The sequence below is a fragment of the Mammaliicoccus sp. P-M59 genome (assembly GCF_022386135.1).
Taxonomy (GTDB): Bacteria; Bacillota; Bacilli; order Staphylococcales; family Staphylococcaceae; genus Mammaliicoccus; species Mammaliicoccus sciuri_A.
The window spans coordinates 115,343-173,013 of sequence record NZ_JAJNJJ010000005.1; the positions used below are offsets into that span (position 1 = coordinate 115,343).

The window sequence follows — 57,671 nt, forward strand, 5'->3', positions numbered from 1 at the left end:
TCGATCTTTCATTTTCCCAATTTGTAATTGTTTGAGGTAATGATTTTTTTGTTTAAGTAATCTTTGATAATTAGATAAATGATTTAAATAGACCGCAGACATCTGACCGAGTTCCATATCAATAAAACGTCGTCTGATTTGCGGGCTACCTTTTACAATATTTAAATCTTCTGGTGCGAACAACACCACATTTAAGTGACCAATATACTGCGTTAATCGACTCTGTTCTAGATGATTAACTCTCGCCTTTTTGCCTTTTTTCGTAATGATTAAAGAAATAGGCATTGAGCCATGGCGATAACTTAGTTCACCTTCTATTTTACCATACTCTTCACCAAACTGTATGAGTTCTTTATCATTCGAAGTCCTATGACTTTTAGCCAGTGCTAAAGTATAGATAGATTCTAATAAATTCGTCTTACCTTGCGCGTTCTCACCAATTAATATATTAACATTGGAATTAAATTCAAGTGTACATTTATCATAATTTCTATAATGAGTTAAAGTAAGTTTCTGTAATATCATAATCTATTCACTGAGATGGTTAATACGAAATTGACCTTCAGAAGGAATTTCGACTAAATCACCATCATGTAATTTTTTGCCACGACGAGTTTCACGTTCACCATTTATTAATACTTCTTCATCTTGGAGGAACCATTTAGCCTGACCACCCGTTCCAATGACGCCTTCATTTTTTAGGAATTGACCTAAAGTAATATCGTCTTTTACTGAGATATCTTGTACCACTATCTTCACTCCAATCTTAATTAGTCATCTCTATATTATACCTTTTTTTCACCAAAAAATCATGCTTTTACGCACAATTCATTTTAAGATAAATTAATCTTCAAAATATTTATATTCTAAGTGAAAAATTAAGTCCGGAACTTAAACATTATTTTCATAATAAAATCAAAAAAGTATAGCTAACGAACATAGTGAGATACTATGGCGCCCTGTCCTTACACTTTCACACAAAAAAGCTGAGACATAGATCTTTGTCTCAGCTTTTCGAATATTATATTGCTTTATCTTTCTTTGTAAAAATTAAAATCAAACTGATTAACAGGAATGCTGTTCCTGCTAAAAATGGAATTGTGATGAATCCAAATACATTGATATATTCTGATGAACATGGAACACCTTGTGTACATGGTTTGATTTCAGCAAATCCTGGTACTTTTTGCTCTAAGTAATGCCATGTCGATATCAATAGTCCGATGATTGATAACGGTAGTGCTATTTTTTTAACATTAAAATCATTTTGGAATGAGCCTATTCCGAGTATTAACACGAGTGGATACATACAGATTCTTTGATACCAGCACATTGTACAAGGAACAAATTGTCGTATCTCACTAAAATATAAACTACCTAACATAGCTACTAAAGCTATTACCCAGGAAATAAATAGTGCATATTGTTGCTTCAAATATATCACCTATTTTTATTTATTTTTCTTTTCTATAGCTTGATCGATTGCTTTAGAAACTTTGTCGTAATCCATTGGATCTGATAATACTTTACCATCTACCACAATTGTAGGTGTAACGTCTACATCGTATTTATTTGTTAAATCTGAATCATTTTTCATTTGTTTATAAGACTCTGAATTTCTATCTTTCACTAATTTCATGATTTGATCTTTTTTAGATTTATCAATATCTAATCCATCTACTGCTTTTTGGACTACTTTAAGATCTAACCATTCGTCGTCTGTTTCTGCATTATGGTCATCTGGTTGAGCTTCAAATAATGCTCTGTGGAAATCCCAATATGCATCAGGTGCGATTTTATAAACAGCATGTGCTGATGCACCACCAATTTCAGATCCTTCACCGTGGAATGGTGCGTTCACAAATCTATATTCCACTTTGTCTTTATCGATATAATCTTTTTCAATTTGATCCATGTAATTCGTTTCAAATGCTTTACATGCTGGACATTTAAAATCTCCAAATTCAACTATTTGAACTTTAGCTTTGTCTTTTTTATGTGTTGGATTATCTTTTGTATCTTTTGATAAGTCTGTGGCTTTAACAGTTCTATCAAATAGACTATCTTCTTTGTTGTCACTTCCGCTTCCACCAAACACAACAAGCAATACGATACCTACGACAACAACAAGTATTGCTATCATTAAAAACATAATATTACTGTTACTATTTTTATTCGCCATATTAATCCCTCAATCTCTTTTGTTGATAATATAAATTTTATACTATCACTTAAAGAAATTCTATATCATTCACTAAAAATTCATTAAGGTTTTGTGACAAAATGGTGATTAATATTTTCGTAAAAATTATTTAGTAATATTTAATGCATTTTTTAAATTTTTGATAACGCCTTTTTCATAAGTGAGCACGCTACCACGATATGTTTTCGCTGCAAACACCAGTAGAATGATACATGTAACGATTGAAATGACAATTCCTAAAAGTAAATGCCATTCAGGTGTTGATTCTGATGTAGTTCTTAATAACATGACCATTGGCGATAACATCGGAATGAAGCTTGTCACTTTTACAAGCATCGTATCTGGGTTTGAAATACTAAATATCGCAATATAGAATGCCGCTAATGAAATAAATGTAACTGGCATCATAGATTGAGCAAGATCTTCTATACGGCTCGTTAATGCCCCTAGAATAGCCGCTAATGAAATATAGGATACAACACCCAAAATTAAGTAAACTGCGCCATAAATAATGATTCTCGTCGTCTCAGGGCCATACTCAACGCCAGCTGACTCAAATAGTCCTTTCAAATCAAATGCGAATATACTAATTACAATTGCCAGTATGATAAAGAATATTTGTGTAAATGCAACTGCGATGATTGCGAGAATTTTCGCTGACACATGAATCGACGGTTTAACACTTGTAACAATCATTTCAATCACACGTGTTGTTTTTTCAGTCGCAATTTCTGAACCAATTTGGTTAGCGTAATTGATTGTGATAAAGAACGATAAGAAAATGATGATGTAAACAACAGCTGAGTTTAATGCTTGAACTTTCGGATCAACATCACTAGATTGTTTTTCATCATTCGATTTAATTTCTTCTGTCTTCACATCACTTGGTGTATTTAATGTTTTTAAATCTTTTTCTGATAGATTTAATTTTTGAGCTGTTAATGATGATTGCATTTGGCTAAGCGTTGATTGTAAGGTCATTTTCTCACTTTCACTGACATTGCCTTTTTCATAAATTGTGCCATCTACTTTTTCACCGTTCACGTTTACTTGAATTAAACGTTTATACTTTTCGTCTTTAACACCTTTTTTACCTTTTTCGAGTGAAACTTTTTCTACTTTTTCAATATCATCGTTTTGTTTATATTGCTTTTCTAATACTTTATAAATCATGTCGTTATCTGTTTGTATCGCGACAACTTTACTATCGTTATCAAAGAAATCAATAATTTTGTCGATGTTACTTAATGCAAAGATTAAAATCATAAAAATTGCAGTCATGATGATAAATGATTTACTTTTCACTTTTTGCATATACGTTAAATTAAATGTCGGCCAGAATTTATTCATGCTTATCACCTACCTTAGCTATAAAGATATCGTTTAGAGATGGTTCAGCAACTTGGAATCGTTTGAGGTAACCTAACTTCGTCACATTTTGATAAATATTTTCTGCATATTTTTCATCAGAAATTGTGATTTTAACGCCTTTTTTAGTCGTTTTAAATGCTTCTACACCTTCAAAGTCTTTTAAGAATCCTAAATCATAGTCGCCTTCGATAAATACATCTTTCTTACCAAAGTCGTCTTTAACTTGATCAAGAGAACCAGCAACGACTGCTTTACCTTTATTCATAATGCAAATATAGTCACAAAGTTCTTCTACGTGTTCCATTCTATGCGAGCTGAATATAATCGTTGTGCCTTGTTCTTTTAAATCTTTAACAGCAGCTTTAAGCAATTCAACATTGACTGGATCAAGTCCACTGAATGGTTCATCAAGAATTAATAATTCGGGTTTATGAATGATTGCTGCAATCAGTTGAACTTTTTGTTGATTACCTTTCGATAATGCTTCGATCTTTTTTTCTTTATTTTCAAATGCATCAAATCGTTTTAACCAATAATCTAATGCTTCTGAAATATCTTTTCTTTTCATGCCTTTTAGCTCAGCTAAATATTGCACTTGCTCCCAAACTTTTAATTTTGGATGTAAGCCTCTTTCTTCAGGTAAATAACCAATCGTATTCGTCATATTATAGTCAATTGGCTTATCGTTAAACGTCACAACACCTGTTGTCTTTGGTAATAAACCTAAAATCATACGAAATGTCGTCGTTTTACCTGCACCGTTTCCACCTAAAAATCCATACATCGTACCTTTAGGAACTTCCAAATTAACATCATGTACTGCCGTAAAGTCATTGAATTTCTTGGAAACATCTTTAATTAGTAATGTCATAATGTTTACTCCTTTTCTTTGGATTCTAATTCTGAAATATCTATATTCTCGTCTTCTTCAAAAATAAATAATTCATCAATAGATACTTCGAACACTTGAGAAAGCTTATGTGCTAATACTAACGTGGGATTGAATTTGTAACGCTCAATAGAATTGATGGTTTGTCTAGACACTTTAACCAATCGTGAGAGTTCACTTTGCGTCATATTTTTCTGTGTACGATATTCATAAACTTTGTTTTTCAATTCATCACTTCCTGTCAAGTTAACTTTACATTATATGAATTTTTACACTATGTCAAGTAAACTTGACACAAAAAAAGCTGAGACCCAATTTGAGTCCCAGCTACTACATGCTGATTAATATGTTCTGATCGGTAAGATAAGTTGTACGACTGTTTCGTCGTCTTTAGGTTTAAGAATAAATGGTCTCATTGTACCAAAGAATTCTACTTGTACTTCATCGTTATCGATAGCTTTTAATGCATCCATCATGTATTTAGAGTTGAATGAGATTTTTAATGATTCACCTTCAACATTGTCTGTAGATACATCTTCTTTAACTGTACCGATTTCTGGTGAAGTAGATGATAATTCAACTTTATCAACATCCGTAGATAATTTAATGACGTTGTTACCACCCTCACGTGCTAATAATGATGCACGATCTATTGCATGATAGAATTCACTGTTATCTAAGATGATTTTAGTTTCATAGTTCTCTGGGAATAATCTTGTTGTATCTGGATAGTTCCCTTCAAGTAATCTTGAAATAAAGTTAATGTGACCAACTTTAAATAATACTTGGTTACTTGCAAAGAAGATATTGATGTCTTCTTCAGAATCAGAAACGATTTTGTTTAATTCAGATAAAGCTTTACCTGGGATAATCACATTTTTATCATCGATTTCTTCGTCTTCTAATTTTAATTTTCTTAATGCAAGTCTGTGTGAATCTGTTGCAGTACAGATCAGTTCATTGTTTTGAATAAGCCAGTTAACACCTGTTAATACTGGACGTGTTTCTGACGTGGACACTGCAAAGTTCGTTTGTGCGATAATGTTCTTTAATACTTTGATTGGTAATTTAATCGCATCGTCTTCAGATACTTGTGGTAATAACGGATATTGATCTGGATCTAAACCACTTACGTTAAATTCAGAATGTCCTGATGTGATAAGTGTTTTAAATTGATCATTCGTTGATAAATTAACAGTTTTACCTGGTAATTTTTTAACGATATCTACAAAGAAACGTCCTGGAAGTACTACAGAACCTTTTTCTTCAATATCTACAATTTTTTCACCATCAATATTTTGATTTATTGTTATTTCTATCGATATTTCAGAGTCTGATCCTGTTAAGATGATGCCTTTATCTGTCGCATCTATCTTGATTCCTGTAAGTATCGGTAATGTAGTTCTTGGTGAAATTGCTTTTAATGTATCATTCAATTGATTAAGAAAGTAATCTCGTTGAATTGTAAATTTCATAACTTATAAAACTCCTTCCAGTCGTTATATATTTAATTATATATCTTTTAAAATCATAGTAATAGTCATAGGGGCTGTGGATTGGTGGATAACCCGCTTTAAATAGCGATATAAAAGTTATTCACATGTTGATAAACTGTGTATGACTGTGCACAACTTATCCACATTATCCACGGATTTGTTTTTCTAGTTGTTCTAAATCATTTTTGAGTTCTGGATTATTTTCTAAATCTTTTTTAATTTTATCATGTGCATGGATGACAGTTGTATGATCTCGTCCACCAAATTCTTCACCAATTTTAGGTAATGAAAAATCAGTAAGTTCTCTTGATAGATACATAGCGATTTGTCTCGGATATGCAATTGATTTTGTACGTTTCTTAGCAGCAAAGTCTTCGATTCTAACGTTATACATTTTACTAACGGCTTGTTGAATGTCTTGAATCGTGATTTTAGTTGATCTTGGTGATGAAATAATATCTTTAAGCGCTTCTGCTACTAAATCTGTGTTGATCGGCTTATTTCTAAGTTTGGAGTATGCTAATACTCTCGTTAAAGCACCTTCTAATTCACGTATATTGGATTGAATAGAATTAGCGATATAAGTTAAAGCTTCAACAGGTATATCTAAATTTTCTTCTTCGATTTTCTTTTGTAAAATAGCCATTCTCGTCTCAAAGTCAGGAGGCGTAATATCTACTATTAATCCCCATTCGAAACGTGTTCTTAAACGATCTTCTAAAGTTGGAATTTCTTTAGGAGGACGGTCACTTGAGATGACAATTTGCTTTTTATTTTGATGTAAATCATTAAAAGTATGGAAGAATTCTTCTTGCGTTTGTTCTTTCTTTTGAATGAATTGAATGTCATCTATTAAGAGCACATCGATGTTTCGATACTTGTCTCTAAAGCTTTCCGTATCGTTCATACGTATAGACTTAATAAATTCATTTGTGAATTTTTCGCTAGATGTATATAGAACGTTCGCATTTGGATTTTGTTCAAGCACATAATGACCAATTGCATGCATTAAATGTGTCTTTCCTAAACCGACGCCTCCATATATGAAAAGCGGATTATAAGCATTGGCTGGTTCTTCAGCAACTGCTAGTGAAGCAGCGTGCGGGAACTGGTTACCAGGTCCAATAACGAATGTATCAAAAGTGTTATTACTGTTCAGCTGACTATTAGTCACTTCTTCATATGCTTCAGTTTCTTTAGGTTTTTCTGGCTGTTCAGTGAAATCTTCACTTTGTAAATCTTCTTCTGATATAAATTTAACTTGAACTTTGTCTCCAATCACTTCATAGATAAAGTTTGTGACGTGTTCATGATATTTATTGGTTAACCACTCAGCAACAAAAGGACTTTGTGCAACAACTATTGCGCGCTTACTATCAATTTGATGTAAGTAAGTCCCTTTGAACCATGTATTATAACCAGCAGAAGCGATTTGATCTTCAGCAATAGATAACACTTGCTCCCAAATTTCTTCTTTTGAATTCATAAAAGTCCTCTTTCTCATTTAAATTTATTGAGTTATACACATAAAATAAGATTGTTGATAAAGAAAATCACAGGCTGTGAATTATTATCCACAACTTACACACAAACGGTGGATAACTACACTTTATAATTCTCTTGTCCACAATCTTTACACGTAAATATTTATGAAATAATCACAGTAATATCAATGCTTTGTATAACTTATCCACACAATTATACTTTTAAACAAATCGAGTTGTCAAATACCTGTGAATATGTGCAGTTTGATGAGATTATTTTGTGAATAAGAATAAATCTTAATCAATTTATCCACAAAAAGTTGGTTATGCATTGTGAATAAGTGGATAACTTAATAAATAGAAGTTGTAAATTTCTTCTTGATTTTTAAAATCTGATTTGTTATAGTTTAGTAGTTATTGAAATTGTGACAAATCACACGTATGGTATAAATAATTTTGAAACTAATCTTCTGATATATATAAATGAATATCATACAAATGATAATCTAATGTAGAATTAGATGTTAAGAATAATTAATGGAGGTGTTCTTAAATGGTAAAACGTACGTATCAACCAAATAAACGTAAACATAGTAAAGTACACGGTTTCCGTGCACGTATGAGTTCTAAAAACGGCCGTAAAGTATTAGCTCGCCGTCGTCGTAAAGGTAGAAAAGTATTATCAGCTTAAGATCACTGAAGAGCAGTGGTCTTTTTTTTGTTTTAATTGAAGGAATTGTTTTGTATAATAAACAATAATTAAGTGATGTATTGTGGAGTGGATGTTTGTGGAAAAGGCTTATCGAATAAAGAAAAATAATGATTTTCAAAGAATTTATAAAAAAGGTAAGTCAGTCGCTAATAGACAATTTGTTATTTACACAGCTGAAAATGATCTTGATCACTTTAGATTAGGTATAAGTGTTTCAAAGAAAATGGGTAATGCTGTTACAAGAAATAGAATTAAAAGGTCCATTAGAGAATGTTTTAAGAATCATAAAGAAAATATTATTCCTAAAGACATCATTGTTATCGCTCGAAACCAAGCTGTTGATTTAAAAGTCATTGAAACACAGAAGAGTTTAGAGCATGTATTGAAGATTGCTAAAGTTTTTAATAAACGTATTCCCTAAGTATTGATATATTACTAGGAGGTTGCAGCATGCTTAAATCGCGCTATGAAGGACAATCAGTAGAACAAGCACTACAACAAGGTTTAGAAGATTTGAATGTTCAAGAACAACAAGTAAGAATTGATGTTATTAATGAAGGTAAAAAAGGTATTTTTGGATTTATGAAACAAGATGCACAAATTGAACTAACTGTAATCGATCCAGAACTTAAACAGTTTGAATCAATTGAAGCATTAAAAAATCGTCACGCGTCGGTCGAAGAGGATAATAGCTCAATAACAGATGAAGTGACACATCAAGAAGACACAATAATAGAAGAAAAAGATATTCAGTCAGAAACAGGTATACGTGAAGATCGCAATCAGAAAAAAGATTCATTAAATGAAGTGGCACAAAACACTTTAGATTATGTACTTAATATCATAAGAGAAATGAATATTGATGTAGATGGTTCATATGAGATTAAGTCTAATACAATTTATATTAATATGACTTCCAACAATGCTGCTTATATAATAGGTAAGCGTGGTCAAATTTTGAACGCATTACAAATAGTAGGTCAAAATTATATGCATCAATTTGTTAAAGGTTATTATACGCTTATATTAGATATCGAATCATATCGAGAAAAGCGTAAAGAAACGTTAGAAAAATTGGCATTTAATATGGCTAAGAAAGCAACTCAAACAAAGAGACCAGTTAAATTGGAACCTATGCCAAACTTTGAACGTAAAATTATGCATCAAGCAGTCAGTAAAATTGAAAATATCGAAACATACTCTGAAGGAAGAGAACCACATCGATATTTAGTCATTAAGAATAAATAAAAATAGTCGGAGTGAGTCATCTCGCTCCGCATTTTTTCGAACAATATATTCGAAAAATATTACAAAACCATTTACAATCAATAGAATAGTTATTAATGGTGGAGGAGAATATCATGGATTTAGATACAATTACAAGTATCTCAACGCCTATGGGTGAAGGTGCAATAGCAATCGTACGATTAAGTGGTCCGGATGCCTTAAATATTGCTAATCGTATATATAAAGGTAAGAAACAAATTACTGAAGTAGCATCACATACAATTAATTATGGTCACATTATTGATCCTGAGACTGATGAAGTCGTAGAAGAAGTTATGGTAGCTGTCATGAAAGCACCAAAGACTTTTACGAGAGAAGACATCGTTGAAATAAATTGTCATGGTGGTTTAGTAACGGTTAATCGCGTACTTGAGTTAACGTTATCTAACGGTGCTAGAATGGCAGAACCAGGTGAGTTTACGAAACGAGCATTCTTACACGGACGTATTGACTTGTCTCAAGCAGAAGCGGTTATGGATTTCATCCGTTCTAAGACGGAACGCGCATCGAAGGTAGCCTTAGGTCAGATGGAAGGACGTCTAAGCAGTCTTATTAAAGGCTTAAGACAGTCCATATTAGAAATACTTGCTCAAGTAGAAGTGAATATTGATTATCCTGAATACGATGATGTAGAAGAAGCGACGACTAAATTCTTATTAAAAGAATCAAGGCATATTGAAAATGAAATCGATCAATTATTAAGAACTGGCCAGCAAGGTAAAATTATGCGAGAAGGTCTATCAACAGTCATTGTTGGGAAACCGAACGTAGGTAAAAGTTCTATGCTTAACAACTTGATTCAAGATAATAAAGCGATTGTTACTGAAGTAGCTGGTACAACAAGAGATGTATTAGAAGAATACGTCAATGTTCGTGGCGTACCATTAAGATTAGTGGATACTGCAGGTATTCGTGAAACAGAAGACATCGTAGAAAAAATAGGTGTAGAAAGATCGAGAAAAGCTTTATCAGAAGCGGATTTAATTTTATTTGTTCTTAATTATAATGAAGCATTAACGGAAAATGACTATCAGCTATTTGATGTCATTAAAGATGAAGATGTGATTGTAATTATAAACAAAATGGACTTAGAACAGAAGTTAGATATTGATGAATTAAAAGCAATGATAGGTGACCATCCTTTAGTTCAAACTTCTATGGTTGAACAACAAGGTATCGAAGAACTTGAACAGAAGATTTCAGAGTTATTCTTTGGTGGACAAGTACAAGCACAAGATATGACATATGTCTCAAATTCAAGACATATTGCATTATTAAAAGACGCTAAGACATCTATAAATGATGCAATTCAATCTGCTGAAGACGGTGTACCTATAGATATCGTACAAATAGATTTAATCAAAACTTGGGAATTGCTCGGTGAAGTAATTGGTGAAGAAGCAAGTGATTCACTAATTGACCAGCTGTTTAGTCAATTCTGTCTCGGAAAATAAAAAGGAGGAAAAATTTTGACACAAAAATATGACGTTATTGTTGTCGGCGCTGGACATGCAGGTGTAGAAGCTGGTTTAGCTTCTGCAAGACGTGGTGCAAAAACTTTAATGCTTACAATTAACCTTGATAGTGTAGCATTTATGCCATGTAATCCATCAGTTGGTGGTCCAGCTAAAGGAATTGTTGTAAGAGAAATCGATGCGCTTGGTGGTCAAATGGCTAAGACAATCGATAAGACACACATTCAAATGCGTATGTTAAACACTGGTAAAGGTCCAGCTGTAAGAGCATTACGTGCACAAGCGGATAAAGTATTGTATCAAGAAGAAATGAAACGTGTAATTGAAGACGAACCAAATCTTGATATTATGCAAGGTATGGTTGAACGTTTAATTATAGAAGATAATAAAGTTAAAGGTGTAGAAATGGTAATCGGCTCAACTTATGAAGCAGATGCTGTTGTATTAACGACAGGTACATTTTTACGTGGTGAAATTATTTTAGGTAACTTGAAATATTCAAGTGGTCCAAACCACCAAATGCCATCTATTAAATTAGCTGAACACTTGAAAGAATTAGGCTTTGATATCGTGAGATTCAAGACTGGTACACCTCCACGTGTAAATGGTAATACAATAGATTACAGCAAAACAGAAATTCAACCAGGTGATGAAGTAGGGCGTGCGTTCAGTTATGAAACGACAGAATACATTTTAGATCAATTACCTTGTTGGTTAACATATACAAATGAACAAACGCATAAAGTAATCGATGACAATTTACATTTATCTGCTATGTACTCAGGTATGATTAAAGGTACAGGTCCAAGATATTGTCCTTCAATTGAAGACAAATTTGTAAGATTCAATGATAAACCAAGACACCAATTGTTCTTAGAGCCAGAAGGACGTAAGACACAAGAAGTATACGTACAAGGTTTATCAACAAGTTTACCTGAACATGTTCAACGTAAAATGTTAGAAACAATCCCAGGTCTTGAAAAAGCAGACATGATGCGTGCAGGTTACGCAATTGAATATGATGCAATTGTACCAACACAATTATGGCCAACACTTGAAACGAAAGTCGTTAAAAACTTATTTACTGCTGGTCAAATCAATGGTACTTCAGGATATGAAGAAGCGGCTGGACAAGGTTTAATGGCAGGTATCAACGCTGCTGGTAAAGTATTAGGTAAAGAAGACGTTATATTACGTCGTTCAGATGCTTATATTGGTGTGTTAATTGATGATTTAGTAACAAAAGGTACAAACGAACCATACCGTTTATTAACTTCTAGAGCAGAACATCGTCTATTATTAAGACATGATAATGCAGATTTAAGACTGACAGATATCGGTTATGAAATTGGTATGATTTCTGAAGAACGTTACGCTAAATTTAATCAAAAACGTGAAGCAATTTCAGCTGAACAAGAACGATTAAGAGGTATTCGTATTAAACCGAATGCACATACACAAAGTGTTATCGAAAGTCGCGGTGGAACAGCGCTTAAAGATGGCATATTAGCTTTAGATTTATTACGTAGACCAGAAATGGATTACGCAGCTATTATGGAAATCTTACAAGAAACTTCACCAGTAGATGAAGACGTACAAGAACAAGTAGAAATTCAAACGAAATACGAAGGTTATATCCAAAAATCATTAGCACAAGTTGAAAAAATGAAACGTATGGAAGATAAAAAAATTCCTGAAAATATCGATTATGATGCAATCAATAGTTTAGCGACTGAAGCACGTCAAAAACTTAAAGAAGTTAAACCACTTGATATTGCACAAGCTTCTCGTATTTCAGGTGTTAACCCTGCAGATATTTCAATTTTACTTGTGTACATTGAACAAGGTAAAATTCAGAAGGTGAACTAACATGAATGAACAAACTTTTATTGATACGTTAAAAGAATCTGGTATAACATTAACAGATAAACAAATTAAGCAATTCGAAACATACTTTGAGATGTTAGTAGAGTGGAACGAGAAAATTAACTTAACAGCCGTTACTGAAAAAGAAGAAGTGTACTTGAAGCACTTCTTCGATTCGGTGACACCAAGCTTTTATATAGATTTTAATGAAATTGAAACGATCTGTGATGTAGGGGCAGGTGCTGGATTTCCGAGCATCCCTTTAAAAATCGTATATCCACACTTACAAATTACGATAGTAGATTCACTAAATAAAAGAATTAAATTTTTAAATGAATTAGCTGCATCATTAGACTTAGATCAAGTAAACTTTGTACATGATAGAGCAGAAACATTCGGTAAATCACAACAGTATCGTGAAAGCTTTGATCTTGTGACTGCAAGAGCAGTAGCACGATTATCTGTATTAAGTGAATTATGTCTACCTTTAGTGAAAAAGGGCGGTCAATTTGTCGCATTAAAAGGCTCACAAGGTAATGAAGAGTTAGAAGATGCACAATTTGCAATTTCTGTATTGGGTGGAGAAGTAAAAACAGTACATGAATTTACGCTACCTCTTGAAGAAAGTATGAGACAGATTATTACGATAGATAAATTAAGACAAACACCTAAGAAGTATCCAAGAAAGCCAGGAACACCAAACAAAGAACCTTTAACAAAATAATTCCTGGGAAATATGTATGAACGAAAGTAGGTATATTGAGATGAAAAAGCCTTTTTCTAAATTATTTGGACTTAAAGACAAAGAATTAGAACACATAGAAGAAGCACGAGCTGAAGGTAATGTGGCAGTCGTATCAACAGAAAGAATAGTGCCAAACCGTTATCAACCGAGAAAAGTATTCGATGAATCTAAAATTAAAGAACTCGCACAATCTATAAAAGAACATGGATTATTACAACCTATTGTTGTTCGTCCAATTGAAGAAGGTATGTATGAAATCATAGCAGGTGAGCGAAGATTTCGTGCAATGAAATATAACGATTTACCAGAAACTGAAGTTATTATTAAGCCATTAAATGACAAAGAAACAGCAGCCGTTGCACTGATTGAAAATATACAAAGAGAAAATTTATCAGCTATAGAAGAAGCGGAAGCCTATAAGAAATTGCTGGATTTAGAAGACATTACACAACATGACTTAGCAGTTAGTATGGGTAAGAGCCAATCATTTATAGCCAATAAATTAAGACTGCTCAAATTATCAGAACCTATTATTATTTCATTACAAAAAGGTGAAATAACAGAAAGACATGCAAGAGCATTGTTAGGTTTAGATGATGAAGGGCAGCAAGAAGTCTTAACATCCATACAATCTCAGAACTTAAACGTTAAACAAACAGAAGATCGCGTTAAGAAAATACGCGGCTCTGAAAAAGTAAAAGCAAAACAATTTCAATTCGAACGAGACATCACAGAAGCACTTGATACACTCGGACAAAGCATTAAAAATGTTGAAAAAGAGGGTATTAAAATCAAGCGAATTGATGAAGAACATAAAGACTTCTATGAAATTACAATTAAAGTTTATAAGAAGAAATAAAATATAGAGTTTGGGATATTAAACAATATCCTGAACTCTTTTTTTATGTTTACATACAGAATTTCTGTAAATTTCCGAGATATTATTGTTATTTGTAAAAAAGTCATTTATACTTTTCTGTAAACGTTTTCATTTAAAAAGGGGGATTTTAATGATTACATTTTTAGTTTCTATCGTTTTATTAGTTATAGGTTATTTTACATATGGCAAGTATATTGAAAAAATGTTTGGTGTTAAGGATGAACGTCCGACGCCTGCTCATGATCAAAGGGATAATATTGATTTTGTTCCGATGTCGACAAATAAGAACTCATTGATTCAATTGTTAAATATTGCAGGGGTTGGACCGATATTTGGACCGATTATGGGTGCTTTATATGGACCAGTTGCGTTTATTTGGATTGTATTAGGGTCTATATTTGCTGGTGCTGTTCATGATTATTTAACAGGTATGATTTCTATACGTAATAAGGGAGCTCATTTACCTGAATTAGCTGGTAAGTTCTTAGGTAATGTGATGAGACATCTTGTAAACGTCTTTACACTATTACTATTGTTATTGACAGGTACTGTATTTGTTACGAGTCCGGCATTATTATTACATTCTTTAATGGATGGTAGAGTAGCTTTAGGTATTATTATTTTTGTTATTTTCTTATATTATTTCTTATCTACAGTGTTACCTATCGACAAAATTATTGGTAAAGTTTATCCGATATTTGGATTTATCTTGATGATTTCTGCAATAGGAATCTTTGTACGATTAATTATGACTGGTGCGGAAATACCAGAATTAACATTGAAAAATATGCATCCTGATTCGGCGCCAATTTTTCCTTTATTATTCTTTACGATTACTTGTGGTGCTTTATCTGGTTTCCATGCGACACAATCGCCGATTATTTCTAGAACGACGAATAATGAGAAAAATGGTCGTAAAATATTCTACGGCATGATGATTGCTGAAGGTATTATTGCGATGATTTGGGCTGCAGCTGCTATGAGTTTATTTGGTGGCTATGGTGGTCTACAAGAAGTGTTAGCGAAAGGTGAAGCGGCGCTTGTAGTGAGTGAGGCTTCTACTATGTTATTAGGTTCTGTATTTGGAACATTAGCGATTCTAGGTGTTATTGTATTACCAATAACAAGTGGTGATACTTCATTTAGAAGTGCGAGAATGATTTTGGCTGACTACTTTAATTTCGGTCAGAAAAAAGTAATGAATCGATTCGCAATTGCGATACCGATGTTTGTTATTAGTTTTATTTTAACGAGAGTAGACTTCACAATACTTTGGAGATACTTCTCTTGGGCAAACCAAACAACAGCTGTTATTGCACTATGGATAGGTGCTATGTATTTATTACTATCTAAAAAGAATTTCTATGTCGCTTTAATACCTGCTTTATTCATGACATGGAATATATTCACGTATATATTAAGCCAACCAATAGGATTTGGAATGGATTTATCACTTAGTTATTGGTTATCAGCTGGTTTGACGATTTTATGGTCTATGTATTTCTATTATTTATATCGTAAAAATAGTGAAAATGCGATAGAAATAGATTATCAAATCGGAGGATCACCCGTATCTAAATATTAAACAGTAAAGCACCTTTCGATGGAGATCGAAAGGTGCTTTTTATATATTTAATATAGGGAAGGTAGTCTGCCATATGATACTCGCTCAAAAATATCATATGGCAGTGCTATTATTTAGGGGTAATAGCAAATGCTCGGACAGGGAATCCGGGTGCATTTTTAGGTTTAGGGCTAATGGCTAATATAACTGAACCACGTGTTGGTAGTTCATCTAATCCGGTTAACAGTTCTATTTGAAAAGTATCTAAACCAAGTACGTATCGTTCACCGACAATGTCATTGTTTTTACGGATGTCTACTGAAGCATCAGTATCAAATGTTTCATGTCCGATTGACTTGATCTTTCTCTCTTCAAATAAGTATTTAAGTGCGTCTAATGACCATCCTGGGAGATGTTCATGACCATCTTTGTCTTTATTCTCAAATTGCTCTTTATCTGGCCATTTCTTTGACCAGTCACTTCTAAATGCGACAAACGTTCCACTTTCAATTGGTCCATTTTCAGATTCCCATTGAAGAATGTGTTCTTTAGTTAGTCTGAAATCTGAATCTTGGGCTACTTCTTTTGAAAAATCTAACACGATTAAAGGTAAGACTGTTTCTTGTAAACCGAGTTCATGTAAATATCGCTTATGCTCTACAAAATGTATAGGTGCATCTATATGCGTTCCATATTGTGTAGGAAATTGCCATGATTGGGCAAAGAAACCGTCGTCTTTAACTTTATACAATGTTTTTGTTTCTGCATTTTCAAAAGCTGAAAAATGTGGAGATTCTGAATCAAATGTATGCGTTAAATCTACCCATTTATATTCTTTCAGTTGATTTAGCGTGTTCCATAATGGATATGACATAACATCACCTCATTTATTAGTTAGGTTGTTTAACTGTATTGTCTTGACGTAATTTTTCTACTGAATTAACTAATACAGTTAAAGCTTGTTTTACTTCTTCTTCTTGTCTTGTCTTCAATCCGCAGTCAGGGTTTACCCAGAATAGAGAACGGTCAATTTCTTGAAGTGCTCTATCGATTGCAACTGTAATCTCTTCTTCTGTAGGTATACGAGGGCTATGAATATCATATACTCCTAAACCGATACCTAAGTCATATGTGATATCTTCAAAGTCTTTGATTAAGTCACCATGACTTCTTGAAGTTTCGATTGAGATAACATCAGCATCTAATGATTTGATCGCATGGATGATTTGACCAAATTGTGAGTAGCACATATGTGTATGAATTTGTGTTGAATCTTGTACTGAAGAAGTTGATAATCTAAATGAATGTACAGCTTTATTTAAATAATCTTCATGGTATTCAGAACGTAAAGGTAAGCCTTCGCGCAATGCAGGTTCGTCTACTTGGATGACTTTAATACCCGCTTCTTCAAGTGCGAGAACTTCTTCATTAATTGCTAATGCGATTTGATCTTGAACTTCGCTACGTGGGATATCCACACGTTCGAATGACCAGTTTAAGATTGTAACTGGACCTGTAAGCATACCTTTAACAGGTTTGTCAGTTAAACTTTGCGCATATAATGTCTCTTTAACTGTTAATGGTGCTGTCCATTTAACATCTCCGTAAATGATTGGTGGCTTAACGGCACGAGAACCATATGATTGAACCCAACCAAACTTAGTTACTAAGAATCCGTTTAGCTTTTCACCGAAGAATTCAACCATGTCATTACGTTCGAATTCACCGTGTACTAATACGTCTAATCCAATTTCTTCTTGAATTTCAATCCAACGTTTAATTTCATTTTGTACGAATTCTTCGTATTTTTCATCTGAAATACGATTGTTTTTCCAATCAGCACGGTATTTACGTACTTCTCTTGATTGAGGGAATGAACCAATCGTTGTTGTTGGTAAGTCTGGTAAATTTAATACTTGATCTTGTAAGACTTTTCTTTCTTTAAATGGTGTAGTACGTTCTGATTTAACTGAATCATAGTCATATTCTAATTGTTTGAATGATTGACTTTCAAAGCGTTCATATTGTGCTTTTAATTCGTTATATAAAGTGTCATCATTTTCGTTAAATAATTGTTTTAAAGCATATAGTTCGTCTAATTTTTCAGTCGCAAAGCTTAAACCTTCACGAACTGAGTCGTCTAATGTTTCTTCTTCTAAAGTAACTGGTACATGTAATAATGAAGAAGATGGTTGAATCACTAATTCATCTGTATAAGATTGTAATGTTTCGATTAAAGCTTTCTTCTCTTCAATATTAGTAGACCAAACGTTTCTACCATCAACGATACCAGCGAATAATGCTTTTTCTTTAGGGAATAAGCCATCTTTGATTTGTTGTAAGTTAAAGCCATTGTCATGTACAAAGTCTAAACCGAATCCATAGACTGGTAATTGACCAACAAAGTTTAAATCTACGCGTTCGAAATATGTTTGTAAGACAAGTTTCGCAGCTGGTGCCGCTTCGTTAAAGAATTCATATGCTTCTTTCGTAATATCTTGAAGATCAGTTGCACCGTCTGTTACGAGAATTGGCTCATCTACTTGGATGTATTCAGCGCCTGCTTCAGTTAATTGCTCGAATACTTCTTTATATAATGGTAAAAGTGTTCTTACTTTTTCATCGAAACTTTGGTCTCCACCTTTAGATAATGCTACGTATGTAACAGGACCAAGAATTACTGGATGAGATGTTACACCAACTTCTTTAGAGAAATTGAATTTCTCAAGTAACACATTGTTATTTAATTGAGGTGACACGTTATCCCATTCAGGTACGATGTAGTGGTAGTTTGTGTTGAACCATTTAATTAACGCACTTGCAACATGCTCTTTGTTACCACGTGCAATATCGAATAGTAAATCATCATCTACAGGACGTCCTTGGAAACGTTCTGGAATAATGTTAAATAGTAATGATGTATCTAACACGTGGTCATATAGTGAGAAGTCACCAGTAGGGATATGATCAACGTGATGGTCTTTCTGAATTGTTAAAATTTCTTTGTGTAAATCCTGCAACGTTTGATCTAATTCGGCTTTATCTATTTTTTTAGCCCAGTAACTTTCGATGGCTTTTTTCCATTCTCTTTTCTTACCTAGTCTTGGGAATCCTAAATTTGATGTTTTAATTGTCATAATATTGCCTCCTTGGTTTGTGTTCCAGTTTTTAGTTGTGAATAATTTGCTAATTCAACTGTTAAATCATATTTTAAAAATGGTGTAACTAAGTACAGGCCATTAAAATATTGGTGTACTGCATCAATCAATTGTTTACTCAAATTAATACTGAGTTCTCTTGTAGCATCTCTGTCGTCTTTGACTTTTTCAAAGGCGTTTAGCACCGTATCTGATAGTTTAATACCAGGTACTTCGTTGTGTAAGAAGAGTGCGTTATTGTAATTCGTAATTGGCATAATACCAATGAAAATCGGGGCGTCTATATGTTTAGTTGCTTCATATATTTCTTTAACTCTTTCAGGTTCATAAATCGGTTGTGTAATAAAGTATTCCATGCCAGATTCAATCTTTTTTTCTAATCTTTTGACTGCTGGTTCTAGTCGTCTTACGTTTGGATTGAATGCACCTGCAACAGAGAAGTTGGTATTGCTTCTCAATGTATCTCCATCGGCGTTTATACCTTGATTGAACTGTGTAATGATTTCAGCTAATCCGCTAGAATTAACGTCGAATACACTTGTTGCGCCTGGGAAGTTACCCACTTTAGAAGGGTCACCCGTAATCGTTAATATGTCATTAATGCCAAGTAACGAAAGTCCCATTAGATGAGATTGCAAGCCGATTAAGTTTCTATCACGGCAAGCTAAGTGTACGAGTGGTCTAATTTTATACTTTTGTTTAATGATACTTGCTGCGGCAATGTTAGAAATTCTCACGCTTGCTAGGGAATTGTCAGCAAGTGTGACTGCATCTACACCTGCATCTTCTAGGGCTTGTATGCCATCGAAAAATTTATTCGTATCTAAATGTTTAGGTGTATCTAATTCAACAATAACGGTTGGTCTTTGTTGAACGAGCTCTTTAATACTAGGTTCTTCTTTATTTTGCTTTTTGTACTGTTTTGTTTCGATTGGTATAACATTTTTGTGCTTGATAGGCTTTAAATCTTTGACGACATTCTTTATTTTTTTAATATGTTCTGGTGTTGTACCACAACATCCACCTATTAATCTGACGCCTTGATTAACGAGCTCTTTCGCTGCATCTGAAAAGTAATCTGAGTTGTTATTGTATTTCAAGTCGTTGTCTTCTAAATCCAGCAAACTTGCATTTGGATAACATGAAAGGTAAGCATGATCAGGTAAGTCAATATGTTTAAATGTCTTAATCATATGGTATGGACCATGATGACAATTTAAACCAACGACATCTGCACCGGCTTTCACTAATGTTTCTAATGCATCTGGTATAGGTGTGCCATTTCTCAAATAATTTGTATTACTAGCTGTTAGTTGAGCAATAATCGGAATGTCGTATCTTGCTTTTGTATCTTTTAAGACAGCAAGTAATTCTTCTAAATCGTAGTATGTTTCAAATAAAATACCATCTACACCTTCATTAACAAGTGTTTCAATTTGAATCTCTGTATGATATTGAATGGCTTCAATTGATAAGTTACTCTTTTTGATATTACGAAAACCGCCTACCGTACCTAGAATAAACGTATGATCGTTGCTCGCTCTTTTAGCGATTTGTACAGCTTCACGATGAATTTCTTTTACGCGATGTTCTAAATTAAAATCTTGAAGCTTCTCAAAATTTGCACCATACGTGTTTGTTTGAATAATATCTGCACCAGCTTCAATATAAGAACGGTGAATTTGTTCTATCTTGTTAGGGTGTGTCAAATTATAACTTTCTGGACAAGTATCCAATCCTTCAGAGTAGAGGATGGTTCCAATTGCTCCGTCAGCTACTAAAATTTGGTTCTTTAACGCTTCTTTTAGACTCATATGTAGCCTCCTTTAATGCCCAATCGATATCTGTGATCAATTCTTTGACATCTTCTAAGCCGACTGACAATCTAAATAATCCGTTAGTGATACCACGTTCAGCTCTCACTTCTTCAGGAATAGCTGCGTGACTCATTGTAGCTGGGTGAGAAAGAATCGTTTCTACACCACCTAAGCTTACAGATACAAGAGGGATATTAAGATGGTCAACAAATGCTTGTGCTTTTGATTCATCTTTAAGTCTGAATCCGAGCACGGCACCGCCATTTTTAGCTTGTCTTAAATGTGTGTCATTTGTGATTGGATAATAGACTGTTTCAATTGCTTCATTATCGATTAAATATCTATAAATTTGTTCTGTGTTATAAACAGATTGTTTAAATCTAATTGGTAATGTCTTCAAATGTTTAGCAAGTGTCCAAGAATCATAAACGCTTAATCCTGAACCTGTACCATTTTGAATAAGGTAAATTTCATTTTTAAGCTCTGGATCATTCACGACTACTGCGCCTGCTATGAGGTCACTGTGACCGCCTAAGAATTTCGTAGCTGAATGAACGACGATGTCAGCACCTAGCTTCAATGGTGATTGTCCTAACGGTGTCATAAATGTATTATCGACAGCTAATAGTGCGTCGTGTTTACGTGCAATTTGGCTAACACCATCAATATCTGTCACTTTAAAGAGTGGGTTAGAAGGTGTTTCAACATAGATTAGTTTCGTATTTTCTTGAACAGCTTCTTTGATATTTTGTAAGTCTGTTTGATCGACAGTTGTAAATTCTATTTCAAATTTCTTAAGAATTTGCTCTGTTAGTCTGAACGTTCCGCCGTAAACATCATCTGGAAGAATCACGTGGTCTCCTGGTTTCAATGTTAAGAAGACAGCTGTTATTGCAGCAATTCCTGAACTAAATGCAAATCCGTAATTACCGCCTTCTAAATCTGCTAACTTTTCTTCAAGTAACTTTCTATTAGGGTTACCACTGCGTGCATAGTCAAATTCTTGATTGCCACCTAAAGTTTCTTGATGATAAGTGGATGAATAATATAATGGTTGATTGCTTGATAAGTGCTCGTTACCTCTAGTGGAATCCAATATTAAAGACGTTTCTTTTGAATAGCTCATATTGACACTCCTTCTTTTCTTGAATTTTTTAAGGCTTGTAGTATGTCTTCGTAAATATCTTCATAATCTTCTATTCCAATAGATAAACGGAGTAAATATTCATCTATACCGCGTTTATCTTTTTCTTCATCTGCCATATCTACATGTGTTTGTGTATATGGGAATGTGATAAATGTTTCAGTACCGCCAAGACTTTCAGCAAAAATACATAATTTAATATTTTGTAAGAAGCTATCAACGCTATATGCATTGTTTAAACGAATACTTAACATTCCGGTTTGACCTGAGTAAAGAACTTCATCAATGCTTTCAACAGATTGTAGTGATTGCGCTAACTTTTGAGCATTTTCAGTAGAACGATCAAGTCGTAAATGTAATGTCTTTAAGCCTCTCAGTAATAAATAACTATCGAATGGTGAAAGTGTTGCACCGATCATATTATGAAATTGGCCAAGCACTTCACCTAAGTAGTCATCTGATACAGTGACAATGCCAGCTAACACATCATTATGACCACTTATGTACTTTGTAGCAGAATGTAAGACGATGTCAGCACCGTCTTTTAATGGTGTTGATAAGTATGGTGTTAAGAACGTGTTATCTATAATCGTTAATATATTTCTTGCTTGTGCAATTTCATATAAAGGATTTAAATCTACTGAGAACATTAACGGATTTGAAATAGGTTCAATAAAGAATGCACGTGTATGTTCATTAATCGATGCGTTTACTTCATCAATATTTGAAAAATCAATGTACTTAAATTTGATGTTGTATTGCTTTTCGTAAAATTCAAATAGTCTAAATGTGCCGCCATATAAGTCGAATGACACTAAGATTTCATCATTTGGTTTAAATAAGTTACAAACTAATTGGATACTAGCCATACCGCTTGAAGTTGCAAATGAGTATTTACCACCTTCAAGTTTGGCAAATGCCTCTTCAAAGTTTGAGCGAGTTGGATTTTTCGTTCTTGTATAATCAAAGCCAGTTGAACAACCTAATTTTTCATGTTGATAGGCTGTTGAAAGATAAATTGGGTTTGTCGTTGCCCCGGTATGGTCTTTAGTTAATGAAATTTGAGCGAGTTGAGTAGATTTCATAGTAGCCTTCCTCCCTAATGAATTTAAAAATAAAAATAAAAAAAGCTTCCGTCCTTTAAACCCGAAATAAATCGGATGTAAAGGACGAAAGCTTAGCTCGCGGTACCACCTTTGTTCGCAATGACATTACTGACATTACCTCTATAAGTACGAGTCTCTTACAATAAGATATAATGGCAGTAAAATTGGTGAACAAATTCCAGTACGCCATCATCACTAAAGAGACTTTAATACTGTATCGCTATAACGGGCGATCCCGTTGACACCTCAATATCGATGCCACCACTCCAAGGCCATTTTCAATCTTTCTTTCAATGTTCCCTTTCAGCAAATGGGAACTCTCTGATGATTGCAGTGTAAGATTTACTTTCCTTTTTATCGTGATTTTATTTGTTTTCGTTGTTGATATATTACACAATACTATGCGTATATTTTTTTGTCAACAACTTTTCTGAATATTTTAATTTATCGCTCAACTTTTCTTTTGTGCATATCCCTTTCAAAATTGTTATAATCTAATTTGGATGTTTTACGTGAAACATACGAGAATAAATAACGTGGTGATGAAATGAAAGAAAGAAATCAAGCATTAACAGATAAGATTTCTTATAACCATAGTCATGATAAAATTGTTGAACTTCCTTTAGAAAAATTAAGAAGGAATCCATATCAACCGAGAGATTATTTTGATGAAGAAGCTTTGAGAGATTTAACGCAGTCGATTTCACAACATGGTGTGTTGCAACCTATCGTCGTAAGAGAAACGATAAAAGGTTACGACATCGTTGTAGGTGAAAGAAGATTTAGAGCGAGTCAATTAGCTAACAAAGATTCAGTACCGGCAATCATTAAAAATTTAACCGATGAAGAAATGTTAGAACTTGCTATTATAGAGAATCTTCAACGTGAAAATTTAAAACCTCTAGAAGAAGCAAAGAGTTATGCAACGATGATGGAAGAACTAAATTTAAAACAACAAGACGTAGCAGATAGATTAGGGAAATCAAGATCATACATTGCAAATGTCTTAAGGTTGCTGAAGTTGCCACCAAGTGTAAAAAAACTAATCAACGAAGAAAAAATATCAAGTGCACACGGTAGAACATTACTTGGTTTAGATAAGAAACATCAATTAGATCAAGTGGCTAAAAAAGTTGTAAAAGAACATATGAGTGTTAGAGCATTAGAAGAATATATTAAACAGTTAAATGCTCAAGGCCAAGACAAGAAAAAGAAAACGAAACAACTGAAACCTAATTTCTTAGTTAAACATGAATATCAATTAAAAGAAAAATTTGGAACGAATATTGATATTTCTAAGACTAAAAAAGCAGGTAAAATTTCTCTTGAATTTAATTCTGAAGAAGAATATAAGAGAATATTAGAATTATTGTTAGAAGAATAAGAGGTGTAAAAAGTGAATAAGATTATGAACATCATTCATAAATTGATTGACCCATTTATGGATCCAGAAAATTGGCAAAAGTGGATAGAACAAATATTAATCGGCATATTCTACATTGTATTAGCTTACGTCATTATTAAAGTGCTTCATAAAGTGGTAGAGAAATTCTTTACTACGAAATACGGAACTAAGAGGGTAGGGAAGTCTAACAAGCGCGCTAAAACAATGGTTAACTTACTACAAAATGTTATTTCCTATGTCGTATGGTTTATAGTTGCGACAACCATTTTAAGCAATTTAGGCATAAGAGTTGAAAGTATTATTGCTGGTGCCGGTGTTGTAGGGTTAGCAATTGGTTTCGGCGCACAAACCTTAGTAAAAGATGTCATCACAGGCTTCTTTATTATTTTCGAAAATCAATTTGATGTTGGCGATTACGTAAAAATTAATACAACAGGTACCACTGTTGCGGAAGGTACTGTACAATCAATAGGAATGAGATCTACAAGAATATTATCGTTTGCAGGTGATTTAACGATACTTCCTAATGGTACAATGAATGAGATTGTAAACTTCTCAATTCATAACGGTATGGCTATCGTAGAAATCCCTGTATCTATTAAAGAAGATTTAGATGAAGTTGAAAGCAAGTTAAATGAATTTTTACCGACAGTTAAAGAAAGATATGAAATATTCATTAAAGATCCTGAAATTTTAGGTGTAGAGACTGTGACAGCAGGTGAAGCAACGATTAAAATAGCAGGTGAAACAGAACCAAATGAACATGCATCAGGTGCTAGAATCTTGAGAAGAGAAGTGAAATCTTTCTTTGATAAAGAAGGTATTCAAGCGCCAATTCCAACAATGGTTTCTTATAATCCAAATAACATTCAATAATCATCTAATCGGGAGGCAAAAATATGATCAAATCATATGAGTTAAATGATATCGTTGAAATGAAAAAACAACACGCATGTGGGTATAATAGATTTAAAATTATAAGACTCGGTGCAGATGTTAGAATAAAGTGTGAAGAATGTTCTCGTAGTATCATGCTACCAAGACAAGAGTTTAATAAAAAAATTAAAAAAATATTAGTAAAAGGACAAGGTGAATAAAATATGGCATTAACAGCTGGCATAGTAGGATTACCAAACGTAGGTAAATCAACATTATTTAACGCAATTACGAAAGCAGGAGCACTTGCAGCGAACTATCCTTTCGCAACAATCGATCCTAACGTAGGGATTGTAGAAGTACCAGACCACCGTTTACAAGAATTAACGAAATTAGTAAAACCTAAGAAAACTGTACCAACAGCATTCGAATTTACAGATATTGCAGGTATCGTTAAAGGTGCATCTAAAGGTGAAGGATTAGGAAATAAATTCTTATCACATATCCGTGAAGTAGATGCGATTTGCCAAGTCGTACGTGCATTTGTTGATGAAAATGTTACACACGTATCAGGAAAAGTAGATCCAATCGATGATATTGAAGTTATTAATATGGAATTAGTATTAGCAGACTTAGAATCAGTAGAAAAACGCTATGAAAGAGTAGCAAAAATGGCAAAACAAAAAGATAAAGATGCCGTAGCAGAAGAAAAAGTATTAGCAAAAATTAAAGAAACTTTAGAAAACAATAACCCAGTAAGAAGTTTAGAATTCACACCAGAAGAAAAAGCAATCGTGAAACATTTAAGCTTACTCACTTCTAAACCAATGTTATATGTAGCAAACGTAGCAGAAGATGAAGTAGCAAGCCCAGAAAATAACGAATTCGTACAAAAAATTGAAGAATACGCAAGTAACGAAGGTTCACAAGTTATCGTGATTTCAGCGAAAATTGAAGAAGAATTAGCAACATTAGATGACGAAGACCGCGAAATGTTTTTAGAAGATTTAGGCGTAGAAGAAGCAGGATTAGACAAATTAATCCGCGCATCATATAACTTATTAGGATTAGCAACATACTTTACAGCAGGTGAACAAGAAGTAAGAGCATGGACATTCAAAGAAGGCATGACTGCACCACAATGTGCCGGAATTATCCATACAGACTTCGAAAGAGGCTTTATAAGAGCAGAAACCGTTAGTTATGACGATTTATTAGCAAATAATGGCATGAACGGTGCTAAAGAAGCGGGTAAAGTAAGATTAGAAGGTAAAGAATACCTAATGAAAGACGGAGACGTTGTACACTTTAGATTTAATGTGTAAGATAAAGGCCAGTAGTGTTTATGCACTATTGGCTTTTTCTTTGATATCAATGAGAAAAAGATTGTAAAAAGTAATACTCTATGCTATAATTCTTGATTGTGAGTAATGAAAATTATTCCTTGCTTAATACTGAGTTATTAGGCCGCATAGACCACAAGGAGGTGTAAATTGATGAGAACATATGAAGTAATGTACGTAGTACGTCCAAATATCGAAGACGAAGCTAGAAAAGCTGTCGTTGAGCGTTTTAAAGGAATCTTATCTTCAAACGGTTCAGAAATCATCGAAGAAAAGGATTGGGGTAAACGTCGTTTAGCTTATGAAATCCAAGACTTCACAGAAGGTTTCTACAACATCGTTAGAGTTAAGTCTGAAAATGACGAAGCTATCAGTGAATTTGATCGTTTAGCAAAAATCTCTGATGATATCATTCGTCACATCGTAGTACGCGAAGAAGAAAAATAATTTAACTTATAAAATGGGGGAGATTAAATGATTAATCGTGTTGTATTAGTCGGTCGATTAACTAAAGATCCGGAATACAGAGTAACACCCTCAGGCGTTCAAGTTGCTACTTTTACTTTAGCTATTAATCGTACTTATACGAATCAGCAAGGTGAAAGAGAAGCTGACTTTATCAACTGTGTTGTATTTAGACGTCCCGCAGAGAATGTAAACAATTACTTATCTAAAGGTAGTCTGGCAGGAGTTGAAGGTCGTCTACAATCTCGTAGCTACGAGAACCAAGAAGGTCGTCGTGTTTATGTAACTGAAGTTGTTTGTGACAGTGTTCAATTCCTTGAACCAAAAGGCGCAAACCAACGTCAATCTGGTAATGATAATCAATCATATAACCAAAATAATAACGAATTCCAAAATTATGGACAAGACTTTGGTGGTAACCAACAACAAGGACAAAAAGCACCTTCAAATCAACAGTCAAATAATCAACAATCAAGTAATCCATTTGCAAACGCTAATGGCCCAATTGATATCAGTGATGATGATTTGCCGTTCTAATAGTTGATTGAAACGAATATAAATTGATAAAGATTTAACGAGAAGGGAGGAACACAATCATGGCAGGTGGACCAAGAAGAGGTGGTCGTCGTCGTAAAAAAGTTTGTTACTTCACAGCAAACGGTATTACACATATCGACTACAAAGATACAGATTTACTTAAAAAGTTTATCTCAGAAAGAGGTAAAATCTTACCACGTCGTGTAACAGGTACTTCAGCAAAATACCAACGTATGCTTACTGTAGCTATCAAACGTGCACGTCACATGGCTTTATTACCATACGTTAAAGAGGAACAATAAGAGTTAGCGTATAACATAACCCTCTAGCAATCAGGCTAGAGGGTTATTTTTGTGTTCATTTTTATAAAAAATCCGCAGAGTGTGAATAATTCTAGAAAATTGAGCATAAAAAAAGAGGCGACCGTCAGTAACAGTCAACCTCAAGTACACTCCGCAGATATGTACCGCAATTTGATTATAATTTTAATCTATATATAGATAATTATCAATATTATTGAGGAACTTTAATTACCATTATTAAAACCAGAATTAAATATTTCCTGGACTCCCTGTTTTAAATCTTCTCCTACAACTATGTCGGACATTTCTTCTAATGTTTTAGACACTTTGCTATTAAACTCCCAGTCATTTGCTGTGATAATAAATACTTTTGAAGCTGGATTATCTTTTATATGATCAACTAATATTTCAATGTTTTTTCCTTTTATTACTTTTGGATTCACTGAATAATATATTGCAAATTCGCCAAAATTAGGAGTATTTGCGGTATATAAATTTAATTGTAATGATAAATCATTTAATGTGAAAGTTGTGTTTAATGGTATCTCTTTTGTAAGCATGCCTTGTTCTGTCAGATCTTTGAAAACTTCTTTAGAATGAGCATTTAATGTTCCTTTTGAATATTGGGATTGAGTTTCTATTGCAGCTAAAATAGATAATAATTTTATCTCATGAAACATACCTTTCGTTAATACTATTCGATTATCGCTATTTAAAAAGTTAATAAATTGCTTTTTAAACTCTTGAAATATTTCCATATAATCACTCCAAAAATGTAAGGTTAGTAAGTACAGTTTATTATACTATGCAATTGAAATAAATATGTCTCATTTCATTCATTGTAAAAATACAATATAATAATGAGTAATAGAGTCTAAAGGATGTGTTCTTAATGACTATCGAAGGATTAATTGAAAGATATAAAAATGAATTGCCTGACAAACAAGTAACAGAAGAAGAATTCGAATTAATGATATCCAATATTGGAAATCCTACTTCCAATGTTCGTGAAGATAATTTTGATTTAATTGCGCGTTTAATTATAAGTGGGAAATTGGAAGATTATCAAATGCTACAGTTACTTGAGCATTGTGAATTTATTTTAGGTAGTGTTAACCAAAGTGATACTGAACATCTTGTGCTGGATAGAAGTTTCAGTGCGCTTATTATCGGAATCATTGTTGAATATTTAGAAGAACGTAATCAGTTACCTCAGCATGTTTACGAGAAGATTATAAACTTAGCGATTGATTACATGTATAAGGAATATGATGTTAGAGGATATGTACAAGGGACAGGATGGATGCATAGTGTTGCACATGGATCAGATTTACTCGCAACATGTGTTAGATCTAAATATTATTCAAGTGAATGTAATAAAGTGATCTTAAAGGTCATCGCTAAAAAACCTTATCAGTTAAATACTGATTTATCTTGCTATATAGATGATGAAGATGAGCGACAAGCATTTATCATTGAAGCATTACTTGAAAAAGGACTTACAGATCAAGAATTGAGTAATTGGGTAAGCGAGTTATTCGTGACAGTTAATCAAACAGATTTAAATCAATCTGAAGAAACATATTTAAGTTATTTTAGAATAAGGAAAAATATAAAAGATTTCTTGAAGACATTGTATTTTAGACTAAAATTTAATCAAAAATGTCAGGTAACCCAAGATAAAATAGAAGAAATCCTTAATAAGTTATACTTAGAATTAACACAACAAGGAGAATAAAAATGAGGATAAAATTTTATGTAGCAGGTAGTTTTGGGAAATAATAGATTTGTTATCATTTAGACTGCCGGAACACTAAAAACCTCTCTAGACAAGGACTAGAGAGGGTTTAATGTATACCTTAAAATTTATTAAATTTCAGTTTTTCTATAACATGGTCGTGATTTTTATATAGTACGAGATCTGCTCTGTTTTTAGTTGGCAAGATGTTTTTGATTAAGTTGACTTCGTTGATATTGTCCCATAGATCTGTTGCTATTTTTAAGGCTTCGTCTTTTGGGATGTCTCGATATTTATAGAAATGTGAGTCTGGCTTCTGGAAGGCTTCTTCTTGAAGTAGTAAGAAGCGGTTAAGATACCATTTCTTCATATTTTCTATTGTTGTGTGTAAATATATTTTGTAATCAATATAATCACTTACGAGTTCTTCTTCATGTGGACTTACTTGGAAGATGTTCACGCCTTCTATAATTAGTATGTCCGGACAGTTTATGTTGTGATACTGGTCTTTAAGACGGTCGTATGTGATATGTGAATACGTGTATGTTGGAATGTTAGGCTCGTTGTTTTTAATTTGTTTTAAGTGACTGATTAATGTTTTTGTATCATAACTTTCAGGAAATCCTTTTTTAGAAAGTAAGTCTTTATCGATGAGTTCTTGTTTAGGCATGATATAACCATCAGTCGTAATCAGATCAACTTTCCAGTCCGCGTTATATTCTTGCAGTAAGTTTAAAAGCAGTCTTGAGACAGTGCTTTTTCCTACAGAAACCCCTCCTGATATTCCAATAATAAAAGGTGGTGTATTATTTTTGTTATGTAATTTGTTGTTAATGTTAGATGAATAATCTTTATGGAACTTAACTTTGTTTGTCAAAAAATTAATGAGTGGCAAATAGAGTTCATTAATTTCTGAATTTGTTAAGTTATCATTTAAACTGATAATTTCTTCTAAGTTTAAATGACTTGTATCCATATCTAATTTAAAATTTGTGTTTTGCCATTCTTCTTTTGTGAATTTCATAATGAGTTCCTTTACTTAAGAATTTTTCACTTTTTACAGTACTCGTATAGGGTAACATAAATAGTCATGAAAGTGCTTTATTAATTTAGAAAAATTCTTATATAAGGTAAGACATTTAAAATTCTGCTATGACAAGTTTGCCTTCAAGGACTTGGTTTACAAAGTTTACGGTTGCTTCTCTTGATATAGGGTTATGTCCGAGCTTTTTATTGTTGTATAATATGAACTTTATGTTTGAACTGTTTATTTCGTATTTATCTAAGAAACTACAAAATGGATCGAAGTGTCTAGTCATATCAGTCTCACATAATCTGTTTTGGATGTAGTAAATTTTAGGCACATATTTTTGTTTGCGGAATAAGCTTGTGATCGACAGTCTAAGTGCGTATTGTTTTTTGATATAATCGCGTGAACGGTTGGGAAATATTTTAGTGTATAATTTTTCGACGTTCACTTTATCGTAACGATCTACGTAACATTGTGGATTGTTCACTACAGCAGTCGAGCCTTTATGCAATGTTGCTAAATACATAGACATAAAGCCACCTGCTGATGAGCCACAATAGACGACATTTTGAGATTCTATTTGGAGTGCTTGTGTGACTTGTTGCGCAATCTCAGAATAGTCTTTTAAGAAATGACGTTCTTCTCTTCCTACACCCCAACCTATACGTAATTGTTTATAATGGACAGTTCTGTCATCTATATAAAGACAATTTGCATTGAAATCTTCATGCCATTTACTTCTCATAAAGACAGGCGGTTTACTTTTAGACGGATCAATCGCGCCATTCGAAAATACAACTAATTTATGATTATCTTCTTTAAGATTTAATTTGATATAGATGTCTAAATCATCTTTCATGATTTTCACAACTTGATGATTATGCGCCCATAAAAGGTCATTGTTCAAATCTTCGTAATTTAATGTTTCCATGATGTGAAACACTCCTAATGGTTAATATTCATTACAAATACTTAATATAAAATTCAATATAACAAAGTACTCTAGCAATTAACAATTATATAGTGGAAATTTACAAAAACTTAACAAAAAAGAGGCTAGGCATCATGCCCAACCTCTTCTTAAAGGGATTAAATATTGAATAATCTTTGGAAGAATCCTTTTTTCTTAGGTTCTTCTTCAGTTTCTGATTTGATTTCTTCTTTTACTTCTTCTTCTTTGTTTTCTGAAGGCGTTGAAGTTTGTTCTAATGTCGTTTCAGGTGCTTTTTCTTCAGTAGATGCTGCTTTGTCAGTCGTTTCTTCTTTAGATGTAGTTGCATCTGCTTCTTTCGTTTCTGCTGCTTTATCAGTAGTCGTTTCTGGTTTAACAGCAGTTTCTTTATCTTCTGATTTCACATCAGCTTGAGTTTCTGATTTAGCTGGCTCTTCAGCTACAGCAACTTTTGTTTCTTCTTTTTCTTCTTGTTTGTTCGTTTCAACTGATTCACTAGAAGTCTTATCTTCTGAAACTGCTTTAGAACTTTGTGATTGTTCAGCTTGTTTCGTTTCAACTTTAGTATCATTCTCTTGAGCAGTAGCCTCTGATTGTTGAGGTGCTTGTAATGCTAAAGTTTGTTCTAGTTTCTGTTGTTGAATATGTACTTGTTGCAACATTTCACCAAGCATTTGTCTTTCTCTACGCATATGTTGAACTTCTAATCTTAATTCTTCAATTAAATGTTGTAGTTCAGGTGTTTGATTAGCAGGTTCGTTTTTAACAAGAACTTGTAAAAAGTCTTTCTCTTGTTCTAGTGTTTCGAATGCTTGGTCATAACTATTTGTTTCTTTAACCTTTTCCGCTATTTCTTGGAAAAGTTCAATATCTTCTTCTTGGAAGTCTGTCGCTTCTCTTCCACGATATTCTGTCTTAGAAAGTTGATATCCTCTGTCTTCTAAGTGCTGTACAATTTTTCTAACTTGCTTTTCACTAAGACCTACTTTAGTTGCGAATTCTTTAGTTAACATATTATAAATCATCCTTTATTTGACAGTAATTTAATAGGTAGGGTTGTCTATCGGCAGACAACCGTCACACTTCCCTTTATACATTACATGTTAATAACAGAAAGTTCAAGTATTTATTGTATTAATTGTGAAAAGTATTATATGCAAAAAAGAAATATGTTATTATTTAGGAGATTAGAACAATAAAAATTAATATTGGAGCTGTTAGATATGTCTAATAATACTGAGAAAAAAGCTTTTAAACCAATTTGGATTATTGTTAGTTTTGTTGTATTAATTGGAATATTGTTATTACCGACTTCAAATGATTTACCTGTTATGGCAAAATGTGCGCTAGCGATTTTAGCTTTTGCAGTTATTATGTGGGTAACAGAAGCAGTAACTTATCCTGTATCAGCGGTCATGATTGTTGGCCTGATCGTTGTACTCATTGGATTTAGTCCAGTTCAAAATTTAGGAGATGCTTTAGGTAATCCGTCAGCAAATGGAAAAGCTTTAGAAGGAGATGCATTACTAGGTACAGGCAATGCATTAAAAATGGCTTTAAGTGGATTTTCAGGATCTGCAGTGGCACTCGTTGCAGCAGCATTATTCTTAGCTACAGCGATGCAAGTAACCAATTTACATAAACGTTTAGCATTACAAGTACTTTCTATTGTAGGAAACAAAACAAATAGAATTGTTATCGGTGCAATTGTAGTTTCTATTATTTTAGCATTCTTTGTACCTTCAGCTACAGCTAGAGCAGGAGCTGTTGTACCTATATTATTAGGAATGATTGCTGCATTTAATACATCTAAGAACAGTAAATTAGCAGCATTATTGATTATTACAGCCGTGCATGCCGTCTCAATATGGAATATAGGTATTAAGACTGCCGCCGCTCAAAATATCGTGGCGATAGGATTTATTAATAAATCAATGGGGCAAGATGTTTCTTGGGGTGAATGGTTCTTATATGCAGCACCATGGGCGATTATCATGTCAGTCGTCTTATACTTTGTAATGATTACGGTCATTAAACCTGAAGAGAAAGAAATAGAAGGTGGAAATGAATTAGTTAAAGCACAATTAAAAGAATTAGGACCAGTTTCAGCAAGAGAGTGGAGACTCATTACGATTTCTGTCTTATTATTATTTTTCTGGTCTACCGAAAAAGTGCTCCATCCGATTGATTCATCTTCAATAACAATCATCGCATTAGCAATTATGTTAACACCTAAAATCGGTGTCTTTACTTGGGAAGATGTTGAGAAGAAAATTCCTTGGGGTACAGTTATTGTTTTTGGAATTGGTATCTCACTAGGAACAGTATTGTTGGAAACAACAGCGGCACAATGGTTAAGTGATAAAACATTTGGATTGATGGGACTTAATCATATGCCATTAATCGCAACCATTGCACTCATTTCAATTTTTAATATTTTAATACATTTAGGATTTGCGAGTGCAACGAGTTTATCTTCAGCATTAATCCCTGTATTTATAGCCTTAACACAAACATTAAATTTAGGAGATCAATCTATCGGCTTTGTACTTATACAACAATTCGTGATTAGCTTCGGTTTCTTATTGCCAGTTAGTTCACCACAAAATATGCTGGCTTACGGTACAGAAACATTTACAGTTAAAGACTTTATAAAAACAGGCGTACCACTCACAGTCATTGGATACTTATTAATTATTTTGTTCAGCATGACATATTGGAAGTGGATAGGATTGATATAGAGGAGAAGATGTGAGTTAAAGGCAGAATAAACTCACGAGATTGTAAAAGATGTGAGTTAAAGGCAGAATAAACTCACGAGATCGCAAAAGATGTGAGTTAAAGGCAGAATAAACTCACGAGATTGTAAAAGATGTGAGTTAAAGAGGAAGTAAACCCACGAGATCGCAAAAGATGTGAGTTAAAGAGGAAGTAAACCCACGAGATTGAAAAAGATGTGAGTTAAAGGCAGAATAAACTCACGAGATTGTAAAAGATGTGAGTTAAAGAGGAAGTAAACTCACGAGATCGTAAAACATGTGAGTTAAAGGCGAAGTAAACTCACGAGATCGCAAAAGATGTGAGTTAAAGGCCAAGTTAACCCACAAGACTATAAAAAAGCCGTTCAATTCCCAAAAAATTGAACGGCTTCTTCTTTTCTCTATTTAAATTAATTGTCCGATAAATACGGCGATGATGATAATTGGAAGTACAAATTTAACTAAAAAATACCATGTATTCACAAAGAGTCTTCCTTTTTTAGTATCGCTCATATTTAATTCTTTCATAATGATTTCTTTATTGAATATATGACCAACGAAGATGGTTACGCCTAATGCACCTATTGGCATTAAGATGTTCGCGACTAAGTAATCCATATTATCAAAGAATGTACCGACACCGAATGTAAAGTCTTGGAGTAATCCGTTTGAAAGTGCTGATGGTATCCCGAATATAAAGACTAATATACCAATGATATATGACCATTTTTTTCTATTATCATTATTATTTTTAGTAATGTTTGAGATGTTCAATTCTAATAACGAAATTGAAGATGTAATGGCTGCGAATAAAAATAATATTAAAAATAGTAAATAGAACAATTGCCCGACAAACATTTGATCAAATACTTGTGGAAGGACGATAAATAATAATCCTGGTCCTTGGTTAGGTTCTAATCCAAATGCGAAAATAGCTGGGAAGATGGCTAAACCGGCTGCTATTGATACAGCTATGTTCATCCATACTATGGCATTCGCACTTTTGACGATATTTGTTTTACGATCTAAATATGAAGCGTATGTCATCATACCGCATGTACCCAGTGATAATGCGAAGAACGATTGTCCTAAGGCGTATAGTATACCTTCAGCACTTAAATCTGATACTTTTGGTTGTAGGAAATATTGAATTCCGTCTAAAGCACCGTCTAAAGTGATCGATCTAATAATGACAATTACGAACGATATAAATAACAGTGGCATCATGACTTTTGAAGCTTTCTCGATACCTTTTTCTACACCTTTACTGACAATGACTACAGTGAAAAGTATAAAAGCAAACTGACTCGCTAATGAATAAAATGGGTTAGATATATAATCATTAAAGATGTTCCCGTAATTATGTGATTGCGTTAATCCAAGGCTGTCTAAAAGTGTACGTATAATATATAGAATGATCCAACCACCGATAACACTATAGAATGAAAATAGTACAAAGACTGTTAGATTTCCAAGCCAGCCTACTAAATTCCAAGATGATTTACCAGATACTTTTTTGAAGATGTTAGTAGAATACGTTCTACCGTAGCGTCCCAATACAAAATCACTTAAAAGTAGTGGTAAGCCGACAAGCAATGTGAAAATAATAAATATTAATAAAAATGCGCCACCACCGTATGTTCCAGCCATGTATGGGAATTTCCATACAGCACCAATTCCTATAGCTGACCCGGCGCTTGCGAGAACGAAGCCGATACTGGACGACCATTGAGATAAATTTTTCATATATATTCCTTCTTTTAATTTGATATTCACTTTAAAGCGGTAAAGCTTTTAAGTAAAAAAATAAAACTCACAGCAATGAATTCTACACTATATTTTTGGATAATGCAATATTAAAAAATATCGGCAACATAAGTTAGTTGCCGATAGGGTATTATAATTATTAGAACGAATAAATTACTTATTCGCCGATTGAACCGTTACTTTCATCATTCCAAGCGATGATTCTATCTACTGGTAATCTACTTGAATCATGTGGTGGTTTAACACCTTTACCAATAGCAATTAAATGAGCTGGTACATATCTAGAAGTATCAATGTTTAATGCTTCTAATACAGCTGTTTTATCGAATCCGCCGATAGGGTTAGTATCATAACCGTGATCAGTCGCAATAAGCATTAATTGCATAGAAGCTAAGTTTGCATCCATTAAACCTTGTGCATTAAAGTAACTTTCGTCAGCACTGCTAATCAAATTTGAAATTGTTTCAATAAAGTAATCTTTTGAATTTTCATCCATATAACCAAGTTCAACATTCTTCTCGTAAATATCGCTCACGTATTCAGCGTGTTTTAAATCTGCAAGTACTAGAATAATTGCACTTGATGAATGTAATTGTCTTTGGTTGAACTGTACAAGATGGTCTAATTTTTGTTTTGTTTCTTCAGAATCGATGATAACAAAGCGCCATGGTTGTAAGTTGATTGATGAAGGTGCTTTAGTAGCAAGTGCTATCATTTCTTTAATTTCTTCTCTTGGAATTTTGAAGTTTGGATCGAATTCTTTAACTGATTTTCTTTTATTAATAATTTCAGTTAATGAAAGCTTTGAGTGTGTCATTTTATTTCTCCTTTTAGTATGATGTCATTATAATGCACCAATTAACTAAAAAAATAAAATGATTAGCTTACGAATTAAATTTTTTTAGGAGGGATTGTCATTGGAATCGAAAAAATTAATCTCAGAACTGGATAAACCGATTTTTCTAGCGGGTATGGCTGGAGGTATTACAACACCTGACTTAGTGGCTTCAGTTTGTAATGAAGGCGGCTTTGGACAAATCGGTGCTGGATATATGACGCCTGATGCTTTAGCTAAAGATATAGACCAAATTAGACAAATGACAACTGAACCGTTTGGCATCAATCTATTCGTGCCAGAGTATCCAGCTATTGATCATGAAAAAGTTGATTTTATGAATAAAATATTACATCCCATAACTGAAAAATTAAACAGCAAACAAATACAAGATGTTTCAATAGATGTGAATTTTGAGGACATGTTAAACGTGATTATAGATAAACATGTTGAATATGTAAGCTTTACATTTGGTAAGCCTTCAGAAAGTCTCGTTCGCACATTACATGGCCATCATATTAACGTAATAGGAACAGCAACAGATTTAAATGAAGCTCAAGCTTTGGAATCCATAAGTATAGATGCGATAGTGATTCAAGGTAGTGAAGCGGGTGGTCATAGAGGATCATTTGACCAATCATTGCCAGAAAATCGTCTTACAACTGAACAATTGTTTAATCAAACGTATCCTTTGATTAACGTGCCATTAATAGTAGCGGGCGGTATCACGACACCAGAATTAGCGAAACGTTATATTCAAAAAGGTGCTCATGCAGTTCAACTTGGGACAGCATTCTTAACGACACATGAAAGTGGTGCACCAGATGTGCATAAAGCGCATATATTAAAAGCACATCCTGATGATATTATATTAACGAATACGTTTAGTGGTCGTTATGCAAATGGTATTATAAATCCGTTTATACAGTATATGGAACAATTTAAAGAGGATATTTGTCCGTATCCGATTCAAAATATATTAACACAACCTTTAAGAGGGCAGTCTAAAAAGTTAAATAATCCAGATTATATGAATTTATGGTGTGGTACAAATCCAGAAGGTGCTAAAGATGAAAGTGTCCAGGAATTAATGGAAAGATATCATAAAGCAATAAAAAGCTGACATCGCAATCGATGTCAGCTTTTCTAACTTATAAATCCATAGATTCTAATAATTCATATACAAATTCACGATCGTTTTCATTTCCGTGTATGTACTTGTTGATGTAACAAGAACGAATGCTCGGTGAGATAACGTCTTTTTGAAGCGGCAAGTATTGCTTAATATATAAATCTATTGGCGTAGGTGCTAATGATTTTTGTGGATTTGGTTGTATATAAGGGATGTCTTGTTGAACTTCATAACCATGTCTATTAAAGAAGTTCTTACGCAAAATCGCTTCTTCTTTACCACTGTTGTTCTCGTATGATTCTTCTCCAAACGATTCCAACATAATCATGTTAGCATCTCTTCCATGAACATCTTGAGCATGTTTATGCAGTTCTGCTTCAATTCTTTCCAACGTTTGTCCGCCAACACGCTGATTGCGGTATTCAGGATGCGTCATTAAATAAATAATAAAAGCTGAATTTGTTGTAGGTTCATAATGACCTGTAGACAAACTTACGACCGTGTCATCAATTAAACCAACTAAAAATATATAATGTTTCTTTATGTACTCAGATGTAAGCGAATGGATGAAGACGTGGCGGTCTTCTCGCACCTCTGCTTTGAAAATATCTTCATACATTTCTAATGCTTTTTTGAATAATGGATCATCGATAGATGTGACAACTTCAAAATTCATAGTTATGAACCCCTCATAATCAATATTTTATAATATTATAACATAAGATTTTAATGGTAGTACTATCGTATTGAGGAAATAAAAAGAGAGACCAGGACATTACATTATGTCCTAGCCTCTTAAGTTATTATATTGTCTTATTTAGGGTTATCATCTGTAGGGTTATTGATATCTGCTTCTTCATGTCTCACTTTTTCAGAAACATGTTCAGTATCTTGAACTTTATTTTTCTTAATGACGATTTCTTCAGATACGACATTTTCTTTTTCTACTTTTACACGTTCTTCGTGTAATGGAATGTGTACAGAATCATCATCATTAGCGTTAAAGTCTTCGTCTACTTTCTCATTAACTGGTCTACGTTCGATTGTTACTTCTTCACGCTCAACCGGTACATCAAATTCTTGTTCTTCTTCAACAACATGTTTATCTACAGATGCTTCACCTGTTTCAACATTCTCTTTGTCTACATTTAGACGTTCTTCATGAAGTTGAACAGACTCTTCATCTACATTGTTATCTTGTGTGTCGTTAGTGTAAGATGTTTCACCTACATTATTATTTTGTGTGTTGTTGTTATAAGACTGCTCAGAAGTGTGAACATTTGTATCTTGTTCATCTTGGCTAGTAGAGAAGTTAGATTCACGTGTTGTTGTTTCATCTGATGTTGGTGGTTCAACACTTTCATTTGGTTTATCGTAGTTTAAGCTTGAACGTTCTCTTTCTACATCGTCATCATGCACTCTTGAGAATGATGATTCATCTTCTCTTGTTAAATCTTGTTGATCTTTAACATTATCTGTTTCACCATATTGAGCAGTCGTATTTGTCGTTTCACGATTATTTAAGTCTTCTAAGTCTCTTTCATTATCGCTAGAGTAGACTCTTCTATCGTCCTGTACGTCATCTTCTGTTTCTTGTTGTTCTCTATGTTCATTCGCATATCCAGCTGCGCCAAGACCAGAAGCACCTGCTAAATTAGCTGAAGTTGATGTTTCTTGATGGTCGATGTTTGAATCATCCACATCATCGTGCGCTACATCTTCTTCATTAATATTATTGCCATATCGATTTGTATTTACATCTCGATTCGTTTCAGCTTCGTTATCAAATGATGATGCATCTGTTTTTTCTGTATCTGCATTATCCACATCTTGAGTTAAATCATTTTCAGATACTTCATCCTGCTGATTAAATTCATCTTCTCTTTCAGCTTTATCAAAATCAGATGTTTCATTCACATCTTCCTCTTGATCTGAAGATGAATGCGCAGCAGCGGCACCAGCGCCTGCAGCACCTGCACCTAATCCAGCACCAGCAGCTGTACCTTTAGATACGCCACTTTCTTCACTCTCATCACTAGAAAATGGTTTCGTATTATCGTAATGCTCATTTCCTGTTTGAGAGTCTTTAGGGTGATCTGAATCATAGTTTTCAGTATCACTTATATTATCATTATCAACATATAATAGTATTTTTCCGTTATTAAGTTCTTGTTTATAGCTATCTAATTCTTCTTCTGGCACATTTAAACTAGATAATACACGTTCTTCAGCACTTTCACCTGAGAATAGTGCAGTAATCTTGTCGCTAAATGAACCTCTAGAGTTCTTCACTTTAACATCCGTGTAGTCTAATGAGTTATCATCTAACTTGTCTTCGGAAATAACTTGTAAGTCACTTTCTCCGACACCTTCTTCTTTCAATTGATCAATACGTTGCAGTAAATCACTTTCGTTACTAAACTTTTCTATTTTACCCATACTAAAACCTCCATAAATTTGTAATGTGTAAAAATCTTATCAACAGTGATTATGCTCTAGGTGTTTACATACTTAATAAATATTGTCTACGTTAATACAATATAATTCTCAAATACCCTTGTGGAGGAGAATCAAACAAAATTCAATCAACTTTCTAATTATTTAGATTTTTCAGTTTATTTAAAACCTCTTAAAATAGCGTTAACATAAGGTTTTGCCTATTGTAAAAGTACTGATATTTTGTTATTATCAATGAATAATTTATTACTAAAAACTCATATAATCTGAAGAATATGGCTTTGGAAGTTTCTACCGTGTTGCCTTAAACGACACGACTATGAGTAAATGAATAACACTGGAATCAGACTATCCAAAATGGTGTGGTTTTATATTATTTTTTACTCATCTTACCTATTTTTTAGGATTAAGGTGTGTTTTTTTTAATCTAAATGAGGAGGCGAGTAGTGTGAGGACACTACAAGATAGGGTTAAAGAAGATGGTGTAGTCATCGATGAAAAGATTCTCAAGGTTGATTCATTTTTAAATCATCAAATTGATGCAAAGTTAATGTATGAAGTTGGTCAAGTTATTACGGAACATTTTAAAGACAAGAAAATCACGAAAGTACTTACGATTGAAGCGTCAGGTATCGCACCTGCAATAATGGCATCTTTACATTTAGACGTGCCATGTTTATTTGCGAAAAAAGCAAAACCATCTACAATGACATCTGAGTTTTATCAAACAGATATTCACTCATTTACGAAAAATACAACGAGTACAGTGGTTATTGCGAAACAATTTTTAAATGAAGACGACCATGTATTAATTATTGATGACTTCTTAGCGAATGGCGAAGCATCATTAGGATTACATCGTTTAGTTCAAGCAGCAAACGCAACAACATCTGGAATTGGAATTGTTATAGAAAAAAGTTTCCAACCGGGTAGAGAGAAGTTGGAATCTGAAGGACTAGAAGTCTTATCTCTATGCCAAGTTGCTTCATTATTAGGAAATACAGTCAAACTGGTAGGAGAATAACATGAAAAATTTCATCTTAAGTGTTCAACATTTACTTGCTATGTATGCGGGTGCCATAATGGTACCTATTATCGTCGGATCTGCTTTAAAATTCACACCTGAAGAAGTGGCTTACTTAGTCGCAATTGATATCTTTATGTGTGGTGTAGCAACATTTTTACAAGTATATAAAGGAATAGGAATTGGACTGCCGGTAGTCTTGGGATGTACATTTACAGCTGTAGCACCAATGATTCTAGTTGGTAATACACATGGTATCGGTGTGCTATATGGTTCTATATTTCTTTCAGGGATTATTGTAGTCTTAATTTCTCCATTTTTCTCGTATTTAGTAAAATTATTTCCACCTGTTGTTACAGGAAGTGTTGTTACAATAATCGGTATTACGTTAATGCCAGTTGCCATGAATTATTTAGCAGGTGGTCAAGGTGAAAAGAACTACGGAGACAGTAAAAATATATTCTTAGGTTTATTTACATTAGTGATCATCTTATTAATACAAAGATTATCTAAAGGGTTCATTAAATCTATAGCGATATTACTCGGTTTATTAATAGGTACAACCGTCGCTTCCTTCTATGGATTAGTGGATACATCGAATTTAAGAACGTCGAATTGGTTGGAACTACCTAGACCATTTAGATTTAGCGGGTTTGAATTTGAATTTGGTACAACGATCGTCTTTGTCATTATTGCAATCGTTAGTTTGATTGAATCAACAGGCGTGTACCATGCTTTAAGTGAAATTACGAAACAACCTATATCAAGAAAAGACCTATCAAAAGGTTATAGAGCTGAAGGGATTGCGATTATAATTGGTTCAATCTTTAATGCATTTCCATACACAGCTTATTCTCAAAACGTTGGACTTGTGTCATTGTCTGGCGCTAAAAAGAATCAAATCATGTATATGATGGTTGCATTATTGATCGTTTGTGGTTCGATACCTAAACTTGGTGCATTAGCAAGCATGATTCCATTTCCAGTATTAGGTGGTGCGATGATTGCAATGTTTGGAATGGTTATGGCATACGGTGTGAAAATGCTTGGTGGCATAGACTTTAACAAACAAAACAATTTACTCGTGATTGCCGTATCAGTCGGGATTGGTGCAGGTATTACAGCGGTACCTCAAGCGCTTGAAACATTTGGAGAAGAGTATGCTTGGTTAACACAAAACGGTATCGTATTAGGTACTTTCTCAGCTATTATATTAAATTTATGTTTTAATGGATTAAACAATCAACAAAACAGTGAAAATGTGAAATAATAAATATGAAAATAAATTAGTGGAGGTTATATTCATGTGGGAAAACAAATTTCAAAAAGAAGGCTTAACGTTCGATGATGTATTATTAGTACCAGCAAAATCAGAGGTATTACCAAGTGATGTAGACTTAAGCGTATCTCTTTCAAAAAATATTAAGTTAAATATTCCAATCATTTCAGCTGGTATGGATACAGTTACTGAAGCTAAAATGGCTATTGCTATGGCAAGACAAGGTGGCTTAGGTGTTATTCATAAGAACATGTCTATAGAACATCAAGCAGATGAAGTACAAAAAGTTAAACGTTCAGAAAATGGCGTTATTACAAACCCATTCTTCTTAACACCTGATGAGCAAGTGTACGCAGCAGAAGCATTGATGAGTAAATACCGTATTTCTGGTGTTCCAATCGTTAATAACGAAGAAGATATGGAACTTGTCGGTATTATTACAAACCGTGACTTAAGATTTATCGAAAACTTCTCAATTAAAATTTCTGATGTTATGACTAAAGAAGATTTAGTAACAGCACCAGTCGGCACAACGTTAGAACAAGCAGAAGAAATTTTACAAAAATATAAAATCGAAAAACTTCCATTAATTTCTGAAGAGGGTAAACTTAAAGGATTAATTACAATTAAAGATATTGAAAAAGTAATCGAATTCCCATATGCAGCAAAAGACAGTGAAGGACGTCTACTTGTTGCAGCAGCATTAGGTATTGCTAAAGATACACCAATTCGTGCTCAAAAATTAGTAGAAGCTGGCGCAGATGCACTTGTTATTGATACTGCACATGGTCACTCTAAAGGTGTATTAGATGTCGTTAAACATATTAGTGAATCATACCCAGAAGTTACAATTATCGCAGGTAACGTTGCTACAGGTGAAGGTACTAAAGCATTGTTTGAAGCGGGAGCAGACGTCGTTAAAGTTGGTATTGGACCTGGTTCAATCTGTACAACTCGTGTCGTTGCAGGTGTAGGTGTACCTCAAATTACAGCTATTTATGATTGTGCAACAGAAGCACGTAACTATGGTAAAGCAATTATTGCTGACGGTGGTATTAAATTCTCTGGTGATATCGCGAAAGCTTTAGCAGCAGGCGGAAACGCAGTTATGTTAGGTAGCTTACTTGCTGGTACAGAAGAAAGCCCTGGACAAACAGAAATCTTCCAAGGGCGTCAATATAAAGTTTATCGTGGTATGGGATCACTTGGTGCAATGGAACAAGGTTCTAAAGACCGTTACTTCCAAGAAGATACTGCAGCTAAGAAATTTGTACCAGAAGGCATTGAAGGTAGAATTGACTTTAAAGGCCCATTACAAGATACAATTTATCAATTAATTGGCGGTATTAAGAGCGGTATGGGTTACACAGGATCAGCTAACCTAGAACAATTAAGAGAAGAAGCTCAGTTTATTAGAATGACTGGCGCAGGCCTTAAAGAATCACATCCACATGATGTTCAAATTACTAAAGAAGCACCAAACTACTCATTTTAATTAAAGGAGAACTACAATTATGGAAATGGCTTTTGAACAAGAGTTAATTCTTGTATTGGATTTTGGTAGTCAATATAACCAATTGATTACACGTCGTATAAGAGAAATGGGCGTATATAGTGAGTTACACGACCATGAAATCTCAATCGAAGAAATTAAAAAAATGAATCCTAAAGGTATTATACTTTCAGGTGGACCAAATTCAGTATACGAAGAAGGATCATTCACAGTTGATCCTGAAATCTTTGAACTAGGTATTCCTGTTTTAGGTATTTGTTACGGTATGCAATTAATGACTAAATTATTAGGTGGTTCTGTAGAAAGAGCTAACGAACGTGAATACGGTAAAGCAACATTAAACGTTAAATCAGATGACGAGTTATTCTTCAGCTTACCTAATAGTCAAACAGTTTGGATGAGTCACAGTGACAAAGTAATCGATATTCCTGAGAACTTTGAAATCATTGCAGACAGCCCAAGCTGTCAAAATGCAGCAATTGAAGATAAATCAAGAAAATTATACGGTGTACAATTCCATCCAGAAGTAAGACACACTGAATACGGAAATGACTTATTAAGAAACTTCATTCGTCGTGTTTGTGAATGTACAGGAAACTGGACTATGGAGAACTTTGTTGAAATCGAAGTAGAAAAAATTAGAGAACAAGTTGGCGATCGTAAAGTATTATGTGCGATGAGTGGTGGCGTTGATTCATCAGTCGTAGCGGTATTACTTCATAAAGCAATTGGCGATCAATTAACTTGTATCTTCGTAGACCATGGTTTGCTTAGAAAAGGTGAAGGCGACATGGTAATGGAGAACTTTGGTGAAGGATTCAATATGAACATCATTAGAGTAGATGCCAAAGATCGTTTCATGAGTAAATTAGCTGGCGTTTCAGATCCTGAGAAAAAACGTAAAATTATCGGTAATGAATTTGTATACGTATTTGATGACGAAGCATCAAAATTAGAAGGCGTAGATTTCCTTGCACAAGGTACGCTGTATACAGATATCATTGAATCAGGTACAAAAACTGCACAAACAATTAAATCACACCATAACGTAGGTGGATTACCAGAAGACATGCAGTTCCAATTAATCGAACCAATTAATACACTATTTAAAGACGAAGTACGAGCACTAGGAATCGAATTAGGCATACCAGAACATTTAGTATGGCGCCAACCATTCCCAGGCCCAGGTTTAGGAATTCGTGTATTAGGTGAAATTACTGAAGAAAAATTAGAAATCGTAAGAGAATCAGACGCAATTCTAAGAGAAGTCGTGCGTGAAGAAGGTCTAGAAAGAGACATTTGGCAATACTTCACAGTATTACCAGATATCCGTTCAGTAGGTGTTATGGGAGACTACCGTACATATGACTACACAGTCGGCGTACGCGCAGTAACATCAATAGACGGCATGACAAGTGACTTCGCAAGAATTGACTGGGAAGTCTTACAAAAAGTATCAAGCCGTATCGTAAACGAAGTAGACCACGTAAACAGAGTGGTCTATGACATTACATCTAAGCCCCCAAGCACAATCGAGTGGGAATAGGATAATAGTAAATATTAAGGCTAGAAACACCGTAAATTTGGTGTTTCTAGCCTTTTTGATTATCATATTATAGAGCTGTTTAGATAGTATGGTGCAATAAATTATCCAAAACACTTCTTTCGTGTTATTCATTTGATATAATTGTATGGATAAATGACTATTAAATAAATGTTTGATTTAATATATATTTCAATATTATAGGAGAGATATTATGACTAAAGAAGATTCCTTTTTAGAGGCAATTGATCAATTATATAAAACATCTAGATTGTTAAATGAGTATGAAAGTAGACCAAGAAAATATGGAACTGAAGATGAGCTGTATATGGTAGAAGCGCACGTCATAAACCTTATTGGTGAAAAGAAGGTAGCGAATATAACGGATATTGCTCGGGAAATGAATAGAACGAAGAGTTCAGCATCTCAAAATATTACGAGGTTAGTAAAAAAGGGTATCGTCGAAAAATATAAAAGTGTGCATAGTTCTCGAGAAATAAACATAGTACTTACCAAAAAAGGATATGAAATTTTCCAGTATCATAAAAATTTAGACGACAAAGAATATCGCTCATATCTGAATAAATTGGATGCGTATAGTGCTCAAGATTTCGAAAATATCACACACTTTTTATCTTTAGTTAATGATAATATCACGCACTTATTAGATAAAGAAAAGTAGAATTTGAACTTACTCAAAAACTTTAACTAAATTAAACCATTCTAGACCGCCATGTTCTGAGTCAGAAAGTCCGTGATTGGTATAACCGTAATGCTCATAAAAAGAAATTAAAGATTCTTTGCAAGTTAATGTAATACCTTTACGGTTATGAGATTGAGCCGTTTGTTCAAGTTGATTAAGCAATTTACCAGCTAACCCTTGGTTTCTATAGTTCTCAGAAACTACAAGTCCTAGTATGGCTACATAACCACCAGAAGTTGGATTCGGTTGGTTTTTATCGAATAAATCATCCGTGATATACATATTATTGATAACAGGTCCGTTTATATATCCAGCAATTTCATTGTTATGTTCAGCAATGATAAAAGTATCGGGAATGTTATCTATTCTGTCTATTAGAGCGTTTTTTGTTGCTGCTTCTTCAGGCGTGAAACCTTTATTTTCGATTTTTAAAATTTCATCTAAATCATCTAATTGAACATTTCTAAAGTTATACATATTTAAGCTCCTTAATCATTTTATGTAAAATAGTTTAGCACCTTAACTATTTAGAGTCAATTATCAAAGTTTATAAAGCATTTCATATGTTTGTAATTTTTATTTTTGATATATTGGAATATATAGACAAGGAGGCGTTATGAATGTTCGTTGCACAAGCAATTTTTTCTACTAAAGATGAGGCATCTAAGGCTATATTAGATAATAAAGCTAGTCATGCTAAACAAGATTTTGAAGGCTTTGAGGGCTTTATTGATGCACAAGTTTGGAAGTCTGAAACGGGAAGCAAGTTAGAGTACGCGATTGTTTCTAAATGGAATGATAAGAAAGATTTTCAAGCTTGGATTTCTAGACCTTCTCATGTTGAAGAACATAAAAACATGAGTAAAGAAAAGAAAGAAAACGAAGAAGCGAAAGTTTCAAAAATCGAAAAGCAAATTAAAAAATACGAACTTGTAGATTAATAAGTAAGTTATTTTAATGAGCTTTATAAAATAAAAATCACGAGTGATTTTAGGTGGATGTACCTTTAGTCACTCGTGATTTTATTTAATTATAATAAAGCCTTGAATTGAATATTGGATGGTTCTTCAAAAGCATCATCAAAGCCGCGTGGGTGATGGTATTGTAATTTATCTTTATCTTGTGGGTAAGTATATTTACCGCCAACTTCCCATATGAAAGGATGGAATTGATATTGTAAACGATCTTTGCGCATCTTCCAAAGTTCTAAAATTTCATCTGTAGATGCCATGAAATTAGACCAAATATCATAGTGTACTGGAATAATAACTTTTGCGTTTAAGTTTTCTGCCATACGTAATAGATCGATAGATGTCATTTTATCTTGGATGCCTACTGGATTGTCACCATAGTTATTGAGTGCAACATCAATTTTAAAGTCTTTACCATGCTTTGCGAAGTAATTTGAAAAGTGTGAGTCAGCGCCATGATAAATTGTGCCACCTGGTGTTTCAAATACATAGTTGACTGCTTTACGAGCCATTTCTTCATCAGTTACAGGAAGTCCTTTTAAATTGTTATCATTCTCTTCGCTTCCTTCAACTGGCAACGTAACAAGACAAGTTCTATCGAAAGATTCTACCGCTGTTACTTTAACATCTTTAAATTCGAAGCTTTCACCTGGTTTGATTGTAATAATACGGTCTTCAGCAACGCCCCATTCTTTCCAAATACGAGCACATTCATGTGGACCTACAAATTTAACATGGTCTAATTTCGGATTATTGACGATTGCTGCTGCTGTATTAATATCAATATGGTCACTGTGGAAATGAGAAACTAAGTAGTAATCTAATTCATTTATCGCAAATGGATCAATGACCATTGGTTGTACACGAAGGTTTGGTTGTAATTTACGAACGCCTGCCATATTTGCCATTTGATGTCCCCAAACCATATCTTTAACTTTCTTGGTAGATTTTCCTCGGCTAGACCATAAATCCATGACGATATTTGCACCTTCTGGCGTTTTGATCCAGACACCACAGTTGCCTAACCACCACATCGCAAAATTGCCTTCTTTAACGACTTCGTTTTCTATTTCTTCATTTAGCCAAGTTCCCCATTCTGGAAAGGTAGATAGAATCCATGACTCTCTTGTTATATCTTTAACATGCTTCATTATTAAATCTCCTTATAAATTTATTCTTTTTTGCGTAAGTTAAAATTTAGAAGTTTTTAGTATCTAGGTATTGTATTAATTCTTTGAGAAATAATTTTTCAATTTGATTTCGTAAGTTATATTGCTCATTTTCGTCTGTTATATAGTGCTTCAATATTAAATCAAGTTGATTAGAAAAGTTATATAAATCTTTTTCATTACTTGAATGTAAATAAGAAACGATACGTATAATATCTTCATTTGTGAGTATTGGATTTACGAATATTACAGGAATATCCGTTTCGATGGCATCACTTGTAGAAATGATCATATTTGAATTTAAAATTTCTTTGATGCTATCGAATTCTTCTAGTGTAAATACGGTATCAATGTATGCATTAGAAATATAGGATTGGCATTGTTTTAAGAAAAACTTTCTAATACCAATGCCTTCATCACATATAAGCGTGATTTTTTTAATAGGTGTTTCAGTACTACGATTATTATGAATTGCACCACCAAGATGTACAGCTATATAAGCGATATCATCATCCGTCATGTGTATTAACCAAGCTTGTTCAAGTAATGGAATACAGCGTTTTGTAATCATGAATAAATGGTTGAATGTTTCTTTAATATTATTTGTGAATTGTGTATCTGAAGGTATGTCGTAAGTCTTCTGGTACAGTAAAGATTTACAGTGTGTTAAGAGTTGATCAAGCAATGTATTACGATTTGAAAACTTTATATGATACTCATGTTCAAAAAGTGATAAGAATAAATCTAAAGTCTTGCGCATATCATCATAGTCATGACTAGCGTTATGAATATCGCTATCTTTACGAAAAGATAAAAGTAAAAGCGCTATAATATTTTTGGCCATTTGATCAAACGAAACATTGAATTCAGATTCTAAAAAAGAAACAAGTTTTTCAGATACTTCATATTCGATTCGTTCTTGGACAAGTAAAAAATCTTTTTGTATCGCTTCATAATTATAAGCAGTTATTTTACTGTTATGAGAACTCAGCAACAAATAGGGTAGTGTTTGTAACATGAATTCACGATCTTTTTGGTTAAGTATTTTGCCTAAATCATGGCTCATTTCTTTTAATAATGTCTTTAAAAAATTTGTCTTTTCTAAAGAATAGTAATGGCTAAAGCTTGTATGAGATAAAAGTTTCTCGTGAATCAAAGATTTATAAGCTTCTGATGATGATTTATGAATTTGGTACAGTATTTTATATATAAATTGAATTTTAGATAACGGATGGCATTCAATGTAATACCCTTCAGATTTTGTCACACGTAAATGAATATTAAATTGTTCAATTTCTATAAGTTCTCGAATATTATTGAGATCGTTAAGAATTGTATTTCGTGATACATCAACAAGTTTCATAAGCTTGTTAATCGTGATGAATTCACTAGAAATACAAATGTATATAATGATTAACCATTTACGTTCTTCTATACTCATAACGTAATGTGTTGTATCGGATTTATTTAGTAATTGTATACAGGCACGCTTTTGATCATCATTCAATAAAATGCCTATACGCGGGTAATTGATAATTTTCTTTGTATCATCTGGTAATGCATGATTTATTTTTTTAAGGTGATAGTATATTTTACGTCTAGATTGAGAAAGATGTTTTGATATTTCTGTGATTGTTTTGGGTTGTTCTATTTGAATTAAGTAGTCTAGCAAATCACAACTTGTTTTATCTAGATTAAGCATCATAAACTATCACCTTCATTTATTGATTATTTTGTATTCTATCGTTGTCCATAATAAGCGTTAGCGCCATGTTTTCTTAAATAGTGTTTATCCATAATGTAACTAGGTGCATTTTCTACTGATGGGTTAATTTGTTTAGTATATCTATTCATCTTAGCGACTTCTTCAAGGACTACAGAATGATAGATAGCTTGTGAAGCGTCTTTGCCCCATGTAAAAGGACCATGGTTACTTACGATAACTCCAGGGATAGACGTTGGGTCTAATTGTCGCTCTTTAAAAGTTTCGATAATGACTTTCCCAGTTTCTTTTTCATAGGCATCTGCAACTTCATTGTATGTCAATGAGCGCGTGCATGGTATAGGACCATAAAAATAATCTGCATGAGTTGTGCCTAAGAAGGGGATGTCTAAACCAGATTGTGCCCATCCAACTGCTTCTGTTGAATGTGTATGAACAATCCCACCAATTTCTGGCCATGCTTTATATAATTCAAGATGTGTTTGAAGGTCAGAAGAAGGATTTAATGTTCCTTCCAAGACATTCCCATCAAGATCTGTTACGACCATATTTTCTGGTGTGAGTTTGTCGTAATCAACGCCAGAAGGTTTAATGACGACAATTCCCAAATCACGGTTAATTTCTGATGCATTCCCCCATGTGAATTTAACAAGGTTATATTTAGGGAGTTGTATATTCGCTTGATATACATTTTCACGCATTTGTGTTAATTTTTCTGACATACTATTTTAACCCCGCTTTCTCAATTAATGGATAGAGAAAAGATTGTGCAGTCTTTATAGCATGTTGTGTTTCTTCTACTGTTTTACAATTTTCTGACCACATTTCAATTAAGAATGGTCCGTTATAATGAATATCCTTTAATATTTTAAAGAATTTTTCCCATTCTACACAACCTTCTCCGAATGGCACATCTCTGAACTGTCCACTTGACTGTTCAGTTACGGCATAAGTGTCTTTTAAGTGTATAGAAGCAATAGATTGTCGCCCATTATAAAATTCATCTGAAATGTTATTATTCCATGCAGATATATTACCTATGTCTGGATAAACATATAAAAATGGTGATTTAATTTCTTGCTCAATAGCTAAGTATTTTTCTATTGAATTAATGTATGGATCATCCATTGTTTCGATTGAGAGAATGACTTGTGCTTCTTCTGCCCACGTGCAAGCTTGTCGAAGGTTCTTTATAAAACGTTTATGCGTATCTGTAGATTTCTCCTCATAATAAACATCATATCCAGCTAATTGAATATTTCGTATACCAATATCTTGTGCAAATTCTATACACTTTTTCATTAAATCCATAGATTTTTCTTCAGTGTGTGGATCATTCGAACCCATTGGAAAACGTCTATGACCACTGAAAGTAATAGTAGGTATACGCATACCAGTTTCGAAAATGGCATTTACAAGTTCCAGTCTTTGTTCTTTAGACCAATCTAACCTTGCTAATCGAGCATCAGATTCATCAATTGATAGTTCGACAAAATCAAAACCGAGGTCTTTAGCGAATGTAAGTTTCTCTAACCATGTGTAATGTTTAGGCAATGCCTTTTCATAAATACCAATTGGACGAGACATATGCTTACCCCCAAATACGCTTGATTTCATCTTTGAATTCACGTGCAGCTGATTCAGGATTATCTGCCTCTGTAATACCACGACCAGCAATAAATACATAAACATCTATACCTTTAAAGAGTTTAAGTGTTTCTACTGATAAGCCACCTGTAACAGAAACGCGGAAGCCCATATCGATTAGTTTTTTTACTTTCGTGAGGTCTTTTTCTCCCCAACTTTCCCCATCTAAAAGTGCGTCACGTGATTGATGATATATTGCCTGGGAAATACCAATGTCCAGCCATTGTTGTGCTTGTTCAAAAGTCCAATCACCATATAATTCAACTTGTATTTCTCCTGTTTCACCACGTTCTTCTTTAATAGCTTTAAGTGCAGCTTTCATTGTCGGGATAGTTGCTGAACATATACAAGTCATCCAATCAGCGCCTTTTGAAGCATTATTCGCTGCTACTGTACCCCCTGCATCTGCACATTTAGTGTCAGCTACAATAGTTTTGTTTGGAAATAGTTTGCTTAGTATTTCTACTAGTTCACTTCCTACTTGTAAAAGGCAAACCGTTCCTGCTTCAATGATGTCGACTTCATTTCCAACGAGTGAAGCGGCTTTAACTGCATCAGACATCGTTGAATGATCTAATGCTACTTGTAATTTAGGTAGTCTATTTGTCATTTATTATCCTACTTTCTACTTAAAATAATATTGTTTAGAATCAATAGATTTTAAAGTTCGAGTCCCTCAAGGTAAGGACTGTCTTTAGTTTCATCAATCAGAGAAAGGACATCATCTTTAGTTTTGCAAGAATTTAAACGCGTTATTGAATCTTTCAAATCGAAAAGTGCAACAATTTGTGGTATCGCAACTGAATTATGAATTTTAGAACTTGTTGCAGCTAATGTCACAAGAATGCTGACTTCTTTTCCGTCTGAAAATTGTACGGGTTCTTTAAGGGTGATTAATGAGAATGAATCTCTTAATACACCTGCTTCAGGACGTGCATGAGGCATAGCCATTCCGGGCATTAAAATATAATATGGACCATATTGCTCTGTTGACTCAATAATGGCATCGTAATATTCAGGTTTAACAGCGCCACTATCAATCAATGGTTGAACTGATAGTTGCACTGCTTCTTTCCAATCTTTAGCAATCAAACCTAACTGAATTGAATCGTTATCGATTAAAGCTTGTTTTAAATTCATAAGTTTTGTTCTCCTAACTAAAAATTATTTTAAGGCCTGTTCTAATTTAGCTTTGATTTCGTTATCATCCATTAAATTATCTAAACCGATGAGTTTCCCGTTTGTACAACCTTCCATTTCTTTAATCAAATGATTAGAAACAATGACGATATCATAATTTCTAGCTATACCTTTAGCTTCTCCAACTGAGCAAGATGCAGATTCAACATTAGGTACATTTAATTGTCTTAATGCATTTTCAACTTTCATTTTGATAACCATTGAAGAACCCATTCCGTTTCCACATGCTGTAAGTACTTTAACCATAAAAAATTCCTCCTAATATAAATGAAATGTTAATAATCAATTATTATTTATTAATCTTGATGAACACCTAAATAATAAGCTTCTTTATTTTTAGCGCGTCTGAACTGTAATTGAGGGATAAGCAAGAAGAATAAACAAACTAAAATGTAACCAATTATGCCTAAGTATTTAAATAAATATGCAAATGGTACCCATGGAATTTCTAAGTCGATGTTTCCATGATATCCACCTGAAAGGCTGAGTAATAATACTGCTACAGCGCCAACCGTAACTTGTATGACCCCTGAAATGAATGCTAAGATCATTGCTGCTCTCCAACCACCACGTTTGTCTGCGAACACAGCTATAGCAGCGTTATCGAAGAACACAGGCACGAATCCAGTAATAATAAGTACTGGGTTTTTGAATACGATTAATAATACGATCGTAATTAATTGTCCGATTAAACCACTCACGAAACCGAATAAAACAGCATTTGGAGAACCAAAACCAAATGAAGCTGCTACGTCAACTGCAGGGAATGAACCTGGAAGCAATTTGTTAGAAATACCTTGGAAGGCATTTGTTAATTCTCCAACGAACATTCTTACACCTTGCATTAACATAAATAAGTAAACAGAGAACGTGAATGCTGTTTGAATAACGAACATAAAGAATGATTGTTTTTCTGGAACATATAAATTACCACTTGTGATAACTTTAGCGTTTGATAAAATATCTGGACCTAAAATGAATAAAATAGCACCGAAGAAAATTAACATTAAAGTTGCTGATGCAACGACAGTGTCATGGAAGATATTTAAAAATGTAGGCAATTTTAAGTTGTCTAAATTTTCATCTTTATTACCAAGTTTTGGTGCGACTTTATCTGTAAACCAGATAGCAAATTGTTGTTGGTGACCAATTGCAAACCCACCATTGTTTGTTAAACGTTGAGTAGGTTCAACCGTTAAATTTGAACTTACTGCCCAATACAAACCACATATTGTACCAATACCAAAAGTAGCAAGTAATGGATTTTCACGGAATGTTGGGATTAATAAAATCATTACCGTAATTGTTGCAGCTTGTTGAACCATGATATGTCCGGTAATAAATAACGTTCTGACTTTTGTAATTTTACGTAATGCTACTAAAAAGATATTTACAAAAAATCCTACTAAAAGTGCAGATGTTGCGATACCTACAAACTCTGGAAAGTCGTTAGCGATTTTGTCATTAGCTGCAGTTAATCCAAAGTATGGATCGATAACAGCAGCACCAATGTTAAATTTGAAGTTAAGCGCTGTTAAGATAGGACGGAAAGTTGTAACTAATCCTCCAGCAGCAACGTCTAAAATCATGTAACCAACTGTTGCTTTTACAAATCCAGCAAAAACATCATAGTAAGGTTTTTTAAGTAATGCATATCCAAGCATTACTAATAAACCAACGAAGAAAGCTGGCTTTTGTAAGATGTTTTGAGAAAACCAATTTAGTATTGTTAGAATAAAATCCATATTTAACCTCCATATTATAAATTTTTAGTTCTATATATCTTTATGGATATTTTATAAATTAATACGCTTTCATAAAAGAACAATTTCTACACATAGGAGTGTACAAATATAGGCTGTTTAAAGAATTAAAATGAATTTTTACCACATTTTTACTGGGAATTTTTGTATAATAAAAGAGAACTTAAGTATATATAAATACATTCCTAAGTTATAATTTGAACCGTTTATTAGGAGGGAGTGGCGATTAAAAAGTTACTAGTATTATTATGTATATTTATCGTAGTTGTGGTCTGTGTGATGTTGTTTATATCAAATAGAACTGATAGTGATCATGATGTTCGGAATTTCATTTCTAAAAATGGAACAGAAGGTGAATATTTAATTTATCCTGTTAAGAACGCTAAGGGGATATTAGTGTGGTTACATGGTGATGGTGCTTATGAGTTTCATCATCCTGATTCAGAAGTCTATTTAGCTGGTAAAAATGGCATCCGACAAGTTGCTAAAGAAAAAGGGTTAACTTTAGTTGTACCGAAGTCTGTTAACGATGAAGAGCAATGGTGGAAGAATGGAGAAGCCAATGTGCAATATTTAGTTGAATTGATTGCTTCTTTACCAAATCATGAAAAACTATGGATAGGTAGCTTTTCGGGCGGTGCAGAAACAACAGCATATTGGATGTTAGATAAATTACCAGAACTAAATGTTCAATCAGGTGGCGCAATAATGTTTGGAGGAGGAGGCTCTCCAAAGAAAGAAGGAATTGTCTCTCATCTGGAAAAGTCACAACATGTTAAAGGATCATTTCCGTTAACATGGATTGTTGGAGAAAATGATCACGTAGGTGGAAAAACTGAAGATGACCCATTTGATGCTTTCGTTACAAGTAAAGAAGGGGAAGCATTCTACGCTCAAGAAGGTTGGGAAACAAAGAGGGTTGTCTTAAAACATTACAGCCACGTATTGGCAAATGGAGAAGTCGGGCTGTATGGGAAATATTTAAGAGAATATATTCAGTGAAATTTGTTAGATTATATTATCACTTGAAATTATATATGTGTGTTGTATCATGAAAGTGAATAATTACACTCGAGGAATTTTAATATAAATTTGAGGGGGTGATAATTATAAAGCTAGGGTTTGGAAATTGTCATATTTGCGTAGATTGAATGTTTAAACGAGAAGTTATCGCAAGTAAGTACTCAAAATTTAAGGAGTGATTGATTATGCGTAAAGTAAGTAAAGTACTTTCAGCAACGGTCGTCTTATCAACTCTTGTAGTAGGGTCTTCAGCGGTGCCTATCACAAATAGTAGTTCAGATGTTCAAGCAGCAGAAAAAGTTCAAGAATGGGGTCATGGTGAAGGTGGAAGTGGTGTTAGTACAGAAAGTACTTCAAATACACAATCACAAATACCATGGTATAACTATGAAGGCTATACAACATATGATCCAACATTTACATTAGATTATAATTTTGTTCGCGCAATGAAATATGATAATTTTACGCTCAATGGCTATAAAGCAAATCCAAAAGCTAACCAAAATCATGCTTATACATTAGATTCTTATGGTTCTCAAATAGATTTTAATGAGAAAGATCAAGTTATCCAAATGGAATTCAATACTAAACCACACGCAGTCACTAAAGCACAGTTTAAAAAAGCGCACGCATCAAATGATAGTACAGCAGAAGGAAAATCCGAAGATGGTGGTACATTCATACCTTATAATACAAATAACGGCGCTTATAAAGCCTACTTTGATAAAGATGGTTATTTAACACATATCCGTATTGGCCAATAGTGTTTGATGATGTGACTGATTATATATAAAGAATAGACAATCCTCTAAACTTTTGGTTTAGAGGATTGTTTTAATATGTTCAATTTCTGGTTCTTCTAGTTCGTGGGCGCCGTCGAGTAGTTCGAATTGAACGTTTTTAAATAATGGTTTGAGTTGTTCTGATAGTGCTTTTACTTTACCGGGTATTGTTAAATAATCATTTGAACCTGTCGTGATAATGACGGATGTTTCTTTATAAGTTTCCGTAATATGATAGTCGAGGTCTGATGGGTGCAGCAATAAGATTTGGTCAACTTTAATAAGGTGTTGTTCCAGTAATCCTAATATGAAATTCGCACCGTTTGAATAACCTAAAAATATGACTTTTTCATAATCGTGTTCTTCGATAAATGTATTCCAAAAATCTATAAAAGATTTGGCTTGTTCTTCGAAGTCATGTCGGTCTAATGTGTTGTTATGAAGCGGTGCAAAGAAACGTCTTTCTTGTCCTTCGCCAACACTACCTTGTAAGCCTAAAATGTTAGCTTCAGGGTTTAATATACTTGAAAAAGGAA

The 57,671-nt window shown here is 33.6% G+C and carries 58 protein-coding genes, 1 riboswitch and 1 other annotated feature (2 of these 60 running past the window's edge); of the genes, 26 read left to right on the plus strand and 32 right to left on the minus strand.

Annotation, left to right across the window (positions count from 1 at the left end; all coding sequences use genetic code 11):
* The 9 genes from recF to dnaA form a co-directional block, all read right to left on the minus strand.
* Nucleotides 1–525 carry the 5' portion of a DNA replication/repair protein RecF gene (gene recF / locus LQ617_RS09265; RefSeq protein ID WP_049320720.1) on the minus strand. Its footprint begins 591 nt before the window's first position, so only the first 525 of its 1,116 coding nucleotides appear in the window; it begins with the start codon at nt 523–525; its stop codon lies off the left edge, out of view.
* Nucleotides 526–528: 3 nt separating this feature from the next.
* The gene (yaaA, locus tag LQ617_RS09270; RefSeq protein ID WP_269750679.1) at nt 529–759 is read right to left on the minus strand and encodes a S4 domain-containing protein YaaA; all 231 of its coding nucleotides are present in this window, start codon (nt 757–759) and stop codon (nt 529–531) included.
* Between the two features lie 262 nt (nt 760–1,021).
* Nucleotides 1,022–1,435 carry a disulfide oxidoreductase gene (locus LQ617_RS09275; RefSeq protein WP_025906234.1) on the minus strand — a complete coding sequence of 138 codons (414 nt, stop codon included), beginning with the start codon at nt 1,433–1,435 and terminating at the stop codon, nt 1,022–1,024.
* A 15-nt stretch (nt 1,436–1,450) separates the two neighbouring features.
* Complete coding sequence (locus LQ617_RS09280; RefSeq protein ID WP_037589479.1) at nt 1,451–2,182, minus strand: DsbA family protein; 732 nt, start codon at nt 2,180–2,182, stop codon at nt 1,451–1,453.
* A 126-nt stretch (nt 2,183–2,308) separates the two neighbouring features.
* Nucleotides 2,309–3,553, minus strand: coding sequence for an ABC transporter permease (locus tag LQ617_RS09285; protein ID WP_239740201.1), 1,245 nt, complete (start codon nt 3,551–3,553; stop codon nt 2,309–2,311).
* Nucleotides 3,546–4,445 (minus strand): ABC transporter ATP-binding protein, encoded by a 900-nt coding sequence (locus tag LQ617_RS09290; protein WP_126476371.1) that lies wholly within the window; start codon nt 4,443–4,445, stop codon nt 3,546–3,548. Before LQ617_RS09290 ends, LQ617_RS09285 begins: the two co-directional genes overlap by 8 nt.
* 5 nt (nt 4,446–4,450) lie before the next feature.
* The gene (locus LQ617_RS09295; RefSeq protein WP_025906228.1) at nt 4,451–4,690 is read right to left on the minus strand and encodes a helix-turn-helix transcriptional regulator; all 240 of its coding nucleotides are present in this window, start codon (nt 4,688–4,690) and stop codon (nt 4,451–4,453) included.
* A gap of 114 nt (nt 4,691–4,804) precedes the next feature.
* Nucleotides 4,805–5,938: a DNA polymerase III subunit beta gene (gene dnaN, locus LQ617_RS09300; protein ID WP_037589476.1), complete on the minus strand. Its 1,134-nt coding sequence runs from the start codon at nt 5,936–5,938 to the stop codon at nt 4,805–4,807.
* Between the two features lie 166 nt (nt 5,939–6,104).
* On the minus strand, nt 6,105–7,445 hold the full coding sequence (dnaA, locus tag LQ617_RS09305) for a chromosomal replication initiator protein DnaA (protein WP_037589475.1): 1,341 nt from the start codon (nt 7,443–7,445) through the stop codon (nt 6,105–6,107).
* Nucleotides 7,446–7,996: 551 nt separating this feature from the next.
* On the opposite strand from dnaA, the gene rpmH reads away from it, so the two are divergent.
* From rpmH to LQ617_RS09345, 8 genes are all read left to right on the plus strand, one after another.
* On the plus strand, nt 7,997–8,134 hold the full coding sequence (rpmH, locus tag LQ617_RS09310) for a 50S ribosomal protein L34 (protein WP_016999186.1): 138 nt from the start codon (nt 7,997–7,999) through the stop codon (nt 8,132–8,134).
* 97 nt (nt 8,135–8,231) lie between these two features.
* Nucleotides 8,232–8,576 carry a ribonuclease P protein component gene (gene rnpA / locus LQ617_RS09315; protein WP_025906220.1) on the plus strand — a complete coding sequence of 115 codons (345 nt, stop codon included), beginning with the start codon at nt 8,232–8,234 and terminating at the stop codon, nt 8,574–8,576.
* Between the two features lie 29 nt (nt 8,577–8,605).
* The gene (gene jag / locus LQ617_RS09320) at nt 8,606–9,403 is read left to right on the plus strand and encodes an RNA-binding cell elongation regulator Jag/EloR (RefSeq protein ID WP_239740202.1); all 798 of its coding nucleotides are present in this window, start codon (nt 8,606–8,608) and stop codon (nt 9,401–9,403) included.
* A gap of 113 nt (nt 9,404–9,516) precedes the next feature.
* Entirely contained in the window at nt 9,517–10,896 is a 1,380-nt protein-coding gene (gene mnmE, locus LQ617_RS09325; RefSeq protein WP_025906217.1) for a tRNA uridine-5-carboxymethylaminomethyl(34) synthesis GTPase MnmE, read from the plus strand.
* A gap of 15 nt (nt 10,897–10,911) precedes the next feature.
* Nucleotides 10,912–12,786: a tRNA uridine-5-carboxymethylaminomethyl(34) synthesis enzyme MnmG gene (gene mnmG, locus LQ617_RS09330; RefSeq protein ID WP_025906215.1), complete on the plus strand. Its 1,875-nt coding sequence runs from the start codon at nt 10,912–10,914 to the stop codon at nt 12,784–12,786.
* Between the two features lies 1 nt (nt 12,787).
* Nucleotides 12,788–13,507 (plus strand): 16S rRNA (guanine(527)-N(7))-methyltransferase RsmG, encoded by a 720-nt coding sequence (rsmG, locus tag LQ617_RS09335; protein WP_025906214.1) that lies wholly within the window; start codon nt 12,788–12,790, stop codon nt 13,505–13,507.
* A gap of 40 nt (nt 13,508–13,547) precedes the next feature.
* Entirely contained in the window at nt 13,548–14,387 is an 840-nt protein-coding gene (noc, locus tag LQ617_RS09340) for a nucleoid occlusion protein (RefSeq protein ID WP_239740203.1), read from the plus strand.
* A gap of 151 nt (nt 14,388–14,538) precedes the next feature.
* Nucleotides 14,539–15,993 (plus strand): carbon starvation CstA family protein, encoded by a 1,455-nt coding sequence (locus LQ617_RS09345; RefSeq protein ID WP_037589460.1) that lies wholly within the window; start codon nt 14,539–14,541, stop codon nt 15,991–15,993.
* 109 nt (nt 15,994–16,102) lie between these two features.
* On the opposite strand, the gene LQ617_RS09350 is transcribed toward LQ617_RS09345, so the two are convergent.
* The 5 genes from LQ617_RS09350 to LQ617_RS09370 are packed head-to-tail and all read right to left on the minus strand — an operon-like array spanning nt 16,103 to nt 23,176.
* A complete protein-coding gene (locus tag LQ617_RS09350) occupies nt 16,103–16,846 on the minus strand; it encodes a cyclase family protein (RefSeq protein ID WP_025906211.1) in 744 nt (247 codons plus the stop codon).
* Between the two features lie 16 nt (nt 16,847–16,862).
* A complete protein-coding gene (gene metE / locus LQ617_RS09355) occupies nt 16,863–19,112 on the minus strand; it encodes a 5-methyltetrahydropteroyltriglutamate--homocysteine S-methyltransferase (protein ID WP_239740236.1) in 2,250 nt (749 codons plus the stop codon).
* Nucleotides 19,106–20,944 carry a bifunctional homocysteine S-methyltransferase/methylenetetrahydrofolate reductase gene (locus tag LQ617_RS09360; protein ID WP_037589457.1) on the minus strand — a complete coding sequence of 613 codons (1,839 nt, stop codon included), beginning with the start codon at nt 20,942–20,944 and terminating at the stop codon, nt 19,106–19,108. The genes metE and LQ617_RS09360 overlap by 7 nt, the downstream gene beginning before the upstream one ends.
* Nucleotides 20,901–22,073: a cystathionine beta-lyase MetC gene (gene metC / locus LQ617_RS09365; RefSeq protein ID WP_037589456.1), complete on the minus strand. Its 1,173-nt coding sequence runs from the start codon at nt 22,071–22,073 to the stop codon at nt 20,901–20,903. Before metC ends, LQ617_RS09360 begins: the two co-directional genes overlap by 44 nt.
* On the minus strand, nt 22,070–23,176 hold the full coding sequence (locus LQ617_RS09370) for a PLP-dependent transferase (RefSeq protein WP_037589454.1): 1,107 nt from the start codon (nt 23,174–23,176) through the stop codon (nt 22,070–22,072). Before LQ617_RS09370 ends, metC begins: the two co-directional genes overlap by 4 nt.
* 77 nt (nt 23,177–23,253) lie before the next feature.
* Nucleotides 23,254–23,564 (minus strand) — a binding site (T-box leader).
* A gap of 180 nt (nt 23,565–23,744) precedes the next feature.
* Between LQ617_RS09370 and LQ617_RS09375 the strand changes: the two genes are divergently transcribed.
* From LQ617_RS09375 to rpsR, 7 genes are all read left to right on the plus strand, one after another.
* Nucleotides 23,745–24,581, plus strand: a complete 837-nt coding sequence (locus tag LQ617_RS09375) for a ParB/RepB/Spo0J family partition protein (protein WP_239740204.1) — start codon at nt 23,745–23,747, stop codon at nt 24,579–24,581.
* Between the two features lie 12 nt (nt 24,582–24,593).
* On the plus strand, nt 24,594–25,478 hold the full coding sequence (locus LQ617_RS09380) for a mechanosensitive ion channel family protein (protein ID WP_025906205.1): 885 nt from the start codon (nt 24,594–24,596) through the stop codon (nt 25,476–25,478).
* A gap of 23 nt (nt 25,479–25,501) precedes the next feature.
* Nucleotides 25,502–25,699: a DUF951 domain-containing protein gene (locus LQ617_RS09385; protein WP_025906204.1), complete on the plus strand. Its 198-nt coding sequence runs from the start codon at nt 25,502–25,504 to the stop codon at nt 25,697–25,699.
* 3 nt (nt 25,700–25,702) lie between these two features.
* Complete coding sequence (gene ychF, locus LQ617_RS09390; protein ID WP_025906203.1) at nt 25,703–26,803, plus strand: redox-regulated ATPase YchF; 1,101 nt, start codon at nt 25,703–25,705, stop codon at nt 26,801–26,803.
* 171 nt (nt 26,804–26,974) lie between these two features.
* Entirely contained in the window at nt 26,975–27,268 is a 294-nt protein-coding gene (gene rpsF, locus LQ617_RS09395) for a 30S ribosomal protein S6 (RefSeq protein ID WP_025906202.1), read from the plus strand.
* A gap of 27 nt (nt 27,269–27,295) precedes the next feature.
* Nucleotides 27,296–27,823 (plus strand): single-stranded DNA-binding protein, encoded by a 528-nt coding sequence (gene ssb / locus LQ617_RS09400; protein WP_025906200.1) that lies wholly within the window; start codon nt 27,296–27,298, stop codon nt 27,821–27,823.
* Between the two features lie 59 nt (nt 27,824–27,882).
* Nucleotides 27,883–28,125, plus strand: a complete 243-nt coding sequence (gene rpsR, locus LQ617_RS09405) for a 30S ribosomal protein S18 (protein WP_037589451.1) — start codon at nt 27,883–27,885, stop codon at nt 28,123–28,125.
* 224 nt (nt 28,126–28,349) lie between these two features.
* Here the strand turns inward: rpsR and LQ617_RS09410 are convergent, their stop codons facing one another.
* The gene (locus LQ617_RS09410) at nt 28,350–28,883 is read right to left on the minus strand and encodes a hypothetical protein (protein ID WP_239740205.1); all 534 of its coding nucleotides are present in this window, start codon (nt 28,881–28,883) and stop codon (nt 28,350–28,352) included.
* A gap of 134 nt (nt 28,884–29,017) precedes the next feature.
* Here LQ617_RS09410 and LQ617_RS09415 point away from each other — a divergent pair, with 134 nt between their 5' ends.
* Nucleotides 29,018–29,863, plus strand: a complete 846-nt coding sequence (locus tag LQ617_RS09415; protein WP_239740206.1) for a DUF2785 domain-containing protein — start codon at nt 29,018–29,020, stop codon at nt 29,861–29,863.
* A 121-nt stretch (nt 29,864–29,984) separates the two neighbouring features.
* On the opposite strand, the gene coaA is transcribed toward LQ617_RS09415, so the two are convergent.
* The 3 genes from coaA to LQ617_RS09430 form a co-directional block, all read right to left on the minus strand.
* The gene (gene coaA / locus LQ617_RS09420; protein ID WP_037589445.1) at nt 29,985–30,887 is read right to left on the minus strand and encodes a type I pantothenate kinase; all 903 of its coding nucleotides are present in this window, start codon (nt 30,885–30,887) and stop codon (nt 29,985–29,987) included.
* Nucleotides 30,888–31,002: 115 nt separating this feature from the next.
* Nucleotides 31,003–31,824 (minus strand): YqiA/YcfP family alpha/beta fold hydrolase, encoded by an 822-nt coding sequence (locus tag LQ617_RS09425; RefSeq protein ID WP_126476349.1) that lies wholly within the window; start codon nt 31,822–31,824, stop codon nt 31,003–31,005.
* Between the two features lie 158 nt (nt 31,825–31,982).
* Complete coding sequence (locus tag LQ617_RS09430; protein ID WP_239740207.1) at nt 31,983–32,858, minus strand: midas domain-containing protein; 876 nt, start codon at nt 32,856–32,858, stop codon at nt 31,983–31,985.
* Between the two features lie 210 nt (nt 32,859–33,068).
* Here LQ617_RS09430 and LQ617_RS09435 point away from each other — a divergent pair, with 210 nt between their 5' ends.
* Nucleotides 33,069–34,586, plus strand: coding sequence for a DASS family sodium-coupled anion symporter (locus tag LQ617_RS09435; RefSeq protein WP_037589435.1), 1,518 nt, complete (start codon nt 33,069–33,071; stop codon nt 34,584–34,586).
* 423 nt (nt 34,587–35,009) lie between these two features.
* Here the strand turns inward: LQ617_RS09435 and LQ617_RS09440 are convergent, their stop codons facing one another.
* Together LQ617_RS09440 and LQ617_RS09445 are read right to left on the minus strand one after the other, a co-directional pair.
* Nucleotides 35,010–36,350: a sodium-dependent transporter gene (locus LQ617_RS09440; RefSeq protein ID WP_204258862.1), complete on the minus strand. Its 1,341-nt coding sequence runs from the start codon at nt 36,348–36,350 to the stop codon at nt 35,010–35,012.
* A 178-nt stretch (nt 36,351–36,528) separates the two neighbouring features.
* A complete protein-coding gene (locus tag LQ617_RS09445; RefSeq protein ID WP_048540236.1) occupies nt 36,529–37,188 on the minus strand; it encodes a nitroreductase family protein in 660 nt (219 codons plus the stop codon).
* 100 nt (nt 37,189–37,288) lie between these two features.
* On the opposite strand from LQ617_RS09445, the gene LQ617_RS09450 reads away from it, so the two are divergent.
* A complete protein-coding gene (locus LQ617_RS09450) occupies nt 37,289–38,329 on the plus strand; it encodes an NAD(P)H-dependent flavin oxidoreductase (RefSeq protein WP_239740208.1) in 1,041 nt (346 codons plus the stop codon).
* Nucleotides 38,330–38,357: 28 nt separating this feature from the next.
* On the opposite strand, the gene LQ617_RS09455 is transcribed toward LQ617_RS09450, so the two are convergent.
* Complete coding sequence (locus tag LQ617_RS09455) at nt 38,358–39,014, minus strand: GNAT family N-acetyltransferase (RefSeq protein ID WP_037589426.1); 657 nt, start codon at nt 39,012–39,014, stop codon at nt 38,358–38,360.
* 137 nt (nt 39,015–39,151) lie between these two features.
* Nucleotides 39,152–40,777 carry a DUF2382 domain-containing protein gene (locus LQ617_RS09460; RefSeq protein ID WP_239740209.1) on the minus strand — a complete coding sequence of 542 codons (1,626 nt, stop codon included), beginning with the start codon at nt 40,775–40,777 and terminating at the stop codon, nt 39,152–39,154.
* A gap of 255 nt (nt 40,778–41,032) precedes the next feature.
* Nucleotides 41,033–41,135, plus strand: a riboswitch (purine riboswitch).
* 108 nt (nt 41,136–41,243) lie between these two features.
* Between LQ617_RS09460 and xpt the strand changes: the two genes are divergently transcribed.
* From xpt to LQ617_RS09485, 5 genes are all read left to right on the plus strand, one after another.
* Nucleotides 41,244–41,819: a xanthine phosphoribosyltransferase gene (xpt, locus tag LQ617_RS09465; protein ID WP_037589423.1), complete on the plus strand. Its 576-nt coding sequence runs from the start codon at nt 41,244–41,246 to the stop codon at nt 41,817–41,819.
* Nucleotide 41,820: 1 nt separating this feature from the next.
* Nucleotides 41,821–43,089 (plus strand): nucleobase:cation symporter-2 family protein, encoded by a 1,269-nt coding sequence (locus LQ617_RS09470; protein WP_037589422.1) that lies wholly within the window; start codon nt 41,821–41,823, stop codon nt 43,087–43,089.
* 34 nt (nt 43,090–43,123) lie between these two features.
* Entirely contained in the window at nt 43,124–44,593 is a 1,470-nt protein-coding gene (guaB, locus tag LQ617_RS09475; protein WP_037589421.1) for an IMP dehydrogenase, read from the plus strand.
* Between the two features lie 19 nt (nt 44,594–44,612).
* Nucleotides 44,613–46,157 carry a glutamine-hydrolyzing GMP synthase gene (gene guaA, locus LQ617_RS09480; RefSeq protein ID WP_037589419.1) on the plus strand — a complete coding sequence of 515 codons (1,545 nt, stop codon included), beginning with the start codon at nt 44,613–44,615 and terminating at the stop codon, nt 46,155–46,157.
* Between the two features lie 211 nt (nt 46,158–46,368).
* Nucleotides 46,369–46,836 carry a MarR family winged helix-turn-helix transcriptional regulator gene (locus LQ617_RS09485; RefSeq protein ID WP_239740210.1) on the plus strand — a complete coding sequence of 156 codons (468 nt, stop codon included), beginning with the start codon at nt 46,369–46,371 and terminating at the stop codon, nt 46,834–46,836.
* Between the two features lie 9 nt (nt 46,837–46,845).
* Here LQ617_RS09485 and LQ617_RS09490 read toward each other — a convergent pair whose 3' ends face one another.
* A complete protein-coding gene (locus tag LQ617_RS09490; protein WP_239740211.1) occupies nt 46,846–47,334 on the minus strand; it encodes a GNAT family N-acetyltransferase in 489 nt (162 codons plus the stop codon).
* A 143-nt stretch (nt 47,335–47,477) separates the two neighbouring features.
* Here LQ617_RS09490 and LQ617_RS09495 point away from each other — a divergent pair, with 143 nt between their 5' ends.
* Complete coding sequence (locus tag LQ617_RS09495; RefSeq protein ID WP_037589416.1) at nt 47,478–47,798, plus strand: antibiotic biosynthesis monooxygenase family protein; 321 nt, start codon at nt 47,478–47,480, stop codon at nt 47,796–47,798.
* An 89-nt stretch (nt 47,799–47,887) separates the two neighbouring features.
* Here LQ617_RS09495 and ulaG read toward each other — a convergent pair whose 3' ends face one another.
* From ulaG to LQ617_RS09535, 8 genes are read right to left on the minus strand one after another with little or no spacing between them, the layout of a single operon-like run.
* Nucleotides 47,888–48,979: an L-ascorbate 6-phosphate lactonase gene (gene ulaG, locus LQ617_RS09500; protein WP_204257263.1), complete on the minus strand. Its 1,092-nt coding sequence runs from the start codon at nt 48,977–48,979 to the stop codon at nt 47,888–47,890.
* A gap of 46 nt (nt 48,980–49,025) precedes the next feature.
* Nucleotides 49,026–50,702 carry a BglG family transcription antiterminator gene (locus tag LQ617_RS09505; protein WP_239740212.1) on the minus strand — a complete coding sequence of 559 codons (1,677 nt, stop codon included), beginning with the start codon at nt 50,700–50,702 and terminating at the stop codon, nt 49,026–49,028.
* A 35-nt stretch (nt 50,703–50,737) separates the two neighbouring features.
* Nucleotides 50,738–51,442 (minus strand): L-ribulose-5-phosphate 4-epimerase, encoded by a 705-nt coding sequence (locus LQ617_RS09510; RefSeq protein WP_239740213.1) that lies wholly within the window; start codon nt 51,440–51,442, stop codon nt 50,738–50,740.
* 1 nt (nt 51,443) lies between these two features.
* Nucleotides 51,444–52,307 (minus strand): L-ribulose-5-phosphate 3-epimerase, encoded by an 864-nt coding sequence (locus LQ617_RS09515; protein WP_239740214.1) that lies wholly within the window; start codon nt 52,305–52,307, stop codon nt 51,444–51,446.
* Nucleotides 52,308–52,311: 4 nt separating this feature from the next.
* Complete coding sequence (locus tag LQ617_RS09520) at nt 52,312–52,977, minus strand: 3-keto-L-gulonate-6-phosphate decarboxylase UlaD (protein WP_037589407.1); 666 nt, start codon at nt 52,975–52,977, stop codon at nt 52,312–52,314.
* 50 nt (nt 52,978–53,027) lie between these two features.
* Nucleotides 53,028–53,507, minus strand: a complete 480-nt coding sequence (locus LQ617_RS09525; protein WP_037589406.1) for a PTS sugar transporter subunit IIA — start codon at nt 53,505–53,507, stop codon at nt 53,028–53,030.
* Between the two features lie 24 nt (nt 53,508–53,531).
* Nucleotides 53,532–53,813 carry a PTS sugar transporter subunit IIB gene (locus LQ617_RS09530; RefSeq protein WP_239740215.1) on the minus strand — a complete coding sequence of 94 codons (282 nt, stop codon included), beginning with the start codon at nt 53,811–53,813 and terminating at the stop codon, nt 53,532–53,534.
* A gap of 50 nt (nt 53,814–53,863) precedes the next feature.
* The gene (locus LQ617_RS09535; RefSeq protein WP_239740216.1) at nt 53,864–55,312 is read right to left on the minus strand and encodes a PTS ascorbate transporter subunit IIC; all 1,449 of its coding nucleotides are present in this window, start codon (nt 55,310–55,312) and stop codon (nt 53,864–53,866) included.
* Between the two features lie 237 nt (nt 55,313–55,549).
* On the opposite strand from LQ617_RS09535, the gene LQ617_RS09540 reads away from it, so the two are divergent.
* Nucleotides 55,550–56,332 carry a hypothetical protein gene (locus tag LQ617_RS09540; RefSeq protein WP_239740217.1) on the plus strand — a complete coding sequence of 261 codons (783 nt, stop codon included), beginning with the start codon at nt 55,550–55,552 and terminating at the stop codon, nt 56,330–56,332.
* 206 nt (nt 56,333–56,538) lie between these two features.
* Nucleotides 56,539–57,117, plus strand: a complete 579-nt coding sequence (gene isaB / locus LQ617_RS09545; protein ID WP_196307837.1) for an immunodominant staphylococcal antigen IsaB family protein — start codon at nt 56,539–56,541, stop codon at nt 57,115–57,117.
* A gap of 57 nt (nt 57,118–57,174) precedes the next feature.
* On the opposite strand, the gene LQ617_RS09550 is transcribed toward isaB, so the two are convergent.
* On the minus strand, nt 57,175–57,671 hold the 3' portion of the coding sequence (locus tag LQ617_RS09550; protein WP_239740218.1) for an alpha/beta hydrolase. It continues 85 nt past the right edge of the window; 497 of the gene's 582 nt are visible here — the last part of the coding sequence; the start codon falls outside the window, past its right edge — the gene reads right to left on this strand; its stop codon occupies nt 57,175–57,177.

Excerpts from the sequence above, each read along its gene's own strand:
- LQ617_RS09455 (WP_037589426.1), bottom strand. The coding sequence starts at position 39,014 with ATGAATTTTGAAGTTGTCACATCTATCGATGATCCATTATTCAAAAAA.
- rpsR (WP_037589451.1), top strand. The coding sequence starts at position 27,883 with ATGGCAGGTGGACCAAGAAGAGGTGGTCGTCGTCGTAAAAAAGTTTGT.
- metC (WP_037589456.1), bottom strand. The coding sequence starts at position 22,073 with ATGAGCTATTCAAAAGAAACGTCTTTAATATTGGATTCCACTAGAGGT.
- LQ617_RS09485 (WP_239740210.1), top strand. The coding sequence starts at position 46,369 with ATGACTAAAGAAGATTCCTTTTTAGAGGCAATTGATCAATTATATAAA.
- rpmH (WP_016999186.1), top strand. The coding sequence starts at position 7,997 with ATGGTAAAACGTACGTATCAACCAAATAAACGTAAACATAGTAAAGTA.
- isaB (WP_196307837.1), top strand. The coding sequence starts at position 56,539 with ATGCGTAAAGTAAGTAAAGTACTTTCAGCAACGGTCGTCTTATCAACT.
- LQ617_RS09415 (WP_239740206.1), top strand. The coding sequence starts at position 29,018 with ATGACTATCGAAGGATTAATTGAAAGATATAAAAATGAATTGCCTGAC.
- LQ617_RS09350 (WP_025906211.1), bottom strand. The coding sequence starts at position 16,846 with ATGTCATATCCATTATGGAACACGCTAAATCAACTGAAAGAATATAAA.
- LQ617_RS09535 (WP_239740216.1), bottom strand. The coding sequence starts at position 55,312 with ATGGATTTTATTCTAACAATACTAAATTGGTTTTCTCAAAACATCTTA.
- LQ617_RS09520 (WP_037589407.1), bottom strand. The coding sequence starts at position 52,977 with ATGACAAATAGACTACCTAAATTACAAGTAGCATTAGATCATTCAACG.
- LQ617_RS09505 (WP_239740212.1), bottom strand. The coding sequence starts at position 50,702 with ATGATGCTTAATCTAGATAAAACAAGTTGTGATTTGCTAGACTACTTA.
- rpsF (WP_025906202.1), top strand. The coding sequence starts at position 26,975 with ATGAGAACATATGAAGTAATGTACGTAGTACGTCCAAATATCGAAGAC.
- LQ617_RS09460 (WP_239740209.1), bottom strand. The coding sequence starts at position 40,777 with ATGGGTAAAATAGAAAAGTTTAGTAACGAAAGTGATTTACTGCAACGT.
- LQ617_RS09525 (WP_037589406.1), bottom strand. The coding sequence starts at position 53,507 with ATGAATTTAAAACAAGCTTTAATCGATAACGATTCAATTCAGTTAGGT.
- ychF (WP_025906203.1), top strand. The coding sequence starts at position 25,703 with ATGGCATTAACAGCTGGCATAGTAGGATTACCAAACGTAGGTAAATCA.
- LQ617_RS09345 (WP_037589460.1), top strand. The coding sequence starts at position 14,539 with ATGATTACATTTTTAGTTTCTATCGTTTTATTAGTTATAGGTTATTTT.
- LQ617_RS09490 (WP_239740211.1), bottom strand. The coding sequence starts at position 47,334 with ATGTATAACTTTAGAAATGTTCAATTAGATGATTTAGATGAAATTTTA.
- rsmG (WP_025906214.1), top strand. The coding sequence starts at position 12,788 with ATGAATGAACAAACTTTTATTGATACGTTAAAAGAATCTGGTATAACA.
- LQ617_RS09445 (WP_048540236.1), bottom strand. The coding sequence starts at position 37,188 with ATGACACACTCAAAGCTTTCATTAACTGAAATTATTAATAAAAGAAAA.
- LQ617_RS09285 (WP_239740201.1), bottom strand. The coding sequence starts at position 3,553 with ATGAATAAATTCTGGCCGACATTTAATTTAACGTATATGCAAAAAGTG.
- LQ617_RS09510 (WP_239740213.1), bottom strand. The coding sequence starts at position 51,442 with ATGTCAGAAAAATTAACACAAATGCGTGAAAATGTATATCAAGCGAAT.
- ulaG (WP_204257263.1), bottom strand. The coding sequence starts at position 48,979 with ATGAAGCATGTTAAAGATATAACAAGAGAGTCATGGATTCTATCTACC.
- LQ617_RS09370 (WP_037589454.1), bottom strand. The coding sequence starts at position 23,176 with ATGAAATCTACTCAACTCGCTCAAATTTCATTAACTAAAGACCATACC.
- coaA (WP_037589445.1), bottom strand. The coding sequence starts at position 30,887 with ATGAAATTCACAAAAGAAGAATGGCAAAACACAAATTTTAAATTAGAT.
- dnaA (WP_037589475.1), bottom strand. The coding sequence starts at position 7,445 with ATGAATTCAAAAGAAGAAATTTGGGAGCAAGTGTTATCTATTGCTGAA.
- LQ617_RS09430 (WP_239740207.1), bottom strand. The coding sequence starts at position 32,858 with ATGTTAACTAAAGAATTCGCAACTAAAGTAGGTCTTAGTGAAAAGCAA.
- guaA (WP_037589419.1), top strand. The coding sequence starts at position 44,613 with ATGGAAATGGCTTTTGAACAAGAGTTAATTCTTGTATTGGATTTTGGT.
- LQ617_RS09360 (WP_037589457.1), bottom strand. The coding sequence starts at position 20,944 with ATGAGTCTAAAAGAAGCGTTAAAGAACCAAATTTTAGTAGCTGACGGA.
- LQ617_RS09440 (WP_204258862.1), bottom strand. The coding sequence starts at position 36,350 with ATGAAAAATTTATCTCAATGGTCGTCCAGTATCGGCTTCGTTCTCGCA.
- jag (WP_239740202.1), top strand. The coding sequence starts at position 8,606 with ATGCTTAAATCGCGCTATGAAGGACAATCAGTAGAACAAGCACTACAA.
- LQ617_RS09470 (WP_037589422.1), top strand. The coding sequence starts at position 41,821 with ATGAAAAATTTCATCTTAAGTGTTCAACATTTACTTGCTATGTATGCG.
- mnmE (WP_025906217.1), top strand. The coding sequence starts at position 9,517 with ATGGATTTAGATACAATTACAAGTATCTCAACGCCTATGGGTGAAGGT.
- dnaN (WP_037589476.1), bottom strand. The coding sequence starts at position 5,938 with ATGAAATTTACAATTCAACGAGATTACTTTCTTAATCAATTGAATGAT.
- guaB (WP_037589421.1), top strand. The coding sequence starts at position 43,124 with ATGTGGGAAAACAAATTTCAAAAAGAAGGCTTAACGTTCGATGATGTA.
- LQ617_RS09425 (WP_126476349.1), bottom strand. The coding sequence starts at position 31,824 with ATGGAAACATTAAATTACGAAGATTTGAACAATGACCTTTTATGGGCG.
- LQ617_RS09290 (WP_126476371.1), bottom strand. The coding sequence starts at position 4,445 with ATGACATTACTAATTAAAGATGTTTCCAAGAAATTCAATGACTTTACG.
- LQ617_RS09515 (WP_239740214.1), bottom strand. The coding sequence starts at position 52,307 with ATGTCTCGTCCAATTGGTATTTATGAAAAGGCATTGCCTAAACATTAC.
- LQ617_RS09410 (WP_239740205.1), bottom strand. The coding sequence starts at position 28,883 with ATGGAAATATTTCAAGAGTTTAAAAAGCAATTTATTAACTTTTTAAAT.
- LQ617_RS09385 (WP_025906204.1), top strand. The coding sequence starts at position 25,502 with ATGATCAAATCATATGAGTTAAATGATATCGTTGAAATGAAAAAACAA.
- LQ617_RS09495 (WP_037589416.1), top strand. The coding sequence starts at position 47,478 with ATGTTCGTTGCACAAGCAATTTTTTCTACTAAAGATGAGGCATCTAAG.
- noc (WP_239740203.1), top strand. The coding sequence starts at position 13,548 with ATGAAAAAGCCTTTTTCTAAATTATTTGGACTTAAAGACAAAGAATTA.
- LQ617_RS09530 (WP_239740215.1), bottom strand. The coding sequence starts at position 53,813 with ATGGTTAAAGTACTTACAGCATGTGGAAACGGAATGGGTTCTTCAATG.
- LQ617_RS09435 (WP_037589435.1), top strand. The coding sequence starts at position 33,069 with ATGTCTAATAATACTGAGAAAAAAGCTTTTAAACCAATTTGGATTATT.
- LQ617_RS09280 (WP_037589479.1), bottom strand. The coding sequence starts at position 2,182 with ATGGCGAATAAAAATAGTAACAGTAATATTATGTTTTTAATGATAGCA.
- LQ617_RS09375 (WP_239740204.1), top strand. The coding sequence starts at position 23,745 with ATGAAAGAAAGAAATCAAGCATTAACAGATAAGATTTCTTATAACCAT.
- ssb (WP_025906200.1), top strand. The coding sequence starts at position 27,296 with ATGATTAATCGTGTTGTATTAGTCGGTCGATTAACTAAAGATCCGGAA.